This window comes from Sporosarcina sp. Y1009, assembly GCF_057669865.1.
The window spans coordinates 1-57,671 of the sequence record NZ_JBYHFO010000008.1 but is presented as its reverse complement, the minus strand read 5'-3'; the positions used below and the strand labels follow the sequence as shown (position 1 = coordinate 57,671).

At 37.0% G+C, this 57,671-nt stretch carries 62 protein-coding genes (1 of these 62 running past the window's edge); 19 read left to right on the top strand and 43 right to left on the bottom strand.

Translation table 11 applies throughout. The features are described from left to right. From AC25Y1_RS11575 to AC25Y1_RS11560, 4 genes are all read right to left on the bottom strand, one after another. Positions 1 to 524, bottom strand: partial view of a YwaF family protein gene (locus AC25Y1_RS11575; RefSeq protein WP_488148149.1) — the 5' portion only. 229 nt of this gene lie to the left of the window's left edge; the window shows 524 of its 753 coding nt (coding positions 1-524); the start codon lies at positions 522 to 524; its stop codon lies beyond the left edge, outside the window. A 135-nt stretch (positions 525 to 659) separates the two neighbouring features. Further along, positions 660 to 1,067 (bottom strand): MarR family winged helix-turn-helix transcriptional regulator, encoded by a 408-nt coding sequence (locus AC25Y1_RS11570; RefSeq protein ID WP_488148148.1) that lies wholly within the window; start codon positions 1,065 to 1,067, stop codon positions 660 to 662. A gap of 86 nt (positions 1,068 to 1,153) precedes the next feature. Beyond that, entirely contained in the window at positions 1,154 to 2,305 is a 1,152-nt protein-coding gene (locus AC25Y1_RS11565; RefSeq protein ID WP_488148243.1) for an AI-2E family transporter, read from the bottom strand. An 88-nt stretch (positions 2,306 to 2,393) separates the two neighbouring features. After that, entirely contained in the window at positions 2,394 to 3,353 is a 960-nt protein-coding gene (locus AC25Y1_RS11560) for an LCP family protein (RefSeq protein WP_488148147.1), read from the bottom strand. Between the two features lie 212 nt (positions 3,354 to 3,565). Between AC25Y1_RS11560 and AC25Y1_RS11555 the strand changes: the two genes are divergently transcribed. Further along, positions 3,566 to 3,664: a YjcZ family sporulation protein gene (locus tag AC25Y1_RS11555; RefSeq protein ID WP_488148146.1), complete on the top strand. Its 99-nt coding sequence runs from the start codon at positions 3,566 to 3,568 to the stop codon at positions 3,662 to 3,664. Between the two features lie 132 nt (positions 3,665 to 3,796). Continuing rightward, positions 3,797 to 4,327: a peptide-methionine (S)-S-oxide reductase MsrA gene (msrA, locus tag AC25Y1_RS11550; RefSeq protein WP_488148145.1), complete on the top strand. Its 531-nt coding sequence runs from the start codon at positions 3,797 to 3,799 to the stop codon at positions 4,325 to 4,327. A gap of 54 nt (positions 4,328 to 4,381) precedes the next feature. On the opposite strand, the gene AC25Y1_RS11545 is transcribed toward msrA (AC25Y1_RS11550), so the two are convergent. Then, complete coding sequence (locus tag AC25Y1_RS11545; RefSeq protein WP_488148144.1) at positions 4,382 to 5,581, bottom strand: MFS transporter; 1,200 nt, start codon at positions 5,579 to 5,581, stop codon at positions 4,382 to 4,384. Positions 5,582 to 5,695: 114 nt separating this feature from the next. On the opposite strand from AC25Y1_RS11545, the gene AC25Y1_RS11540 reads away from it, so the two are divergent. Further along, entirely contained in the window at positions 5,696 to 7,291 is a 1,596-nt protein-coding gene (locus AC25Y1_RS11540) for an ABC-F family ATP-binding cassette domain-containing protein (RefSeq protein WP_488148143.1), read from the top strand. A gap of 102 nt (positions 7,292 to 7,393) precedes the next feature. Next, positions 7,394 to 8,047 carry a hypothetical protein gene (locus AC25Y1_RS11535; protein WP_488148142.1) on the top strand — a complete coding sequence of 218 codons (654 nt, stop codon included), beginning with the start codon at positions 7,394 to 7,396 and terminating at the stop codon, positions 8,045 to 8,047. Between the two features lie 45 nt (positions 8,048 to 8,092). Here AC25Y1_RS11535 and AC25Y1_RS11530 read toward each other — a convergent pair whose 3' ends face one another. Together AC25Y1_RS11530 and AC25Y1_RS11525 are read right to left on the bottom strand one after the other, a co-directional pair. Next, a complete protein-coding gene (locus AC25Y1_RS11530; RefSeq protein WP_488148141.1) occupies positions 8,093 to 8,296 on the bottom strand; it encodes a cold-shock protein in 204 nt (67 codons plus the stop codon). A gap of 207 nt (positions 8,297 to 8,503) precedes the next feature. Beyond that, positions 8,504 to 8,797, bottom strand: coding sequence for a DUF1033 family protein (locus tag AC25Y1_RS11525; protein ID WP_488148140.1), 294 nt, complete (start codon positions 8,795 to 8,797; stop codon positions 8,504 to 8,506). Between the two features lie 219 nt (positions 8,798 to 9,016). Here AC25Y1_RS11525 and AC25Y1_RS11520 point away from each other — a divergent pair, with 219 nt between their 5' ends. Further along, entirely contained in the window at positions 9,017 to 9,682 is a 666-nt protein-coding gene (locus AC25Y1_RS11520; protein ID WP_488148139.1) for a 5-bromo-4-chloroindolyl phosphate hydrolysis family protein, read from the top strand. Next, the gene (locus AC25Y1_RS11515; RefSeq protein WP_488148138.1) at positions 9,669 to 10,868 is read left to right on the top strand and encodes a toxic anion resistance protein; all 1,200 of its coding nucleotides are present in this window, start codon (positions 9,669 to 9,671) and stop codon (positions 10,866 to 10,868) included. Before AC25Y1_RS11520 ends, AC25Y1_RS11515 begins: the two co-directional genes overlap by 14 nt. Before the next feature lie 21 nt (positions 10,869 to 10,889). Here AC25Y1_RS11515 and AC25Y1_RS11510 read toward each other — a convergent pair whose 3' ends face one another. The 6 genes from AC25Y1_RS11510 to murG form a co-directional block, all read right to left on the bottom strand. Next, positions 10,890 to 12,788, bottom strand: a complete 1,899-nt coding sequence (locus tag AC25Y1_RS11510; RefSeq protein ID WP_488148137.1) for a vWA domain-containing protein — start codon at positions 12,786 to 12,788, stop codon at positions 10,890 to 10,892. Between the two features lie 10 nt (positions 12,789 to 12,798). After that, a complete protein-coding gene (locus AC25Y1_RS11505) occupies positions 12,799 to 13,662 on the bottom strand; it encodes an AAA family ATPase (RefSeq protein WP_488148136.1) in 864 nt (287 codons plus the stop codon). A 59-nt stretch (positions 13,663 to 13,721) separates the two neighbouring features. Then, positions 13,722 to 13,919, bottom strand: a complete 198-nt coding sequence (locus tag AC25Y1_RS11500) for a DUF6501 family protein (protein ID WP_488148135.1) — start codon at positions 13,917 to 13,919, stop codon at positions 13,722 to 13,724. Between the two features lie 74 nt (positions 13,920 to 13,993). After that, entirely contained in the window at positions 13,994 to 15,205 is a 1,212-nt protein-coding gene (gene odhB / locus AC25Y1_RS11495; protein ID WP_488148134.1) for a 2-oxoglutarate dehydrogenase complex dihydrolipoyllysine-residue succinyltransferase, read from the bottom strand. A 29-nt stretch (positions 15,206 to 15,234) separates the two neighbouring features. Beyond that, the gene (locus tag AC25Y1_RS11490; RefSeq protein WP_488148133.1) at positions 15,235 to 18,051 is read right to left on the bottom strand and encodes a 2-oxoglutarate dehydrogenase E1 component; all 2,817 of its coding nucleotides are present in this window, start codon (positions 18,049 to 18,051) and stop codon (positions 15,235 to 15,237) included. Between the two features lie 189 nt (positions 18,052 to 18,240). Continuing rightward, positions 18,241 to 19,317, bottom strand: a complete 1,077-nt coding sequence (gene murG / locus AC25Y1_RS11485; RefSeq protein WP_488148132.1) for an undecaprenyldiphospho-muramoylpentapeptide beta-N-acetylglucosaminyltransferase — start codon at positions 19,315 to 19,317, stop codon at positions 18,241 to 18,243. A gap of 115 nt (positions 19,318 to 19,432) precedes the next feature. Here murG and AC25Y1_RS11480 point away from each other — a divergent pair, with 115 nt between their 5' ends. After that, positions 19,433 to 20,779: an MATE family efflux transporter gene (locus AC25Y1_RS11480; protein WP_488148131.1), complete on the top strand. Its 1,347-nt coding sequence runs from the start codon at positions 19,433 to 19,435 to the stop codon at positions 20,777 to 20,779. 79 nt (positions 20,780 to 20,858) lie between these two features. On the opposite strand, the gene AC25Y1_RS11475 is transcribed toward AC25Y1_RS11480, so the two are convergent. The 23 genes from AC25Y1_RS11475 to AC25Y1_RS11365 all read right to left on the bottom strand — a co-directional run bounded on the left by AC25Y1_RS11475 (position 20,859) and on the right by AC25Y1_RS11365 (position 42,190). Continuing rightward, on the bottom strand, positions 20,859 to 21,938 hold the full coding sequence (locus tag AC25Y1_RS11475) for a Ger(x)C family spore germination protein (RefSeq protein WP_488148130.1): 1,080 nt from the start codon (positions 21,936 to 21,938) through the stop codon (positions 20,859 to 20,861). Further along, entirely contained in the window at positions 21,935 to 22,954 is a 1,020-nt protein-coding gene (locus AC25Y1_RS11470; RefSeq protein WP_488148129.1) for a GerAB/ArcD/ProY family transporter, read from the bottom strand. The genes AC25Y1_RS11475 and AC25Y1_RS11470 overlap by 4 nt, the downstream gene beginning before the upstream one ends. After that, positions 22,951 to 24,387, bottom strand: a complete 1,437-nt coding sequence (locus AC25Y1_RS11465; protein ID WP_488148128.1) for a spore germination protein — start codon at positions 24,385 to 24,387, stop codon at positions 22,951 to 22,953. The genes AC25Y1_RS11470 and AC25Y1_RS11465 overlap by 4 nt, the downstream gene beginning before the upstream one ends. A 180-nt stretch (positions 24,388 to 24,567) precedes the next feature. After that, entirely contained in the window at positions 24,568 to 25,458 is an 891-nt protein-coding gene (locus AC25Y1_RS11460; protein WP_488148127.1) for a CAP domain-containing protein, read from the bottom strand. A gap of 177 nt (positions 25,459 to 25,635) precedes the next feature. Beyond that, positions 25,636 to 26,532 (bottom strand): CobW family GTP-binding protein, encoded by an 897-nt coding sequence (locus AC25Y1_RS11455; protein ID WP_488148126.1) that lies wholly within the window; start codon positions 26,530 to 26,532, stop codon positions 25,636 to 25,638. 88 nt (positions 26,533 to 26,620) lie between these two features. Further along, positions 26,621 to 28,144, bottom strand: coding sequence for a lmo1851 family serine protease (locus AC25Y1_RS11450; protein WP_488148125.1), 1,524 nt, complete (start codon positions 28,142 to 28,144; stop codon positions 26,621 to 26,623). A 157-nt stretch (positions 28,145 to 28,301) separates the two neighbouring features. Further along, the gene (gene deoD / locus AC25Y1_RS11445; protein WP_488148124.1) at positions 28,302 to 29,006 is read right to left on the bottom strand and encodes a purine-nucleoside phosphorylase; all 705 of its coding nucleotides are present in this window, start codon (positions 29,004 to 29,006) and stop codon (positions 28,302 to 28,304) included. A gap of 105 nt (positions 29,007 to 29,111) precedes the next feature. Then, complete coding sequence (locus tag AC25Y1_RS11440; RefSeq protein ID WP_488148123.1) at positions 29,112 to 29,345, bottom strand: YozE family protein; 234 nt, start codon at positions 29,343 to 29,345, stop codon at positions 29,112 to 29,114. Between the two features lie 30 nt (positions 29,346 to 29,375). After that, on the bottom strand, positions 29,376 to 29,795 hold the full coding sequence (gene msrB / locus AC25Y1_RS11435; RefSeq protein WP_488148122.1) for a peptide-methionine (R)-S-oxide reductase MsrB: 420 nt from the start codon (positions 29,793 to 29,795) through the stop codon (positions 29,376 to 29,378). Beyond that, a complete protein-coding gene (msrA, locus tag AC25Y1_RS11430; protein ID WP_488148121.1) occupies positions 29,792 to 30,322 on the bottom strand; it encodes a peptide-methionine (S)-S-oxide reductase MsrA in 531 nt (176 codons plus the stop codon). Before msrA (AC25Y1_RS11430) ends, msrB begins: the two co-directional genes overlap by 4 nt. Before the next feature lie 12 nt (positions 30,323 to 30,334). Next, positions 30,335 to 30,907, bottom strand: coding sequence for a YpmS family protein (locus AC25Y1_RS11425; RefSeq protein ID WP_488148120.1), 573 nt, complete (start codon positions 30,905 to 30,907; stop codon positions 30,335 to 30,337). Positions 30,908 to 30,919: 12 nt separating this feature from the next. After that, positions 30,920 to 31,726 carry an SGNH/GDSL hydrolase family protein gene (locus AC25Y1_RS11420; protein ID WP_488148119.1) on the bottom strand — a complete coding sequence of 269 codons (807 nt, stop codon included), beginning with the start codon at positions 31,724 to 31,726 and terminating at the stop codon, positions 30,920 to 30,922. 36 nt (positions 31,727 to 31,762) lie between these two features. Beyond that, positions 31,763 to 32,602: a DegV family protein gene (locus tag AC25Y1_RS11415; protein ID WP_488148118.1), complete on the bottom strand. Its 840-nt coding sequence runs from the start codon at positions 32,600 to 32,602 to the stop codon at positions 31,763 to 31,765. A gap of 180 nt (positions 32,603 to 32,782) precedes the next feature. Then, complete coding sequence (locus AC25Y1_RS11410; RefSeq protein ID WP_488148117.1) at positions 32,783 to 33,262, bottom strand: dihydrofolate reductase; 480 nt, start codon at positions 33,260 to 33,262, stop codon at positions 32,783 to 32,785. Between the two features lie 15 nt (positions 33,263 to 33,277). Beyond that, a complete protein-coding gene (locus AC25Y1_RS11405) occupies positions 33,278 to 34,219 on the bottom strand; it encodes a thymidylate synthase (RefSeq protein ID WP_488148116.1) in 942 nt (313 codons plus the stop codon). 88 nt (positions 34,220 to 34,307) lie between these two features. After that, positions 34,308 to 34,898: a YpjP family protein gene (locus AC25Y1_RS11400; RefSeq protein ID WP_488148115.1), complete on the bottom strand. Its 591-nt coding sequence runs from the start codon at positions 34,896 to 34,898 to the stop codon at positions 34,308 to 34,310. A 280-nt stretch (positions 34,899 to 35,178) separates the two neighbouring features. Then, positions 35,179 to 35,958: a class I SAM-dependent methyltransferase gene (locus tag AC25Y1_RS11395; protein ID WP_488148114.1), complete on the bottom strand. Its 780-nt coding sequence runs from the start codon at positions 35,956 to 35,958 to the stop codon at positions 35,179 to 35,181. After that, the gene (locus AC25Y1_RS11390; RefSeq protein WP_488148113.1) at positions 35,955 to 36,392 is read right to left on the bottom strand and encodes a BrxA/BrxB family bacilliredoxin; all 438 of its coding nucleotides are present in this window, start codon (positions 36,390 to 36,392) and stop codon (positions 35,955 to 35,957) included. Before AC25Y1_RS11390 ends, AC25Y1_RS11395 begins: the two co-directional genes overlap by 4 nt. Before the next feature lie 599 nt (positions 36,393 to 36,991). Next, positions 36,992 to 37,909, bottom strand: coding sequence for an N-acetylmuramoyl-L-alanine amidase (locus AC25Y1_RS11385; RefSeq protein WP_488148112.1), 918 nt, complete (start codon positions 37,907 to 37,909; stop codon positions 36,992 to 36,994). Positions 37,910 to 38,014: 105 nt separating this feature from the next. Beyond that, positions 38,015 to 38,707, bottom strand: coding sequence for a hypothetical protein (locus AC25Y1_RS11380; RefSeq protein WP_488148111.1), 693 nt, complete (start codon positions 38,705 to 38,707; stop codon positions 38,015 to 38,017). Between the two features lie 173 nt (positions 38,708 to 38,880). Continuing rightward, positions 38,881 to 40,005 carry a conserved virulence factor C family protein gene (locus tag AC25Y1_RS11375; RefSeq protein WP_488148110.1) on the bottom strand — a complete coding sequence of 375 codons (1,125 nt, stop codon included), beginning with the start codon at positions 40,003 to 40,005 and terminating at the stop codon, positions 38,881 to 38,883. Between the two features lie 13 nt (positions 40,006 to 40,018). Then, positions 40,019 to 40,279, bottom strand: coding sequence for a NifU N-terminal domain-containing protein (locus AC25Y1_RS11370; protein WP_488148109.1), 261 nt, complete (start codon positions 40,277 to 40,279; stop codon positions 40,019 to 40,021). An 18-nt stretch (positions 40,280 to 40,297) separates the two neighbouring features. After that, the gene (locus AC25Y1_RS11365) at positions 40,298 to 42,190 is read right to left on the bottom strand and encodes an ABC-F family ATP-binding cassette domain-containing protein (protein ID WP_488148108.1); all 1,893 of its coding nucleotides are present in this window, start codon (positions 42,188 to 42,190) and stop codon (positions 40,298 to 40,300) included. A 244-nt stretch (positions 42,191 to 42,434) separates the two neighbouring features. On the opposite strand from AC25Y1_RS11365, the gene AC25Y1_RS11360 reads away from it, so the two are divergent. The 6 genes from AC25Y1_RS11360 (at position 42,435) to AC25Y1_RS11335 (ending at position 47,174) form a co-directional block, all read left to right on the top strand. Next, positions 42,435 to 42,872, top strand: coding sequence for a LytTR family DNA-binding domain-containing protein (locus tag AC25Y1_RS11360; RefSeq protein WP_488148107.1), 438 nt, complete (start codon positions 42,435 to 42,437; stop codon positions 42,870 to 42,872). Between the two features lie 13 nt (positions 42,873 to 42,885). Continuing rightward, positions 42,886 to 43,305, top strand: a complete 420-nt coding sequence (locus AC25Y1_RS11355) for a hypothetical protein (protein WP_488148106.1) — start codon at positions 42,886 to 42,888, stop codon at positions 43,303 to 43,305. Next, positions 43,298 to 44,227: an ABC transporter ATP-binding protein gene (locus AC25Y1_RS11350; protein ID WP_488148105.1), complete on the top strand. Its 930-nt coding sequence runs from the start codon at positions 43,298 to 43,300 to the stop codon at positions 44,225 to 44,227. The genes AC25Y1_RS11355 and AC25Y1_RS11350 overlap by 8 nt, the downstream gene beginning before the upstream one ends. Beyond that, on the top strand, positions 44,211 to 45,065 hold the full coding sequence (locus tag AC25Y1_RS11345; protein ID WP_488148104.1) for an ABC transporter permease: 855 nt from the start codon (positions 44,211 to 44,213) through the stop codon (positions 45,063 to 45,065). The genes AC25Y1_RS11350 and AC25Y1_RS11345 overlap by 17 nt, the downstream gene beginning before the upstream one ends. Positions 45,066 to 45,352: 287 nt before the next feature. Further along, positions 45,353 to 46,843, top strand: coding sequence for a peptide MFS transporter (locus AC25Y1_RS11340; RefSeq protein ID WP_488148103.1), 1,491 nt, complete (start codon positions 45,353 to 45,355; stop codon positions 46,841 to 46,843). 109 nt (positions 46,844 to 46,952) lie between these two features. Continuing rightward, positions 46,953 to 47,174: a PepSY domain-containing protein gene (locus tag AC25Y1_RS11335; protein WP_488148102.1), complete on the top strand. Its 222-nt coding sequence runs from the start codon at positions 46,953 to 46,955 to the stop codon at positions 47,172 to 47,174. A gap of 78 nt (positions 47,175 to 47,252) precedes the next feature. Here AC25Y1_RS11335 and AC25Y1_RS11330 read toward each other — a convergent pair whose 3' ends face one another. Beyond that, positions 47,253 to 47,501 (bottom strand): hypothetical protein, encoded by a 249-nt coding sequence (locus AC25Y1_RS11330; protein WP_488148101.1) that lies wholly within the window; start codon positions 47,499 to 47,501, stop codon positions 47,253 to 47,255. A 161-nt stretch (positions 47,502 to 47,662) separates the two neighbouring features. Between AC25Y1_RS11330 and AC25Y1_RS11325 the strand changes: the two genes are divergently transcribed. Together AC25Y1_RS11325 and AC25Y1_RS11320 are read left to right on the top strand one after the other, a co-directional pair. After that, complete coding sequence (locus AC25Y1_RS11325) at positions 47,663 to 48,085, top strand: DUF948 domain-containing protein (RefSeq protein WP_488148100.1); 423 nt, start codon at positions 47,663 to 47,665, stop codon at positions 48,083 to 48,085. A 2-nt stretch (positions 48,086 to 48,087) separates the two neighbouring features. Then, positions 48,088 to 48,531 (top strand): DUF948 domain-containing protein, encoded by a 444-nt coding sequence (locus AC25Y1_RS11320; RefSeq protein ID WP_488148099.1) that lies wholly within the window; start codon positions 48,088 to 48,090, stop codon positions 48,529 to 48,531. On the opposite strand, the gene AC25Y1_RS11315 is transcribed toward AC25Y1_RS11320, so the two are convergent. After that, a complete protein-coding gene (locus tag AC25Y1_RS11315; protein WP_488148098.1) occupies positions 48,524 to 49,075 on the bottom strand; it encodes a DUF948 domain-containing protein in 552 nt (183 codons plus the stop codon). The two genes, AC25Y1_RS11320 and AC25Y1_RS11315, sit on opposite strands and share 8 nt — an antisense overlap. 17 nt (positions 49,076 to 49,092) lie before the next feature. Next, a complete protein-coding gene (locus AC25Y1_RS11310) occupies positions 49,093 to 49,512 on the bottom strand; it encodes a DUF948 domain-containing protein (protein ID WP_488148097.1) in 420 nt (139 codons plus the stop codon). Positions 49,513 to 49,726: 214 nt separating this feature from the next. Between AC25Y1_RS11310 and AC25Y1_RS11305 the strand changes: the two genes are divergently transcribed. The 4 genes from AC25Y1_RS11305 to AC25Y1_RS11290 all read left to right on the top strand — a co-directional run bounded on the left by AC25Y1_RS11305 (position 49,727) and on the right by AC25Y1_RS11290 (position 53,611). After that, positions 49,727 to 50,473 (top strand): arylamine N-acetyltransferase family protein, encoded by a 747-nt coding sequence (locus tag AC25Y1_RS11305; protein ID WP_488148096.1) that lies wholly within the window; start codon positions 49,727 to 49,729, stop codon positions 50,471 to 50,473. Positions 50,474 to 50,589: 116 nt separating this feature from the next. After that, positions 50,590 to 51,225 carry a glycerol-3-phosphate acyltransferase gene (locus AC25Y1_RS11300; protein WP_488148095.1) on the top strand — a complete coding sequence of 212 codons (636 nt, stop codon included), beginning with the start codon at positions 50,590 to 50,592 and terminating at the stop codon, positions 51,223 to 51,225. A 32-nt stretch (positions 51,226 to 51,257) separates the two neighbouring features. Beyond that, positions 51,258 to 52,025 carry an NRDE family protein gene (locus AC25Y1_RS11295; RefSeq protein WP_488148094.1) on the top strand — a complete coding sequence of 256 codons (768 nt, stop codon included), beginning with the start codon at positions 51,258 to 51,260 and terminating at the stop codon, positions 52,023 to 52,025. A 95-nt stretch (positions 52,026 to 52,120) separates the two neighbouring features. Continuing rightward, complete coding sequence (locus AC25Y1_RS11290; protein ID WP_488148093.1) at positions 52,121 to 53,611, top strand: catalase; 1,491 nt, start codon at positions 52,121 to 52,123, stop codon at positions 53,609 to 53,611. 44 nt (positions 53,612 to 53,655) lie between these two features. Here the strand turns inward: AC25Y1_RS11290 and AC25Y1_RS11285 are convergent, their stop codons facing one another. The 4 genes from AC25Y1_RS11285 to AC25Y1_RS11270 all read right to left on the bottom strand — a co-directional run bounded on the left by AC25Y1_RS11285 (position 53,656) and on the right by AC25Y1_RS11270 (position 57,336). Next, on the bottom strand, positions 53,656 to 54,675 hold the full coding sequence (locus AC25Y1_RS11285) for a S66 family peptidase (protein ID WP_488148242.1): 1,020 nt from the start codon (positions 54,673 to 54,675) through the stop codon (positions 53,656 to 53,658). 134 nt (positions 54,676 to 54,809) lie between these two features. Then, positions 54,810 to 56,645, bottom strand: coding sequence for a LysM peptidoglycan-binding domain-containing protein (locus AC25Y1_RS11280; protein WP_488148092.1), 1,836 nt, complete (start codon positions 56,643 to 56,645; stop codon positions 54,810 to 54,812). A gap of 111 nt (positions 56,646 to 56,756) precedes the next feature. Then, on the bottom strand, positions 56,757 to 57,083 hold the full coding sequence (locus tag AC25Y1_RS11275) for a hypothetical protein (protein WP_488148091.1): 327 nt from the start codon (positions 57,081 to 57,083) through the stop codon (positions 56,757 to 56,759). A 13-nt stretch (positions 57,084 to 57,096) separates the two neighbouring features. Continuing rightward, complete coding sequence (locus AC25Y1_RS11270) at positions 57,097 to 57,336, bottom strand: DUF2249 domain-containing protein (RefSeq protein ID WP_488148090.1); 240 nt, start codon at positions 57,334 to 57,336, stop codon at positions 57,097 to 57,099. Positions 57,337 to 57,671 lie beyond the last annotated feature (335 nt).

The following is a 57,671-nucleotide window of genomic DNA, read 5'->3' as shown; positions in this document are numbered from 1 at the left end:
CTAAATGTTGGTCTATAGCCTTTAATCCAAGTAAAATACAATGCTGTAGCTATAATTCCAAAATGCGTATAGAAAAAATGGAAGTATCTAAAATGCGGAAATCCCACATCCAGAACGGGTGTTCCGATTGCTTGTATAGCCCCTCCTATGCCTGCAAAAAAGACAAAGGGATAAAGATGCTTATTTCCAGTCCAAAGCAGTACAATCGTTACCAGTAAGCTTAAACTACATAATTCTAGTGGCAAAGAATCAGCTAAATGCCAACGATTTGTACTGATCATCCAAATATGATAAAACAAGTCCATAGTAAATAAAGATGCAGCGAAAAGTCGTTCCGCTATATACAGATTCAATTTTGGTTTTTTAAAGTAAGTCCTAAACCAAAATAACAAAAAGAATAAGATGAACATGAGGACAACTGCCACGATATGTTCAGTTGAAAACATCACAAATATAGGTCTGCTCTCAGTCACAAGTATCCACTCGATTCTATTGGCGTTTGAATTAATTTTGGATTTTAACAAATCATCCGATTAAATGTCCATTCTTACAGGTGAAATTACTTGCACCTTGCAAATTACTAGCTGATAAAACGATTGCAATATGCAAGTATGTATTGGCGTCCTATACTTGCAAAATACAAGTTACACTTACTATTATCATTCATTTAATTTTTTATTAAATGTATCAAGGGATCGAATCACTGTATCTCGCTCAAAATCATTCATCAAAGCTAGAACTTTTGACAGTTTTTCATCAATAGAATCATTGATGCGTTTTATCAGTTTTACGCCTTCGTCAGTTAACGATAATAGATTGATTCTCCGGTCATCTTCAAATGGAGTCTTTATGACGTAATTCTTCTGTTCTAACGTTCCTATTTGTCTTGAGAATGTTGTGACATCTATTCCAACAGCTTCCGCAACTCTCCTCATTGATGGATTTGACTGCGTGGATATCTCGTACATAATGGTACTTTGTACGACAGAGACATCTGTACTACTGTCTTTTTGAATATGACGTATTTGCTTTGACAGCGAGTAAAAAATAGGTAATATATCTGTCATTTGAAAAAAACCTCCCAATAAGTATATTCTTTACGATTTGAAAAAACGCACCAGACATTATTGGCGCGTCAATTTCTAAGTTTTTATTATTCAATTTCTTCATAATGGAAGCGGCTATCTCCCGCATGTTCATTATAACGTGTTTTGTACAATTTAAATAAGTGAGTGATAATTACTTTAAGCAACGCGTAACCAGGAATACCAAGTACAACGCCTGCTACACCAAAAAGTGAGCCTGCCGTTAAAAGAACAAAAATAATCGTAATCGGATGTATATGAAGTGATTTACCCATGATTTGTGGTGATATAAATTTTCCATCTATTAACTGAACAATCGTCCAAACTACTGCAAGTTTAATAATCATAAAAGGCGATGTTACAATCGCTATAATAACTGCAGGTGTAATAGCGATTAACGGACCTAAATATGGCACGACGCTCGTAAACATCGCAAGAACACCGAGTAATAGTACGTAATCCATTCCTATTATGAAAAACCCAATAGAAACCATAATTCCAATACAAATAGCGACTAAAATTTGCCCTTGAATATAAGAACTAATTTGATGATCTGCATCACGAACGATAATTTTTGCATCAGCACGCATACGAGGCGGCAACATTTTAATAAACATTTCCGGTAATTTTTCCCCATCTTTTAACAAATAAAACAAAATAAATGGAACTGTGACAATTGCTAAGACGAAACCTGTTAACGCACTGACAAAAGAGGAAAGCCCCATCGCAATACCACCAACCGTATCTGTTACGAGTTTCCCTATGTTATCTGGCGCGGATTCGACTAACGTAAGCGCATTAATATCTAAGGATTCATAATAAGATGAAACGATAGATGATCGGAAAAATGCATCTATATTGAGCACAACTTGTTTAAAATACGTCGGAAAAGCTCCTAAAAGATTATTGAATTGCATATTTAATCTCGGATAGACAAGAAAAACAAGGAGCGTAATAAGACCAGCTACACCTAAAAAAATAATTAAAATACCCCAAGCACGCGGAATACGAATCTTTTCCAAAAGACGTAAAATTGGACGTAGGAGATAATAGCCGATAGTCGCTAATATGATCGGTAACACAACCGTTGAAGTAAATACCTTAATCGGATAAAAAACAAACGAAACTTCTTTAAAAATCACGATGATTAACCCAATGAGTAAAATTGAAATTAAAACAAATAACGTATTTTTCCCACCAAGAAATTGAATAATATTCAGTTTTTTATTTTCTACATTCTGATTCCGTTCTGTTCCCGACGGCTGTGGGGATTCTTTCAAGTTATTCCCTCATTTCAAATCGATTAGTTTAATCTAATTTTATATTTAAAAAATTAGCTATTGCTTCTTTATTTTTTTCGGGATCTAATTCAATGACGGATCCTGCATGGCTATAAGTATTAAATGAATAGGAATCTGCAATTGGTACAGTCATTGTTTCAATAGCTGCCCCACCCTTAATAGCAAATGAAAGCACACGTGTAATTTCATCTTTGCTCGTTAAGTCTGTTTGAATGTAGTTAGATAACGCACCAATTGTCTTAGGAATGTTTAGAAGAACTTTCGGTGAAAAAGCTTCGTTTTTGATTGATGAGAGTACTTCTTGTTGTCTTCCAACTCTTCCGAAGTCCCCTTCTGAATCAGCCCGAAATCGTGCATAGCCTAATAATTCTTTTCCATTTAATTGTTTTTTTCCTTTTTCTAAAGTAACACCAATTTCTTTGGACATTTCTTTTTTCACATCAATCTCTACACCATCTGGGAATGCAATATCAACAATCGATTCAAAGTTATCGAAATCGATAATTGCGTAATGGTGAATCGGTATACCGAACATACCAGTAATGGTATCTTTCGCAAGTTGTACCCCACCTAAATAATAGGCTGTGTTTAGCTTGTACGATTTAAAACCAGGTATTACAGCATAGATGTCTCGCATTAACGATACGATGCGTACGGTTCCTTCGCTTTTATTCCACGATAAGACCATCATTGTATCTGACCTTGATTTTCCGCTGCCATCATTGTCAATCCCTAATAATAAATAGTTTTCTATCGATGTATAATTAGGATGTATACTATCCCCTTTAAATGAGCCAGGATCAATTGGATTACCATTTGATAAAGACTTTCCAGCATTATATTGGAAGATTGAATAGACGCCAACTAGTACAAAAAGGAACAATAGAAAGGTAAAAAGCACTCTACCGATACGAAGTTTTCTTTTTCGAGTTCTTCTTGCCATGATGATATCTTCGTGTTTTTCCACTAAAATTCCTCCAAAATATATTCTTACTTATTGAGACGTTTAAGAGTTTCTATGGTTGCATATAATCTCTTTAATCATATCATGATTGTTTTATTTATTATAACATTATTCATATTTCTAAGTCTTATTTAGCACCGTGTCATTCCCCCATCTCACCCAGTTTTTCTGAACATATACTACAAATAGATTTATCGAGAAAGGTGGTGTTCTTTATGGGATATGAACGTGATCGAGGCGCAGGCTCCTCTTTTGCTTTAATAGTAGTACTTTTCATCCTTTTAATTATTATTGGTGCTAGTTACATTTATTAAGAGGTCGAAAAAATTACAATGAATTCGCTCAGGAGCCCCCTCATGAAATGGAGATAGGAGCGCTTAATCCGCGCTCTTTTATCATTGATTTGCTATAATTATTCTATTGAATGGTGAGAGGTGTCGATATTGTTGGCGAATAATGACTTTGAAAAAGTGGCGTTTGCAGGTGGCTGCTTTTGGTGTATGGTAAAACCCTTTAAAGAATGGGATGGCATTGAAGACGTAGTGTCCGGTTATATGGGTGGACATGTTGAGAATCCTACATACGAAGATGTGAAGAGCGGTGACTCTGGACATTTGGAAGTCGTAGAAATTACATATGATCCAATACAATTCTCGTTTGAAAAGTTACTTGAAGTTTTTTGGCAACAAATTGATCCAACTGATCCCGACGGACAATTTCATGATCGTGGGCATTCTTACTCGACTGCTATTTTTTATTATACCGATGCGCAACGACAAATTGCCGAACAATCAAAAGCAGATTTAGCGGCAAGTGGCATTTTCAACAAACCAATTGTCACTCCAATTCGTCCTGTTGAAACATTTTACCGTGCAGAAGAATACCATCAAGATTATTACGAAAAAGAAAAAGAACATTATGAAGAAGACCGAGCGCGTTCAGGTCGCGATAAGTTTATCAAAAATCATTGGTCCTGAAATGAGAAATAAGCATGGAAATTTACAAGTTAAATTTCTATGCTTATTTTTATTTTACATGATTACTTTTTCGTTTTTATTTCCTATCAAAAATGTCAGCGCAATCATGCTTAAATACATCGCTAGTAATATCAGGAATGTATAAGTATGATTATTCGTCCAATCAAAGACAAATGCGATAAGGAGTGGTAGCAGCCCACCTATGATAAAGCCACCTGTTTGCATCATGGCCGTCCAAGAATTCGTTTCATCAGCAGTCTCAGTTTCATCTAGCGGCAATAACAAAGCCACAGGAAATAGCCCACCAAGTGGAATTCCCATTATGACTGCCCCAACCCACATCAGTGGATGGACCCCCGTCCAAAATAAGACTGTTGCCACTATACCAGAAATCAACATCAAGTTAATCCAAAATTTGCGTGCTGGAAATCTCTCCATGATCAGTGGAAGTAGTATATTTAAAAATATTTGTATCGTTGTCATAACACTAAGTAAAGTTCCAGCCTGTAGTAAAGTCATTCCAGCACCTAATGCTATCGGTGCGAGCCATGTAATAATCGAAAAAAACAATGCGGATTGTAAACCGAAAAACAATAAAAACAACCATGCCTTCCGAATCTTCCAAGGTGACTTCGTTTTTTCTTTTGTATATATAATAGTGGGATCATTTTGACGTACTTCCAATTTTTGTTTCATCATAAAAAACCAAGAAATTAATCCGATAAGTGCTAGTACTCCCCAGATACTCAGCGCGAATAGATGTGAACTAGTCGCTTCATAAAACAGCCCCGTCAATCCCGCACTCGCTGCAGAGCCCACGCCCATTCCAAAAGAGTAAACACCGATAACTGCAGCTGCACGGTCAGGAAAATATTGTTTGATCATTGCTGACAGAAGTGGACCAATGACTGCAATTGATACCCCTATAATAAATGCTGTGCCAATGAGAACTGGAAACCCAGCAACAAAACCTCGAATCCCAGTCATAATCCCAATCGTTATTAACATGACATACATTGTGCGCTTTAAACCGAACTTGCGATTAAATATTGGTGCAAACATCGCAAAAACGCCCATACAAACGACAGGCACTGCCGTCAGTAAAGTAACTTGAACATTTGATAACATTAATTGCTCCCTAATTGTTTCAAGCATCGGTCCTATTGAGGTAATTGCTGGACGGAGATTGATTGAGATAGCAAATATTGCAAACAAAATAATGATTAGACGACTTTTCTTTAATTGTGTAGTCAAAAGACATTTTCCTTTCTGTGGAAATAGTAAAATCGAAAAAGAAGACATTAGTCATTCCATTCTCAAACCATTTCATGCTATACTAATAGCATTGAGATTTTTAGGAGGATATGTATGATAGCAGTTAATAATGTGAGTCTTCAATTCGGAGATCGCAAACTCTTTGAAGACGTTAATATACAGTTTAACCCAGGTCATTGTTATGGGCTAATCGGAGCGAATGGTGCGGGTAAATCCACATTCATTAAAGTATTGTCAGGTGAACTCGATCCACAATCAGGAAACGTTATTATGAATCCTGATGAACGTCTAGCAATTCTAAAACAAAACCATTTTGAATATGAGGAAAACGAAGTCTTAGAAACAGTCATCATGGGACACAAACTCCTCTTTGACATTATGAACGAGAAGAACGCAATTTACATGAAAGAAGACTTTTCAGATGAAGACGGAATGCGTGCTGCTGAACTTGAAGGTGAATTTGCAGATTTAAATGGTTGGGAAGCTGAATCAGAAGCCGCAATTTTACTTCAAGGTCTAGGGATTGGCGAAAATCTTCATCATGTGAAGATGGCAGAACTTACTGGTTCAGATAAGGTGAAAGTTTTACTTGCACAAGCTTTGTTCGGTAAGCCAGACGTCTTACTACTTGATGAGCCTACGAACCATTTAGATATTCAAGCGATTCACTGGTTAGAAGAGTTCTTGATCAACTTTGATAATACAGTCATTGTTGTTTCTCATGACCGTTACTTCTTGAATAATGTCTGTACACAAATAGCAGATTTAGATTTCGGTAAAATTCAAATTTACCCTGGAAACTATGATTTTTGGTACGAATCAAGTCAACTTGCTTCAAAGATGGCTCAAGACCAGAATAAGAAAAAAGAAGAAAAAATTAAAGAACTTGAAGCTTTTATAGCACGATTTAGTGCGAATGCTTCTAAATCTCGACAAGCGACATCGCGTAAGAAAACACTAGACAAAATTGAACTTGACGACATTCGTCCTTCATCTAGACGTTATCCATATGTAAATTTCCAAATGGGACGCGAAATTGGTAACGATGTACTAACTTTAAGTGACCTATCTATAGTTGTTGATGGGAATAAAATGATTGATAATGTATCCTTCAATATCGGCAGAGAAGATAAAGTCATTCTTCTTGGAAATCCACTTGCTAAATCGGCATTATTGGATGTCTTGGCAGAAGAAAAAGAACCAGAAAGCGGCTCTCTTCGATGGGGTGTTACGACAACTCGTGCATACTTCCCTATCGATAACAACAAATACTTCCAAGGTAACGAAAACTCATTGGTTGAATGGCTGCGTCAATATTCTCCAGAAGACCAAACTGAAACTTTCCTTCGTGGATTCCTTGGCCGTATGCTCTTTTCAGGTGAAGAAGTAAATAAAAAACCTTCTGTACTATCGGGTGGCGAAAAAGTTCGCTGTATGTTATCTAAAATGATGTTAACAAGTGCAAACGTTATTCTATTAGATGAACCTACAAACCATCTAGATTTGGAATCCATTCAAGCTTTGAATAATGGGTTAATCGCATTTAAAGGATCTATGGTCTTTACTTCTCATGACCATCAGTTCATTCAAACAATCGCAAACCGTATTATTGAAATTCATGAAGATGGCTCCATTACAGATAAACTAATGACATATAACGAATATTTGGATTGGAAAAAAAGTCAATAATTTATAAAGATTGAATCGTCCTTTTACTATAAAAGGACGATTTTTTTATGATTTAAATGCCATTAACGGTGGTATACTAACTATAAAAAAGGAGTGTTCTACATGACAAAAATCAGGTTATTGTTCATGCTCGGTTGTACACTACTCTTCGTTTTTGGTTGTACACAAAATAGTACCGCTGATCCTCCAGATACTAAATCCAATCAATATCCAACTGAAGAAAAGCCACATAGCGAAGTAGAATATTCAATGATTGACTTCTTTTTACCTGATGAGTCAAGTGCCTATTACGAAGGAGACGGGAATGAATTTGCTGAACTATCAATTGAAGTTACTCATGTGGATCAAAATCATGTCATTGTAGACGAGGACAATGGCGGCGTGGTCTTACGAAAAATCTACCGAATCGATGACGAAAAAATTCAAATTCTATCTCAAAATCCAATCGATAACGAAGAGCCATTACCTTCTATAGAAGTAATCCGTACACTAGCTCCACAAGAGGTATATTTACAGCGACCAATCGAGGTTGGTGCCACATTTAGTCATTGGACAATTACTGAAACCGATGCAATAATTGAAACAGCCTATCAACAATTTGATCAAGTCATTATTATTGAAATGAAAGATAATGATTTTACGAATAGAATGTATTTCGCGAAAAATTATGGTGAAATTAAAAGAGAATCAGTTATGAAAACCGAAGATGATAATGATTTTGTTGTAACATCAACATTGGAAACCGTGAAAAAGTAATAAGAGGCATCCTCCAATTGGAGGACGCCTCTTCTAATACTCAGATTAGACTAATTTTACAACGTTAGCAGCTTGTGGGCCGCGGTCACCTTCAACAACTTCAAATTCAACTTGTTGACCTTCGTCAAGTGATTTGAACCCATCTCCCTCAATAGCTGAGAAGTGTACAAATACGTCGTCTTCGTTTTCAACTTCAATGAAGCCGAAACCTTTTTCTGCGTTAAACCATTTTACTGTACCTTGTTTCATGTTTATACCTCCAAATAATAAATACTATAATATGGAAATTTTCTTGCATAAGAAAAATTCACATATTACAAAAAGTACCGTAAACGCCGATCACTTTTTGTAATATGTGAATACGTTAGTCGGAAATTCTTGTTTTATTATTGTATCTATTATAACATTGTTAAAAAAATTGTCAATTCAAAAAACGAATTATTCTAATTACTGTCTTCATCTACTATATGGTTTCCCCTCAAACAATAAAATAATTCCATGATAAATTTGTAAATCATCACTACATGCCTCGCAGGCCTTTATTTCCTGACCTGACCAAAATGCAAAAAAACAATTCTTTTTCATCGATTCATTTTGATGTTTCATACGTAATTCAGATAAGATTTCTTCAAGATAATGAATCGCATCGAATTCTTCATCAAATGTTCGACGAGAAAGAACCTCTTCTTCCCAACCATCAAACATCCACCACGGTTCAAAATCTGCTTTCATATAAACAACTTCGTACATTTTCTCTTCCCTCCATTTGTGGAGATACAATTTCTATCTTTTCTTCTATATCCAGAATGACTTTAATTTTAGCAAATATAGTACCAATGTCCATTTAATTGCCTATTGATAAATCAAAAGGAATGTGACGAGGACTATTTTAAGGTATAATTATATTGAAACATGAAACTTTTTTGATTGTAAATCGTATAAAAGTATATGAGTAAAGGGGGCCTGAATGTGAGAGAGATCAAAAACTTCTTCATACGACAAACGATAACGGCACCTATTAGCATTGGTACGTGGTTGTATTTACTACTGGGTACCGGTTTAAATATATTTGCAGCCACAGGCCTCGGATTCGCCTTATATTTTGGGAGTACATTCACCATCAAACAAATCCAAATTACATCGATCATTAAACAAGTTGGCCTAAATCGTTCAGAATACAATTATATTACTAACCAAATGACAGCTGCCAAACAAAAATTAAAACGCTTGAATAGCTATTATGGAAAAGTGCGCTCTGTACAAGCATTCAAACAACTTCATGAAATCAATACCATTTCTAGAAGAATTTTAAGTATCGTAAAAGCAAATCCGGATAAGTTTTATTATGTTGAAAACTTCTTTTATGCGCATCTTGATTCGGCAGTTGAGTTAACATCAAAATACGCAATCCTCGTTAACCAACCGCTAAAAGATAAAGAAGTTCAAGTTGCACTTCAAAATACTAGAAATACTTTAGGTGATGTTAACAAGCAATTAGAACAAGATTTAAGAAGCTTGCTTGCAAATGATATGGAAAGACTTCAAATGGAACTCGACTTTGTCGATGTGACTATAAATAAGAACAAGCCAGTGTTAGAAATGAAAGGAGACGACAATAATAATGACAGAAAATAATAATGTTCCAAATAGTGCACCGACTATGGATGATTTACTTGATAATCCATTTGATTTAAATGAACCATTACTCCCAAAAGAAATGCAAACTGAAAACCAACAACAAGGTGAAGTAGCAGTAAAACTAGTAGACCGATTGACACCAGAGGAACGAGAAAAAGCAGTACAATTAGCGAGTCAAATTCCTGTCGGTAATTATGAAGCCATTATTTCTTATGGTGCAAATGCACAGGGAGAACTCTCCCGCTTCTCACATCAAATGCTTGACCATGTTCAAAGTCAGGACATCGGACCCGTTGGAGACGTATTAAAAGAGCTAATGGAAAGACTGGGAGAAATAGATCCAGATGATTTAAGTGACAAAAAACAATCTCCAATCAGTCGACTCTTTGGCCGGGTTTCTAAGTCAATTCAAGAAATGATGACAAAATATCAAAAATTGAGCACGCAAATTGACCGTATTGGTGTTCAGCTTGAACATTCAAAGCGTGGTTTGATTGAAGATGTAAAAATGCTCGACAATTTATACGAGCAGAACAAAACTTATTTCCAAGCACTTAATGTCTATATTGCAGCCGCGGAGATAAAACGAGATGAATTAACATATGAAATCATCCCGAAAATGAGACGTGAAGCAGAATTATCCAATGACCAGATGGCATTTCAAGAAGTTAATGACATGGTACAATTTTTGGATAGACTTGAAAAACGCTTATATGATTTACAGTTATCCCGTCAAATTACGATTCAAAGTGCACCACAAATACGAATGATTCAACAAACGAATCAAACGTTAGCGGAAAAGATTCAATCATCCATCATGACATCTATCCCACTATGGAAAAACCAAATTGCCATTGCACTGACGTTGAATAGACAACGAAAAGCAGTGGAATCTCAAAAATTAGTCACTAAAACAACAAATGACTTATTGGTGAAAAACTCAGAAATGCTGAAAATGAATTCAATTGAAACTGCAAAAGAAAATGAGCGTGGTATCATCGAAATTGATACATTAAAGAAAACGCAGGAGAATCTAATTACAACAATCGAAGAAACTTTACTGATTCAAGCAGACGGCCGTGCGAAACGAAAAGCAGCAGAAATCGAAATTGGCCGTATGGAAGAAGAATTAAAACAACGACTTATCGCAGTGCACGAAAAAACCGAAAATCGCCCCCTCTAAGGGTGATTTTCGGTTTTTATATTAATTTCGGATTACGATTGAAAATAACTTTCTTAAGATCCGTAAAGTCTGATCTGTAAAGTCTTCTACATTACTCGAGGAAGCTGTTTTATTTCCAAATATCATGGAAAATAACGCTTTTTGATCCTCGACGGGTTCTTCCGAGGATAAGAATAGATGAATGACTGATATCCCCTTTTTTTCCGCTTCCATGACAGCTTCTGCAGTATCTAAAATCCCATTTCTATCATACCCAAAAGCAGAAGGTTCACCATCAGAGAACACCAATAAAAACTTATGTTTTTCTGTTCTTACCGATAACCTATCGGCCATCCACCTAATTGCAAACCCATCTCGATTATCTTCATTTGTTTCAAATGAAAGAATCGATAGTCCATTATCTCTGTGCTGATCTGAAAATGTATGCATCAAATCAAATACATTAGGCTGAACTTCTTCGGATGCCTTTTCTGCTTCCTCATAATACAAGGAAATTTCATGACGTACTTTCAATTGATTTAGGACGTCGTGAAATAATAACACGGCTTGTTTTGTTTCCTCGAGCTTATCAATCATTGAAGCAGATCCATCCACGAGTAGACCAAAAACAGCGTCTAGATTAACTGAAGGTGCATTTTTCCGATAAAAAGGCTTCGGTCTCTCATCAACGACTAATGTCGTTAGCTTTGTGGATAGCCTGCCTTTCATTAACCTTTCACGTTTCGCATCTTCTTTTAACTCGATTCTCTTTTTCATTTCTTCAATAAACGAGCGCACATAAGGTCTTTGCAATTCACGCCATACAATTATTTTTTTACGGTTCTCTGTATCATTTATCGGCACGACTCTTCTTTCTTCAAAAACAACATTAATATGTTCTTTTCCAAAGAGTTTTCCTGCCTTTCGTTTCGTTTCACGAGTCTCTATTTGGTCACCTTCTTGTGCGTCCGAATGTTTGCTAGTATCACCTTCTGATTGGCCAAATCCCATTTCTTCGATCTCGGCTTCTTCATTTCCAGGTGTAGCACCACTACCATCAGATTTACCTGATCGACCATGTTCAAGCTCATACTCTAAATGAACGCCTGCTTCACGCTCATTTTCTTCATGCCAAGACCTAAATACTTCTTCGATTGTTTCTTTTCTGCCTGCTTCCCCTTCATCCACCTCACCTAAGCCTTTATGATAGTGGAATACTGGAAGCTCTTCATGTATAGAATCGCCAATTGAATAATATTGATGGAATAAATCTTGATGAAATGATTTTTCCACTAGACCTGTAATTCTTTCAACGATATAGACATTGTCTTTTGTATCTTTCGAGTCATATGCATTCCCAAGTGCTGATTTTATCAAATCAATTGGAATCGGTCCCCAATCAATTTCCGAGCCAGCAAACATGCCTTCATGGAGCAATATAAATAATTCATTTAGCAGCGCATCAGCTAAAAAACCTTTTTGCATATTGGGATGTAGGCTGTTTTTATGAAAAGTGACGTAAGCGGTTCGTCTTATTTCAAATGCTTTACTGGTCCCAGGTCGATCTTTAATAATCTGATCCATGAGTCGAAATTCTTCCAACATGAGGAGAAATTCTTTCGCAAAGTTTTGTGTAGGATGTAGTGCAATCTTTTGTGTGAACTCATACCAGCTTTGGATATTGAAATACTTCCAAAATCCTGCAGTTAACAAATAGACATCAGATAATCTGCCCAAGTGCATGACCGCATCTGAGCGATGTCGCCAAAAAACACTCATAGACACAATACTCTCTTTGGGTCGAAATTCAAGCAGTTTTCGTTCTGTTAACTCAAGATAATCTGCATCAGCGAGTGCTCGTCCGACTCTTTCATATAACAAAAGCGTTTGTGTATCGACCGTTTCATCGTTAAATTGAATAAATCGATTCATCTTCACCATTTTTATCGCCTCATTTTACCCAAGTATCGACGAGCTCCATTACTAGTTTTCGTTCAATTGGATCATCTAGTTTTTCTGCAATTGCATAGCGTACTGCACGTCTGACTGGAATATGTTCAGATAGATTAATCGCATCTAATAAACTTCGAATCGATGCGGCTTCATCAGATAATAAACCGTTCATGACTTGCTTTTTCAAGTCATTTCCAATATTCAGCATAGTATTAACTAAATTCTTCGCTACATTTGGATATTCAGATTCAATTAATTCTCTTAAAACTTCCCCTTCCAAATAAGGGATAGAAAAAGAAACAAAACGATTTTTTAACGCTTCATTCATAGGTGACGTCCCTACATATCCCTCGTTTATCGCAGAAACGATTGTAAAATCTTCATGTGCATGAATGACTTCTCCAGTAAATGGGTTTGTAAGCATGCGGCGATGATCTAGAACACTATGTAAAATCGGCAAAGTCTCCGGTCTAGCCATATTAATTTCATCAATATATAAAATATGTCCTTCTTTCATTGCTTGTACTACTGGTCCTTCTACAAACTCAATTACAGTTTGGCCGTCTTTTTGAATAATTGTTTTAAACCCAAGTAGTGATTCAGCATCTAGATCAACCGAACAGTTTACACTATGCATGGGCTGATTAAAGAAATTTGAAATTGATTGGGCTAATTTTGTCTTTCCGGCACCTGATGGACCTTTTAGTAAAACAGGTTTTTTTAACACTACACTAACTAGTATATCTTCCCATAAGTAATTATCTGGTGAGATATAACCACCCTCTTGTATTAACTGTGTCTCCACATTTGTATATTTGTTTTTTAAACGTTTTGTTCGCTCATCTTCAATGAATTGATTCATTAATTTTGCCTCCCAATAAAAATCCGATTCACCATTATAAACGGGAATCGGAATCCTGATTAAATAAAATAAGTTTTATAATAGCCTCCAACTTTTCCGCTATTATCGACGACGAAGATGAATTCTTCTGTTTCATTTTTGACTTCATATTCCTTACCAGGGGTCAGAACACTATTAACAACATATTTATCAGCATTGGCATGCTCGCAAACAACTATACGATTTGCTGGTGCTGTTTTCCAATCTTTGAAGTTCATAATTCACACATCCTTTTTAATAACAGCTAATAGTGAAAAACCGACCTGCCGACAATGGCAGGTCGATTAAATTATTAAGAACCTAGCAGTAAATCTTCAGGATTTTCGATGAGTTCTTTAACCATTTTCAAGAATCCTACTGAGTCTTTACCGTCAATTACTCGGTGGTCATATGAGAGTGCAACGTACATCATTGGACGAATTTCGATATTATCACCAATTGCTACAGGACGTCTCACAATTGAGTGCATACCTAGTATACCCACTTGAGTACCATTTAATATTGGTGTTGACATTAATGAACCAAATACTCCGCCGTTCGTAATCGTAAATGATCCGCCAGTCATATCAGCGATTGTGAGCTTATTGTCACGTGCTTTCAAGGCTAATTCTCTAATTGAACCTTCAATTTCAGCAAAGTTTTTACGATCTGCATCGACTACGTTTGGCACGACAAGTCCACCGTCAGTAGAAACAGCAATACCAATATCATAGAAGTTCTTTAATAGAATTTCATCTCCGTCAATTTCAGAGTTGACGTAAGGGTATTTTTTAAGTGCTGCAACGACTGCTTTTGTGAAGAATGACATGAATCCTAAGCGCTGATCATACTGATCGAAAAACGCGTCTTTTTTACGTGAACGAAGTTCCATCACTTTTGTCATATCAATCTCATTGAAAGTTGTGAGCATTGCAGTTGATTGTCTTACCTCTAATAAGCGTTTTGCAATCGTTTGACGACGACGGGTCATTTTCTCGCGCGTAATGCGTCCATCATCTGTTGCGACTTCTTTAGAAGCAGGTGCTGCTGGTTGTGCTTTTGGTGTAGATGAATGAGCTTCAACGTCTTGTACTTTGATACGGCCCATAGGATCTACAGGATTGATCGCTGCAAGATCAATTCCTTTTTCTCTTGCTAGTTTACGAGCTGCAGGGCTTGCAAGTGTACGGTCTTCAGCACCAGTTTCTGCTGTAGGCATTTCTGCTGCTTTTTCTGGAGCTGGCGTAGCAACTGCTTCTTCTTTTGGCGCGGATGCTGCAGGTGCTCCTGAACCTTCACCAACAATTGCGATGACTTGCCCTACTTCAACTGTATCTCCTTCAGCCGCAAGATGTTCTTGCACAATACCTGCTTCTTCTGAAATAATTTCCACGTTTACTTTATCAGTTTCTAGTTCAACGATAAATTCACCGCGTTCAATATTTTCACCTGGCTGTTTAATCCATCTTGAAATTGTTCCCTCTGTAATCGATTCTGCAAGTTCTGGTACAATAATTTCTGCCACTTTAATTTTCCTCCTTATGTCATTCCGCTTTAAGCTTTTAATGCATCAGCAATAATACGTTTTTGTTCAATAGTATGGGACGCCCCGTCACCCTCTGATGGACTTGAGCGATTTATCCGGCCTACATAGGAAACTTTTTTATTGCCTGCAATTTCTTGGATATATGGTGACGCATATGACCAAGAACCCATATTTTTCGGTTCTTCTTGAACCCAGACAAGTTCTTTAACTTTTGGATAACGTGCAACAATATCAACAATTTTATCTGATGGGAATGGATATAATTGTTCTACACGTACAATGTGTAAATGATCAAAGCCTTCTCCTGTTTTAACTTGTTCAGCTAAGTCAATTGCCATTTTACCACTTGCGAACAAGATGCGTTCAACTTTTGTTTTCTTTTTCCCTGTTCCAGGTTGTTCAAGAACAGTTTGGAAGCTTCCTTCTGTTAAATCTTCAACATCTGCACCAACTAATGGGTGACGAAGTAGAGACTTAGGTGTAACAATTACGAGTGGGCGCATTGAAGGTTCTCCGAGCATCTTCGCTTGTCTGCGTAAAATATGAAAATAGTTTGCGGAACTTGATAAGTTAGCAACAGTCCAGTTGTTTTCAGCAGATAATTGTAAAAACCTTTCAAGTCTAGCACTTGTATGTTCAGGTCCTTGGCCTTCATGAGCATGTGGTAATAATAATACTAAACCAGATTTTTGGCCCCACTTCGATCTGCTCGCAGAGACGAATTGGTCAAACATCACTTGCGCCATATTGGCAAAATCACCATATTGTGCTTCCCAAATAGCAAGTGCATTTTGATTTTCTAAGTTATAGCCAAATTCATATCCTACGATTGCAGCTTCTGTTAATGGACTATTATTCACTGTGAAAGAAGCATTAGAATCTGAAATATGATGTAGCGGGACTAATTCTTCACCGGTCTTTTCATCATGTAGAACTAAATGACGCTGCGCAAATGTACCCCGTTGGACGTCTTGACCCGACAATCTAATTGGGTTACCATCTTGCAAAATCGTACCGAACGCAAGTGTTTCAGCATGAGCCCAGTCAATTTTTCCTTTACCAGTAAATGGATCTTCACGTCTCTTTAATATACGTACAAGTCTACCGAATACATCAAAGTCATTCGGAAATGCTAGCAATTCTTCATTTAGCTTACGAATTCGGTCATCTTCGACACCGGTTTCCAAATCTCTTGGAAAACCAGCAAGTACTTCTTCCGGAATTTCTAATGGCCCTTGTTTTTTGTCCTTAGAATCAGGGTGATCCCGTACAACATCATGGGCTTTTTGCATCATTGCAAATACATCGGCATCCAATTTATCTACTTCATCTGCTGTCATAATGTTATCGGAAACTAGTTTATCTCCATAAATTTTTCGAACAGTCGAATGTTGATGCACAGTATGATACATCATTGGATTTGTGACGAGTGGTTCATCCATTTCGTTATGGCCATATCGACGATAACCAAGAAGATCAATGACAATGTCTTTTCCGAACTTCTGTCTGTATCTAAATGCAAATGCAGTAACAGCAATAACAGACTCAGGGCAGTCGGCATTTACATGAATAACAGGAACCTCGAATCCTTTTGCTGGATCGGATGAGTAATGAGTTGACCTTGAATCATAGTGTTCAGTTGTAAAACCAATCATATTATTTGCAATTACATGAACAGATCCACCAGTTTGGAATCCACGTACTCGGCTGTAGTTAAACGTTTCTGGAACGATTCCTTGACCTGGGAATGCCGCATCCCCATGCACGAGAACTGCATAAGCAGAGTTTGTATCTTGTTCAGGTAATCCTATATTGTTTTTTTGTTCTTGTGCAGCTCTTGTTTGTCCTGTTACAACGGAATTCACAACCTCTAAGTGAGAAGGGTTATATGCAAGTAAGCGCTTCATACCAGACTCACCGGTATAAGTTGCACCTAAGTGGTAGACAACATCTCCATACCAACCTCGAGTTGTTTCCAATGTACCGTCTTTTGGTATAAATGGTTCATCTGAAACGCCCGCAAATAATGCAAAGAACATTTCATATGGATTATTCAGCACATGCGTAAGCACATTTAAACGTCCGCGGTGTGCCATACCAATAAGCATTTTATCTATTTTAGTTTCTTCTGAACGACGAACGAGTTCATCGAAAAGTATGACGAGTGTATCCAATCCTTCAATTGAAAAACGTTTAGCACCTACAAAAGTACGGTGAATGTATTTTTCAAATCCTTCGATTTTCGTTAATCTTTCAAGTAAATCTTTTTTGTCTTGGTCTGATAGTTTTGCAGACACTTGACCGTTTTCTATTTCTGATTGAATCCATTCCCGTTCTTGTTCATCAATAACGTGATCAAATTCAAAAGCGATTTTACCCGTGTATAAAGATTTTAAGTAGTTAATTGCATCTAGTCCATTTTCAACATTTGCAGGGACAAGATTTAAAAATAAAGACGCTGGCATTTCCTCTAAATCTCTTTCAACTAAATTATAGTATGAAAGTTCAATACGTGTTGAATCAGTTGGACGATCGTTTAGCGGATAAATATCAGCTGCAAGATGTCCGTATGTACGGATTGCTTGCTGTAGTTTGAAAGCTGCAATCACTTTACCTATATTACTTGACGGTACTACATCTCCTGTAGTAGCGACTTCCCCATCATTTTGAACAGGAGCACCGAAACGGCTAAACATTTCTGCTAAGTCAGGTGCAACCATTTCTGGGGACGACTTGAACAGATCATACATTTCCATTACATACCCAAGGTTTGGTCCCGTAAAATTATCATAAGGGGATCGATGGGCATCTGAACTTTTTGACATGAACAATGACCTCCACATTTGCCTATGGCATTTTGTGTTTTTCTTATTTTTTAAATCCTTGTTAATTTTACCATGCAAAAACTATAACTTAAAGGGTTTCGCACGAACAACCGAACATTTCTTCAAAAAATTCATTTTTTGTGTAATTGTTTGTGAAAATCACGATGAAATATCTTTGTTTCTCTTCTATTATACACGTTGTGCCATTATTAATGAAACCATTTCTTTAGGTGTTTTTGGCATTTCAGTTTTCAACATATGTTTAATCAACTCATCTTTGTCCTTTTTAAAGTCTATTAATTCTTCCGAGAATGGACGACGCGCTACTTCTTCTTCTTGAAGGACCCGAGCAGTTCCAATAGATTTAAAGAATCCTGCATTTAAAAGTTGATCTCCTCTACTTTGTGCAGCAGATAAAGGAATGAGTAACATTGGAATTCTAAGTGCCAGTAATTCAAATATCGCATTAGATCCAGCACGTGATACAGCAAAATTAGAAACTGCCAATAAATGTGGTAATTCATCGGTCACATATTCGAATTGTTTATACCCTTGATAATTCGCCATGGAAGAATCTACATTACCTTTTCCACAAAGATGGATAATATCAAAAATAGAGGTAATCAGTTGTAGATCTTTGCGAATTGCTTCATTTAAAATAGATGAGCCCTGACTGCCGCCCATCACAATAATGATAGGCTTCTCTCCGTTAAAGCCAGAAATTTGTAATCCTTTTTCTTTATTACCTTGAAATAATTCAGGTCGAATGATTGCTCCAGAACAAGTTGCCTTTCCTTGAGGGACATAATTTAAAGTTTCTTCAAATACCGTAAAAATATGATTTGAAAATGGCAGTGACATTTTATTAGCAAGTCCGGGTGTAACGTCAGACTCATGGATTACAACAGGTGTTTTAGCCACTCTTGCTGCTAAAACAACTGGTACTGAAACAAATCCACCTTTTGAAAAAATTAGTTCGGGCTTTAGCTTCCGAATAATAGATAATGCTTGAAAGAACCCTGTTCCAACTCGAAAAGGATCTGTGAAGTTTTTCATTGAAAAATATCTTCTTAATTTCCCACTTTGAATTGCATGGTACGTAACGTCGGGCTGATTATCTCCGATTAGTTCTTTTTCAATGCCTTCATGTGAACCAATATAATGGAGCTCGTAACCGCGTTCATGAAATTCAGGAATTAACGCTTCATTCACAGAGACATGACCAGCAGTGCCGCCGCCTGTTAATAATATAATCGGCCGTTTCATATGGCCTTCACCTCTTCTATATTAAATATGGATTCAATTTTATTGTACACCTCTTATTATAGCAAAGAAATCATGGTACACTACTATCTTATCGTCTAGTAAAGGGTGGTTATTAATGACTAATGCTTTGCCATTAAGGAAAAAGCCATTTAATATGGCAAAAATTGTTATGCCGATTCTAATCACACAGGTCGCCCTCTATATGATTACGTTCTTCGATATACTTATGACTGGACGGTACGATACATACCATCTTGCAGGAGTAACAATTGGGTCTTCTTTTTGGGTGCCGGTTTATACGGGACTTGCTGGAATATTAATGGCGCTTACGCCAATTATTGCCCAACTCGTCGGGTCTAAGCAGAAAGATGACGTCAGGCCCTCTGTTCAACAAGGATTATACGTTGCGATTGTGCTATCTGCAATTGTCTTTATAGTTATATTCTTCGTCGTTACGCCATTCATAGAATCTATGCCACTTGAAGAACAAGTCAGCGTTATTGCGATCGACTATTTAAGAGGGATGAGTTTTGGTCTACTTCCCCTATTTGGTTATACTGTACTACGATCTTTCTTTGATGCGCTGGGCGCAACGCGTGTATCGATGTCAGTTATTCTTTTGGCGACCCCCATTAATATTTTATTAAACTACCTTCTAATTTTTGGGAATTGGGGTTTCCCGGAACTTGGTGGTGCTGGGGCTGGGTATGCTGCTGCAATCACCTATTGGATTGTGTTCCTAATTGCATGCGTAATCGCCCGAGGATTGGGACCATTTGTTGACTATCAATTATTTGCGCAGTGGGGAAAAGTTTCATTCGCAAAGTGGAAAGAAATTTTACTTATTGGGGTGCCTATTGGTCTTGCAATTTTTGTTGAAATCAGTATTTTTTCAGCAGTTACGCTATTTATGGCTAACTATTCAACAGAAGTTATTTCTGCTCATCAAATTGCACTGAATTTCACATCGCTTCTTTATATGATTCCGCTTAGCATTTCAATGGGAGCGACTATTTTAATCGGTCAAGAAATAGGTGCAGGACGAACACGCGATGCGAAGCAGTACAGTTACATGGGTGTTGGACTAGCGATTGTATTTAGCTTTATTTCGATTACGATTTTACTGCTATTTAGAGAGCAGATTGCTTCGATTTATACGAATGATTTAAATATTGTTGAATTATCCATTCATTTCTTTATTTACGCTGCGATTTTCCAATTGTCTGATGCAGTCCAAGCGCCGGTCCAAGGAGCGCTCCGAGGATACAAAGATGTGAACGTAACATTCATTATGGCAATCGTTTCATACTGGGTTATTGGGTTACCAGTTGGTTATCTGATGGCAACCTATACGGAGCTCGGCCCCTATGGTTATTGGATTGGACTAATTGTCGGTCTGACAATCGGTGCGATTACACTTGCTGGTAGACTTCGCTATATCCAAAAAAAGAAGTTCATGTAGACTTCAATATGCTCAAAAAAGAAATTCATGTAAACGACTAAACCCGCGGGAGCTATTATATGCTACGCGGGTTTTCGATTTAATTCAGTATACCAGACCGTGTAATCTCCGCCTTTACCTTAACATTAATCGGTATCTCGGAAAAAGTATCTTGCCATTTCCCTTTATTCCAAAGTGTTGGATGGAATGCTCGAGCCGTTCGACCGAAACCAATGACGTCACTTTTGGCTTCTTGTAATTTCTTTATAACGTCGTTAAAATCCTTTGTCAGCTCGCTTGAGAGGAATTTCTCTAATTCTTTCCTGGTTTTATCTTCATCTAGATGATCATGAGAAAATTCTTCTACAGCCAATTTCAAGTTATAAGTTGCATCGATTTTACTGTCAGTAAACTCCCATTTCTTTTTGTATCTGCCGAGTTCAACAGTGATTGGAGACGTTTTACCATCTTTCTCCCACATGTAAGTGAAATTCGAATACTTTCCAGGATTTTTTTGAATAACTTGGGCGATAATGGACTCCTTTTCATCCAATGTGTGTCCCGTAAAAATTTTTTCACTGAACAAGGCTAACCCTGACATTTCAGGTAGACCTGTCGTTTCCGACATTTTAACGAATGGCAATGAGAGGTCAATTGCGTCGTCAAAAATAATTCCAGCAGTTCTCTGGATGTCGATATCAGGTATAACGGAGTACAATATGGCAGATTCCAAAATAGAACTATAGAATTTAGGTAGCTCTAAGGGCATTTTTTCTGTCTTCTCCATATACGAAGACATTTCTCCTTCTACAACCACAAATCTACTACTTAACCGGTTACGTGGTGTTCTAAAGAAGGCATCGAGGACCTCAATTATATTTGACTGCACAGTTTCCGTACTAAGGAGTATTACTTCCAATTGTGAAACATCAAGAATTTCACTCGACTTTCGATTCGCATCGAGACGAGATTCCCTCATGGATACGCCATTTCCTTCGACAGTCGAATAACTGATGGCGCCATTAGATACTGCGGTAAATGTGTAATGTGCAGTTAAATCTCCAAGTCCCCCCTCTATACCAATAAGTGGAACGAGGGTAAGATCCTTGAATAGTCGTTCATCCCAACACCCTGCCAATAGGAATGTACATATGATGGAAATTGATGCAATTTTCTTCATTTCCCTTTCCTCCTATTCGTAGCAATGACGACGACTGGAATGATGATAGCAAATAGAAGGTGAGCATAGATGATTATGTCAATAAGTTGGTCTACATACTGCTTTGAAACGAAGAATAAAGGCAACAGAATAAGCAATGCATGCCAAATGATTACGTCCCTTTTCTTATTTTTCTTAGTATGGAGCCGATGGACATACAATGCGGAAAATGAAATAATTGCAACGGTAATGATGCTCCAAATCATCCAAATGTAAAGGAAAAACAAGTCAAGCCGCTCGACAAAAGTCACTTCCTGTGATTTTAAAATATAAAGGAGTGGTTCGGGAACCCGTTCCAATCCTGGGAGCGTGAAAAATAAGATTGTAAGAACGACGGAGTAAAAGAAAAAGATAAACCATGTCATTTGGTAGACGAATAACGGGAAACCTTTTATTTTCTCCTTGATATCGACGTGCCTTCTGAAAAATAAAAATAATTCAATTCCTAAAAATGCAGTTTGTGCCTTTAAAAGACCTTCAATCCAATCCTTTCCACTCGCTTCTCCTAAAGGGAATATATTCGTCCATACGAGATCACTCCAAGTAAACTGTAAAAATAGAAAAAAAATGAAGATGAGTGGAACTAGAACGACACTTAAATTGATGACCGTTTCCGGCTTACTCAAATTTGCGTACAGCGATATACTAACTAGCGCTGTGATGACGATAAATTGAGGCGTTTCTGGGAAGCCCCATACCGCTAATGTATAATCGATGTATGCTATATAGGTCACTGCAACAAAAAACCAGTACCCTTTATACAACCACCCGACGAAAGGACCAACAGTAAACTTCTTATAATACTTTTCATAAAAGAGTAGCAGCATGTAGTGAATGGCCCCAGCAACGATAAAAACTAGCCATGCATCCCTGCCAACTGCATTAATGAACGGTGAAGGAAAGGAGAAGAATGCCGACCCTGTCTGTGTAATTATTAGAATTAGAAAAAACTGGAATCTTGATAAGTTGATTGTCAAGTTTCTCCCCCATCCTTTTGCTCGGCCCCTCCGTGAGTGAATGTTTGTTGTTGCTTATGAGTTTTATAATATGGAATCCTGAAGAATATATTTTTGAAACGAGTAGGATCAAACGGTATGAACGGTGACAAGTAGGGCTGTTTTAGTGAAGATTGATTCATCATATGGATAAATAAAAGAAGTGCCGCAATAGTGATGCCGAAAAACCCGAAAAGGGATGCTGCAATCATGAAAGGAAATCTGATGATCCGTATTGTCATATTCATTTCGACATTCGGTACGACAAAACTGGAGATTGCAGTCATCGCTACGACAATGACCATCAAATTCGACACAAGTCCTGCATTTACAATCGCATCACCTATGACAAGCCCGCCTACAATTCCGATTGTCGGACCAACAGGTGCCGGTAATCGGATAGTCGCTTCACGGATGACTTCTATAAATATTTCCACAATAAACGCTTCAAATATAGGACGATATGGGATATCTTGTACTGCAACTTTCACTTTTTCACTAATTTCAACAGGCAAAATTTCCGAATGGAAACCGACTACGGCAATATAAAAAGCTGGAAGGAAAACAGCTATCAAGAAACTAAACAACCTAAGAATTCGAAAGAAAGATCCGACAATGACACGTCCATTAAAGTCGTCTGGTGATTCGTAAAATGAAAAAAAAGTAATTGGAGCAATGAGGGCTGAAGGAGCATCGTCGGTAAAAATAACGATTTTCCCTTCCAATAAATTCGCAACAGCACGGTCAGTCCTTTCCGTGTACAGGAGTTGCGGGAAAGGAGTCCAAACGGAATCTTCTAAGTAATCTTCAATCTGTCCGATGCTGAATACCTTAGGTGTATCCATTCCCTCCAATCGGTTTTTAACATCCTTAACTACTTCTTTATCAGCAATTGTTTCGATATAGACATACATTACTCTCGTATTTGTCTCACTTCCGAGTCGTAACTCTTTTACAACTAAATCTGGCATTGTGAGATGCTTTCTAATGAGTGAAATATTTTTGTCGATGCTTTCCACGAAGCCTTCATGGGAACCCCGAATGACGAATTCATTCGTTGGTTCATTTGGCGAACGAACTGTAATGTTTGGAATCGTAATTTTTAGTAGCTTATTTGTTTTTGGAAAAACGATTGCGACTGAACCAAGGCAAACCGCATCGGTCATTGTCGACATCGAAAAAGGAAGTACAGTTGAAGCTCCCGTCTCTCCCCAGTCTGGAATTCCGTCTTTAGCTCTGTTTCTCAAGATTTCCAGTTGTTCATTCAATGTACCGCCTTCAGTTAACACTGAAAAATAACAAACAATTGCAGATTGACCTTCCCACTCTATCTCCTCAACAAAAAGGTCAGAAGTATTATGAAATCGTTCTTTTATATATAAAATTAAACTACTCGTCGAAAGCGTTTCCGTCATACCCTCACCCCATGGATAAAGTATGCGCACGGCTGTTATTATCTAAACGTCAAACATCTAGTGAAAAATACATAATAATATTATGTAAAGCTGCTAATTGGTTTTCAAAGTGTCTAAACAGAAAAGCGATTCCCTATTGCCATTTTTAGGCTAAGAGAATCGCTTTTTAAAATATCTATTTTATTTTGAGATAAATTGTTGTGTCCAATAGTTACCATTTTTATCGTACCCAATTCCAATATGTGTGAAATCAGATGATAAAATATTTGCTTTATGTCCAGGTGAGTTCATCCACCCTTTAACGACTTCTTCAGGCGTACGTTGACCCATTGCAATATTTTCTCCGGCCGAACGATATGAAACGCCAAATTGTTTCATTTGATCAAATGGAGAGCCATATGTAGGGCTTGTGTGTGAGAAATACCCTTTTGATGACATATCTTTTGATTTAGCACGGGCTGAATCCATTAACTTACTGTCTGATTGTAATGGTTTTAAACCTGCTTTTTGTCTTTCAGCATTTGTTAAATCAATTACTTGTTTTTCAATTGCTGAAACTGAAGCATTTGGTGTAGCCTCAACTGGTTTAGCTGGTTTTTCTGGTGTTGGTGCTGGTGTAGTTGGTACTGGTGCTGGTTTTGCTTCAGGTGTTGGCTTAGCTTCTGGAGCTGGCTTTGCCTCTGGTGTTGGCTTAGCTTCCGGAGCTGGCTTTGCCTCTGGTGTTGGCTTGGCTTCTGGAGCTGGTTTTGCCTCCGGTGCAGGTTTAGCTTCTGGAGCTGGTTTTGCTTCAGGTGCAGGCTTAGCTTCTGGCGCAGGTTGAGCTGTATTAGTCTTCGCTACCTCCAGATATTTGGCGAAACCTTTCATCAATTCATTTTGAATTGCTTTGAAGCCATTCTTTTTCAGTTCTTTATTACTGAAATCGAACTGTTTGTTGGCAAAGTCAACATATCCGATATACTGTACTTTTTGTACCTGTATATTGTTTGTTGAATATGAAGCTTCTACACTATTGTTGTTCGGCAGTAAGAGTGCCGAACCGAGTAAGATGACCGCTATCGATTTTTTCATCTCTTAACTCCTCCCTTCGCAATCTATCATAACGTCTATGAGATTGTGAAACTTGGAATTTTATAGAAGCTAAACCAAACACCATATAACTACTCTTGCTATGGGATGCTTCAAAATGATAACTGGATACTTTTGGTGTACTTTGTTTTTATTACTACTATTTTTGGGTTGACGACTTTAGTTTTTATCGTATTCTATGTCTTCGATTCCCTCTCCGATCATGACGAGTCTCGGTTCCATATTCACATATTCCGGCATCCAATTTACCATTCCATAAGCATATTGAAACAAATAAGGATTTTTCGTTCCAACTATCGGAACAAATCCTTTCATTCGATACACAGTATCGGGAAGTGATTTCACCCAGTCCTCAAAAACATCCATTTTGACACTGTCAGAAAATGTGATGAGTTTAGACGATAATGGGAGGTTGGCACCTGAAATAATGTTTGTCGGTGCTTTCTTATCGTTTTTTTGGAGTACTTCTTCTATATAAGAAAAGGATAATTTAGCATTTACCGTTTGGACAATTGGTACTGTAGGATTAAAATTGGAGATTTCCATTGTTACTCTTGCAAGTTCACTTTCTGTTAAAAGATCTGACTTATTTACTAATAGTAAATGTGCATGTCTAATCTGTTCCATGTAGAGTGCTCGGATTCTTGGTGATAACGTGTCACGGTTAAGCCACAGTTTACTATCTGCAACCGTCACGATTCCCTTCACTTGTAAGCGATCAGCAAACAATGGTGAATAGACAGCATCTAATGCTTCAACAGGATGAGCGGCCCCTGTCGTTTCTATTAAAATAACATCAATTTTCTCGTTTTCTTCTAGTAAGCCTTGAAGTTGAGCTTCTGTTTTTTCTGCACCAGAGCAGCATATACAACCATCAAGTAATTCTTTAAGTGGAATATTGCTATCTATTGAATTTGAATCTACTTTTAACTCTCCAAATTCGTTCATAAATACGGCTGGTTTTTTCCCCATTGCTTTCAATTCTTGAATGACATTTACCAATAAAGAAGTTTTGCCACTTCCGAGAAACCCACTAAACAAATATACATCTATCAACACAGTCACCTCAGTTTTATAATTATGAAAGCGCCCGTTCCTGATTAGGAAGGACGCTTTTCTATACATCAACATTCGACGCTAACCGTTACTCGGCTAGTTTTTCAATTAAGATTTCCTTAGCTTTTAATAATTGTGGATCATCTTCTTCAATTTTTTCACGTAACTTACCCATTAAACCAATTGTTGTCTCTCCAATTAGAATTCCAGTAGGTTCAATGTCTAAATCCTCTTGTAACTGTAAAACAGCTTCTTCTGTTTGTTTATCAAACAACCCATCAATTTCACCTGGATTATAGCCAATTGCTTCAAGCATCTCTTCCGCTGATTTCACAGTTGAAGAAAGTAAACCTTCTTTCATTTCTTCAGTTGTATCTAAATATGGTAATAAGGCATAGGAAGGATACGGAACTTCTATATCAGGCTTTATCCCTGTATCGTGAATCCAATTTCCATCTGGTGTTAGCCATTTAGCAGTAGTAATTTTCAGATTTGAACCATCATCCAAGTCTTTTGGTGATTGAACAGTCCCTTTACCAAAAGTTGTAACCCCTACAAGTTGGATGCCAGAAGACTCACTCAGCGCAGCAGCAAGAATTTCTGAAGCCGACGCGCTTCCTTCATCAATTAGAACAGAAACAGGTATATCTATTTTACGACCGCCTGTTGCTTGATATACATCTGGATTACTACCTTTTTCTTGTGTTTGTAATAAATTCTCACCTTTTTTAACAAATAAATCCGAGATTTCCAACGCACCATTTAGTATGCCACCAGGATTTTGTCGTACATCGACGACTAAACCTTCCATACCTTCTTTTTCCATGCTATCAAGTGCTGTTATAAGCTCTTTATATGTGCCTGTTGAAAAACTCGTAATTCTTACATGACCAATTTTATTTTTATCTAATTCGTAGTAAACCGTTTCAATCGGAATGACGTCTCGAATGATTTTAATTTCTATTGGCTCATCCGAAGACCCGCGCATTACTGTCAGCGTGACCTCCGTACCTTTTTCACCTCGAATAAGTAATACAGCCTCTGATGACGACATGCCTTGTATACTGTCTCCATCGACTGCAATGATTTTATCCTTCGGTAATATGCCAGCTCTTTCCGCTGGAGAGTTTTTAATTGGTGATACTACTGCGATATAGCCATCTTGCTCTTGAATTTCTGCACCTATTCCTTCAAAACTGGAAGAAATACTCTCATTTAATTGGCGTGCCTCTTCCTCATTCAAATAATCCGAATAGGGATCTCCTAGTGCATCGATCATTCCATTAATGGCTCCATCAATAATGGTGGAATCATCGATATCTTCAAAGTAGCTACTTTTCAAATTATCATAAGCTTCATATAACTTTTCGAATTCTTCTCGATCAACAGCTTGTTGCGGTGGTTTAATGACCTCTACAACCTTATCTTCTCCTGCGGTTAATATGAAAAACGTAATGCCCGCTGTAACAAGAATAAGACCAAATATAATCATGACGAAGGAAAATGGTTTTAGTTTAATTGAGCGAGTTCCTGGTTGATCTGGAACAGGTGTAAAATCAGAATTGGTTTCATCATTTTGTTGATTTATAGAATCTTTCTCTTTTTCATCCATCCTATTCCCCACTTTCTCAGGTATTGCAATTTGGATAATACGAAAAGACCGCAATTATGTTTAGCCGCAACAGCCAGACTCTTGGGTCATTAGCATGTTCCTTAACCTGTTGAGTCTTGACGGTGCTTTAACATTTCTCTAAGCGGTCTTTATCATCTTATTTTTTTATTGCAGCTTCTAATGCCACAGTAATCATGTCATTGAATGTGAGTTGACGTTCTTCAGCTGTTGTCACTTCACCAGTTAAAATATGGTCACTTACTGTTAAAATCGTAAGTGCTTTTCGACCGAACTTAGCCGCTAACGTATAAAGTGCAGAAGCTTCCATTTCCACAGCCAGAACGCCGTATTTTGCCAGTTTTTCATGATCAGAAAATTCATTGTAAAAAATATCTTCTGTGAAAACATTGCCGACGCGCAAATTCAATCCTTTATCAATTCCAGCTTGATACGCCTTTGTTAATAGACCAAAATCTGCAATGGGTGCAAATTTAATTTTATCAAAAATGATATCATTCATGTTGGAGTTTGACGTTGCACCTTGTGCAATAATAACATCTCTTAATTTTACATCTTCTTGAATTGCTCCGCATGTACCGACGCGAATAAGGTTTTGCACATTATATTCTTGCATAAGCTCAGTTACATAAATAGAGATGGATGGAACACCCATACCAGTTCCTTGAACGGAAATTCGTTCCCCTTTATATGTCCCAGTATATCCGAACATGTTACGCACATCGTTATACTGCGTTACATCCTCCAGAAAGTTTTCCGCGATATATTTGGCCCGAAGGGGGTCTCCTGGTAATAAGACAGTTTCAGCAATCGCACCTTGTTCAGCATTAATATGTATACTCATACATTTTCCCTCACTTTCGAATTCTTACGTTTAATCATACAATTATTGGTCATTAATTGTAAAGGAGTACATCATTATAAACCATATCAGGCCAATACGTTCTCGTTACTCATTGAATGGGTTAATTCTTTCAATATAAGTATTATATAACTCATCAAAAATAATAGGACGCATGTCTTCATCTGATTTTTCTTCTAAATACCGTGATAATGGATCATACGCTTGTTCATCTTTTGGAAAACCAAGATCTCTAAACATACTTTCTGCAAAAACTGCTTTTTCATCATTCTTCCCGCCACCACGATAAGATAAGGCGAACTGATAAAAACTTCGATTCATATCGTAAACTCCTTTGAATCCTCTAGATTATTAAAATAATTTCTGATATTCACTGTAGCCTTCTTTTTCAAAATCAGCAAGTGGAACAAAGCGCATTGCAGCAGAATTAATGCAATAACGAAGGCCGTCTGGTCCTGGTCCATCAGGAAAAACATGTCCTAAATGAGAATCAGCAGTTTTACTTCTCACTTCTGTTCGGCGCATTCCGTGACTATCATCAAAATGCTCATTTACTTCTTGTTCTTCGATTGGTTTTGTAAAACTTGGCCAACCACATCCAGCATCATATTTATCCTTCGAACTAAATAATGGTTTGCCAGATATGATATCTACATATATACCTTCTTCAAAATGGCTGTCATACTCATTTTGAAATGGTTGTTCTGTCCCGTTCTCCTGTGTGACATGGTACTGGATAGCTGTTAACTTTTTCTTTAAATCTTCACTCATGAATCTTCCCTCCAATGATCTTTTTTAAATTGTTCTCTGCCGGATCCTATCGAGTATCTATTATAATGAGTTGGGTTTTTCATATAGTAATCTTGGTGTCCTTCTTCTGCTTTGTAAAATGTTTTGGCAGGAAGAATTTTAGTTGCAATTGGTTTATCGAACTTACCACTTGCTTCGAGTTCCTCTTTCGACTTTTCCGCAAGTATTTTCTGAGCTTCGGAATGGGTAAAGATTACAGTTTCATAAGATTCACCACGATCGAAAAATTGTCCTCCTTGATCAGTCGGATCAATTTGACGCCAAAATATCTCAAGCAAAGTTTCGTACGAAATAACTTCTTCATCAAATGTAATTTGTACAGCCTCTCGATGACCAGTTGTATTTGTACAGACAAGTTCATACGATGGATTTTCTACATCCCCACCCGTATAACCCGAAATGACAGATTCTACGCCTTCATATCGATCAAACGGCTTAACCATACACCAAAAACAACCGCCTGCAAATGTGGCTTTAGATTTAGACATTCGAATACCTCCTTATTTTGGAATTGCTATTTCAAGAATAATTTCATCCTTGTCTAAATTAAACTCTTTCGCTCTTACTTCTAAATCAGCTGAAATTGGCAAAGCTCTTAAATCAATGAATAATTCTTCTTCTTTAGGTCGCACAACCATCCACGGCGGTAGATCAACAGAATCCTTTAAAATCTTCAACACAGCCGCTGGTTGTATGGTTAAATTACCAATTTCAACTTTCGACTGTTTCAATGTCAGATTACCATCAGCGCGCACAATGGGGTCAAAATGCATAATGACTGGAAGCGTATAGGAAAATACAGTAAGTTCTGATAGTAAAATAATATCATCAGCTACTTCCATTGTGACAGGAATTGGCTCTTTTTTAATCGCTTTACGGATATACGTATTCGCAATCCCTTCGAAATCTTTCTTCGTTGCATTCACTGTTAAATAATCAGCTGCTCGATAGTTTGTTTCTGCTTCTCTAATAGGTGGGGAGTCTTCTTGATACCCCAAAAGTATGAATAGGTATACAATACCTGCCGCAACAATACCTGCTAGACCAAAAAATGCGATTTTCCATAAATTCATGACATCAGCCCCCTACATATCTAATTCCCCATCCGATAATTGTAATAACCCGCATTCTTCTATTTTTTCAAGATATCGATTAGCCATTTCCTCGTACCCTTTTGCATTTGGGTGAAAAAAATCGGTATGGTAAACCATATTCGAATTAGATATGAACAAATCCATTACTGGCACGAAGCATGATTTTCCGTCCAATACTGTTTGGACTTCAATTGCTTCATTCCATTCGTCTAAAATCTCCTCAAATCCAGTTTCTTCATCTGTTACAACAGTAAATGGATTATATAATCCACCAACAATAATGATGGCTTTTGAATTTAATGTTCTTATAATCGTAAATATTTCATTTAATCGATTGGAATATTGTTCGAGTTCATCGTAAAAAGATTCTTTTTGCAAATTAAATAAATCACGTTTTACAATCTTCATGATATCATTACCGCCAATAGTAAGCATAACAAAGTTGGCGTCTTTTATAGCGGATTGTGTCTCTTGCTCACTAAGTTGTCGTAAGAGTTGATCACTTCTTCGACCACTAATCGCTATATTCGTTATCTCTACGTCTTTTACACCTTGCCAACTAGTCATCGCATGGGTTAATCGATTGAAATAGCCGCCTCTTTTGAATTCATCTCCGAGACCAACAGTCAAAGAGTCTCCAATCCCTACAACCTGTATCTCTTTTAAAATGAATGTCCCTGGAATGTACCAATCATCAAAAGTAATTTGAGTTCTTTCTGAGACTGGTTCAGTAGATGACGATTGACAACCAGATAAAAATAATGAGAAGACTAGCATCATTATAATAATCCTTCTCATAAGTATAGTTCCCCATTTCTTCATCAAAGAGTCTTATTAATCGAAATAGTACATAAAACCAATCGCACCTTCACCAGTATGAGTACTGATTACTGGTGTTGTAAAAGTATATCTAACATCAGTTATACCTGTATCTTCAAGCATTTTCTTTAGTGGCTCAGCCATAGCTAAACCATTTGCATGGGAAATGCCAACACCTCGAATTATTTTGCCTGCTGTTTCTTCAGTAAACACTTTAAATAAATGAGCAATCACTTGTCGATGGCTTCTTACTTTTGCCACTGGCGTATAAACACCATTTTGTAATGTAGCAATCGGCTTAATCTTTAATAACGAGCCTATAAGACCACGTCCGCGGCCAATCCGACCACCCTTCACGAGGTTGTCCAACTTATCAACTACGACAAATAATGTTGTTTGTTTCTGAACTTTTATAATTCTCGAAGTAATATCTTCTAAACTCTTACCTTGAGATACCATTTTCGCTGCTTCTAGTACTTGAAATGCTAATCCGTGAGAAATATACATTGAATCTATTACAGTCACGTTTGTAGAGGACATTTCAGCAGCGGATTCTGCTGACCCAACCGTTCCGCTCATACCACCTGTCATATGAATGGATATAACTTCTCCTCCGTCTTTTCCGAGTTCATCATATAACTCTTTAAAGACTCCAACAGCAGGTTGAGAACTCTTCGGGAGCTCTACTGATGCACCCATCAAGTCCATAAATTCTGCAGGTTGTAGATCAACCCCATCAATATAAGACTTACCGTCAATTTGAATGGATAATGGCACAACGTGAATCCCAAATTTTACCAATTCTTCTTCTGTAAGATCAGCAGTTGAGTCCGTCACGATATGAATTTTTTTCATAATAACGCCTCTTTCTATAATTACTAGTTGTAAAATCATATCTTTCATTTGTATGAGACGAAAGCTAGTGAAACAAATCATATTCACAGCTTACTATTCTTTCATATGAGCACATTACTTTAAAGTATGCCTATTTTAAAATATCAATCGTGATTCATCAATAATTTTAGACTTTAAATATTATTTCTTATCGTAGACTTGGTAGACAAATGATGTCCCATTTTTAGATATAATTTCTTCTGAAGTAGAAGTCAATGTCCACATATCTTCGTATTCCGGAAAAAAAGTATCCCCGTCAAACTTTTCTTTTATCAATGTAATGTATAGTCTATCCGCCTTATCCATCACCATCTTGAAAATTTCTGCACCGCCAATTATCATAACTTCCGACGCATAATCCTTAGCTTTTTCGATTGCTGATTCTAAATTATTTTCGACGACAACGCCATCAACAGTATAATTTGGATTTCTAGTGATGACAACACTCAACCGACCAGGTAGCGGTCTTCCAATTGATTCATACGTTTTTCTACCCATCACCATTGCCTTGCCCATCGTCATTTTTTTAAAGTAAGCCAAGTCCTCAGGTAAATGCCAAGGTAATTCATTATTTTTGCCAATTACTTTTTGTGTGTCATGCGCTACGATTAATGAAATCATTTAGAAACTTCCTCCTTAAACCGCAATGGGTGCTTTTATTCTTGGATGTGGATCGTAATTCACAATTTCAATGTCAGCTGTTACGAGGTCAAAGATCGATTTATCTGCTCCATTGATTTTTAGGGTTGGTAGTTCTTTTGGTTGACGCCCAAGTTGCTCTTTTACTTGCTCTAGATGATTTGAATAGATATGAGCATCTCCAAGTGTGTGTATGAATTCGCCAACTTCAAGATCGCACTCTTTTGCGATTAAGTGAACAAGTAATGCATAAGACGCAATATTAAATGGAACACCTAAAAAGATATCTGCACTTCTTTGATATAATTGGCAAGACAGTTTTCCATCAGAAACATAAAACTGAAATAGTGCATGACAAGGTGGCAATGCCATGTCTTCAACTTCAGACGGATTCCACGCAGATACAATATGACGTCTTGAGTCGGGATTGTTTTTTAACCCATCAATCAAATTTGCGATTTGATCGATAGATCCTTCTCCAGTCGTCCATGAACGCCATTGTTTACCGTAGACAGGACCCAAATCGCCGTACTTGTTTGCAAAGTCTTGATCTTCTACGACACGTTTTTTAAAAGCCGCCATTTCTTCTTGATAAACTTCTGCAAACGCTATATCTTGCGTTGCTCTATGTCCAAAGTTTGTCATATCGGGGCCAGTATACTCATCACTCTTTACCCATTGCTCAAATGCCCATTCATCCCATATTGGATTTCTTTCATTTATCAACGTTCTAACATTCGTATCGCCTTTTAAAAACCACAATAACTCCGATGTGATGAGTCGAAACGCTGTTTTTTTCGTAGTTAAAAGTGGGAACCCTTTACTTAAATCGAATCTCATTTGATAGCCAAAAGTGCTATAAGTTCCCGTACCTGTACGGTCCTCTTTTTTTGTACCATTTGTTAATACATAATCACAAAGCTCTAAATATTGTTTCAAAATGCATCCTCCTAACAGTTAGTTTTAGTATACCAATAACGACTGCCAATAACGACTCTTACACACAAAAAAACACCACATAAATGGTTTATGATAACCATTTTGGTGGCGTATTTTTAGACCAATAAATATCTCCGATTGTATAATGTGTACTGAAACCATCATCTATTACATGATAATGGAAGTTGAAAAAGAATCCATCTTGTGGACGCTTGTCCGTTCGTACATGAAAGCGAATCAGATCTTTATGGCTATCTTTGTCATAAACGTGGAAGATTTTTTCGGAGTAATTGCCTCCTGGTCTTTCACTAATTGAAAGGTTTCGGTATTCCTTTTCAGTATAACTAAGCAATGTCATTCGAATTGCTTCATCGATCTTCGGAAAAATGACTTCTTCAAATTCATCTGAGATGACTGGTCCAATTTTAGTGCCAAACTTTTCATATGCTAATGTTTTTGCAGAATGAACAAAAGAATCTTCAATCGATTCTATATGATCTTCGATACGTGGATCTTCATCCAAGCCAAGTGTGTAACTGGATTGATTGGATGATTCTTCTTCATGTTTTGAATCACTTTTCTCTTGAAAGTTACTCCAAATATCATGTGTTGGTGTAATCATGCCAAATGTAAGGAGAGCAACTGTAACAATAAGTGATTTTTGCAACCATTTTATCATAGTTTCACCTACAATTGTGTCTATTTTTTAAAGCTACTTCATAGAAGAAGACGAAACTGTTTTGTAAAGGTTTCTTCTTTCTCTCTTTCATTGTACAATAGAAGTATAGAAATGTAAGCCCTTTTTTTGAAGGAGGTATTTTACTGATGGAAGTTGAAGTTTTTTTAGGTATCGGAATGCTAGTGTTAGTGGGTTACTTATGTGCCCTTTGCTTCACACACTAATTAATTAATTTAAAAAATGTCCCGCTGTATATTCATATATAGCGGGACATTTTTTATTATTTTTGTAAGAATCCATAATGAAACTTGGATGTTTTTCGAATTTCCCTTGTTAATTTAAACTGTTCAAACACGGGTGATGAAAAATGATCTTTTACAACAACTCGGCGTTTACTCACACGCACCGCCTCATACATCCACTTTTCTGTCAGTTGACTTTGTAATCCCACCTGGCGCAATGGCGTGAAATTTGATGATTCCTCAAGTGGGGTGCTGAACATTGGATCAATATAAACGACATCCCAACTCGAATCCTCTTGGCTCTCTAAAAAGGTTACGGCTTCTTCAGAAACAACTTGAATGCGCAACATAGCAATGTTAAGTTGTTCAGATGCTGATTGATAAGACCTGAGACCTTCTGACGTTATAAATGCAACTTCAGTGTCACCTTCTACACCCAAAATAGTACCTGTCTCACCAATTTGATAAGCCGCAATAATGCTATCAGAAGCAAGGCCAAGTGTGCAGTCTAGAAATGTATCACCTGGCTCTAACTGTGTCGTTTCTATAAACAAATCTTTTTCACCGTTGAATAATCTTTTGATTCGAAATGCAGCTGTGTCTGGATGGAAGAAAAAAGGTTTCTCCATACCGATTCTATATAATTCATATTGACTAGCACTCGCGACAAGAACGGAACTGTTGTATGCGCTTTGCATTCGTTCAACAGAACGTTTGGCCCGGTCGACAAATGGATAGCCTAAAATTTTTGAAGCATATGTTGCTTTTCTGATGGATTCTTCATTTGGTCTTCCATTTGTTGTAATTATGGTTTTCATTTTACAATGAATTGTTCAAGAACTTCTGTTAAATGTGTTTTGATTGTTTCTTTTTGAGAAATTTCGATTTGCTCTCTTGGTATGAAGTAAGCGAGCGCTCCGTCTTTCCATAGAGCGATAGACGGTGAGCTTGGTGGAACTTCTGAAAAATAACCACGCATCTTTTCAGTTGCTTCTTTATCTTGCCCAGCAAAAACTGTAAATAAGTGGTCTGGTTTCACGTCAATTTCACTGATTGCTTCTTTAACTGCTGGACGGGCTTGTCCTGCCGCACAGCCGCAAACTGAATTGATAACAATTAAAGCACTACCTTGCAGGTTATCCATTGTTTCTTGGACATCTTCTGGTTTGGTAAGTTCCTTAAAGCCGACCTGCACTAAATCCTCCCGCATTTCTTTATAAATACTTTGCATATGTTGATCGTATCCATTCATGTTTTCGCACCCTTTCTAATTTGTTGTAAAATAGGCGATTGTATTGGATTTACAAACTTTATTCTACCTTGTTTTCTGAGCATTTTCATTGAATGCCACTTTTAATGTTTGTGTAGTCAGTTGTTCTAAGTATTTAATAACCCATTACAACATAATTTTCTGTATAATAAATGAATAATATTCGAATGGAGCTGAATCGATGAATCCAGATTTAATTATGTTAATTGTCACTTTGGTGGTAGGCTTTTCACTCTTCTTTATGATTGTTATTGGAAAAGGATCTTCTGCGAAAAATTATTACGCTCTCTTGGTGTTACAATTTCTAGTTATCATAAGCGTAAGTATGTTTATGTTAAACCTTGGCGTAATTGAAACATTCACTTCAACATTCGGTCTTATAACACTTCTAATGTTAATACTAGTACTCACAATAACTAGGACAAAAAAGAAATAATTATGAGAAGAGCGGAAAACTTATGACTAGCTACTTCTTATCTATCTCTTCACCTTAAAGCTTCATTCTTCGAACTGTTCGATTCCGTAACTATAGACCGTCTTCGGCCAAATTAAAAAGACCATCATAAGACGGTCCTGTCAGACTAGACTTTCTGAACTTCAATTTTGTTGGCGTTTATCCTCAATGCTTTTTCTACTTCCGCCAGAATTGTGACTGCATTTTGATATGCACCAACTTGAGTTCCATTTATAATGATTCGGTATATGCCGCTTTGCGCGTTTAATAACTCTGCAATCATTTTTTGTGTGAGTGGGTTCACATAGCCATCTATTACTAGTTTGTTTTTTTGTTGAAAGTTTTTAACGACTGCTAATACTGCAGGTCCAAAACTGTTATCAACAATAAGGTTATACCCAAGCGTGTTAAGGTTTTTTTGCAAAGTACCAATGGCCGGTCCAGTATCTCCGTACTTATATACAACGACGTTCGGAGGTGGTGTGTCTTCTTTTAAGTTGAAGTAAGCGCCAAGACCTTGAGCGATTGCCTCACCTTGTCTCTTTAGACTGGATTCATTTCGCATTGCGATAATATCAACTGTTGAATCCATGAAACCGCCTTCTATAAGAATGGCCGGCATTTTTGATTCTCTAAGCAAATGAAAATTCATCGTTTTGATTCCCCGATCATGAAGGCCCATCTCTTTTACGACCAGTGGATGCACAATCTTCGCAATTTCACGTGACTGTTGACTTGCCGTAGAAAAGATGTAGGTTTCAGTTCCTCCATGTGAACCCCATTTCCCTTGATAGGCATTATGATGAATGGAAATTAACACATCAGCCTTCCAAGCATTGGCACGATTTGTTCGTGTACTAAGCGGAACATCAGCATTTCCAGTCGGATCATCCAAACGCAGGATTTGAACATTTGGAAATATATTTAATTTGGCGATCGCAGCGAGCACTACCTTGTTATTAAATGACCATTCACGCTCTCCGGCAGGGGTTCTTTTTCCAGGGGTATTCAAGCCGTGCCCAGCATCTATTGCAATTTTAACCACATTACTTCATCTCCTATATTATTTAGAGTCTTTTTCGAACTCAAGATCTCCTTACAATATATGTAGAGTCTTTCTACACAAAAGTGGACGAGTCAGCCCATTGGCTTATTTGTTTAATAACCAATGATGAAGGGCGACATAAAGTAAAGCAATTGCATCGGAATCACCTAGCGTGCCTTCGTTAATTTTCTCCATCCATTTTTGGGGAACTACCCCTTTTTTATCTTTTTCGAGATGTCGTAATACAATTGTCGCAGCAGAAATAAGTTCTTCGGGTGTTATTTTTTCTTCGCTATGAAATTTATCCGTAATGGGTTGTAATTTAATATGATTCGCTATTTCTTCAGCAATTGACTCCCCTTCTGATTGCAGAAAAGAATTACCACGTAATTTTATTATGTCACCTAATGTATCCGAAAAATCTACATCAGTAAATATAATTGGGTATTCCGTATTCCAAATCACGTAATAGGTTAACCTTTTTTCACCCATCGCAGTAACATTTGTATCTGAAACATCTGTACCTATTTTTTTCGACGCTATACTTGAACCATAATTAATTGTTACATAGACATCCGCATTGCGCTCTTTCGATTTTTCTTTATATCTCCATTTGGAAGCAGAATGCTCGTCTTTTGAATTATCAATTCGGTATGCTTCTACTCCCCGATAAGATTCAAGTTTTTTAATCATTGCGCAAACGATAATCTCATGACACCTCCATTTCTGATCATCTATAGACATTTCTTTTTCAGTTTTAATCGAATCAGTACTTACATCAATAACGATTTTCACCATATGAAAACTCCTTTTTGTGAATGAACATTATCATCACGTTTATAGCTATCCTATTCAGAATAAAATAGCTTTAAAAGGCAGTAGTCCCCTTATCATTAATTATTCTTTAATAAAATTAAAAAACTGTTATCTAATTGAATGAATTTCAATTAGATAACAGTTTTTATGAAAATTTACTCCATTCGAGCTTCGGTCATTTGTCGCCAAACGGACCCTTTGGCTTCTTCCCCTTCGGAGATTCTGGAAATCGCCATTCGAATCTGTAGTTTCACTTCAAATTCTGTGTCGTTCTCTGCTTCCTTTAGTGCTGGCAATGCTTTTTCTGTGCCAGTTTCGTATAAAAACATGGCCGCACGCCAACGCACAAGCTTGTTGCGGTCTTTTAACAATTCAATTGCAGCATCTTCAAAGCCATCAAAACCAAGATCACTCATGCAATCCCCTGCTGTACGTCTTACCGCCCAACTTTTATCTTTAAGTGCTTTTTCGACATATGGGATAACCGCTGTATCTTCTATCATTCCAAGATAAACAGTAGCAAGTCGACGAATCGACATTTTTTCATCATTTAGTGCAAGATCTAAAAGTGGCGCATCGGACATGTCAGGATCCGGCATTTGATCGAGTAATTGGAAACGTATCTCCCATTCATCGACTGAAAATTCATCCACTGAAATCTTTCTTCCACGCTGGATGATATTTTCTTGCCCTTCCCTAGATTTAAGAATAATATCTTGCAAACGCTCATCCGGATAAGCAGCTTCTACTTCTTGTATGATCATTTCGCCAATATCAGCCTTTTCACCGTATCGAATACCATAATCTGACCATTTTCTTAGTAAAATATAATTTTCTACTTCAGCACCTTGTACTTCATCCATCGCTTTAATAAAACGTTCGCTTAATCCAAAACGTTCTTCAGATTGGCTATCAAATACCTTTACTTGGAGCGGAATGTCTTTATATGTTTGAACATGCACATACACTTCGCCATAACTATCGTCAGCTGTATCTTCTACAATATTGTCCTGTTTGTCTGTTTCATCGCTAATAACCGCTTGAATATCAGCAAGAATTGCTTCCCATGCAACATTACCCGCACGTTCAACAGCCATGAAGTTCATCACATGATAAATGCCGCGAACCCCATTTACTTTTAATAACTCAGACATAGGAAAAGATGCAGTCTCAGAATCACTTTTCTTATAGTTATAACTAGTACCAGCTGGTAACTCTGTGTTCAATATAATTTTCATTGAATTTGGGCTTGGTGTTGGTTCAACCGTTACAATCTTCAATTCGTTTTCCTCCTTATATCTTTGGGATAATCGATTCGATTGATGGTAGTATATTTTCCCATTCAACATCAGGATCTTTTTCGATTGCCATGAAATTCATGACATGGTAGATTCCGTTGATCCCTTCTATTTTTAAGAGTGATGCTGCCGGTTCAATTGCAGTCTCAGCATCTCTCTTCCGATAGTTATAACTCTTTCCAGCAGGTAGTTCAGAGTCAAAAACAACTCTCATTGAATTTGGATTTGGTGTTCCCTCTATTAACATTATTTTCATTTAGATTTCCCCCTAATATTATGTTGCTTGTAACTCCTGTAAATAGGTCCAACGTTCAAACATAATTTCATATGCTTCATTAAGTTTTTCCAGTTTTTCAGTCAATTCACTCAGTTTATCATAATTGGAACCACTAGATACCATTTCTGCTTCAGTTTTTTCTATTGATGCCTCAAGACTTTCAAGATCTTTTTCAATGGTCTCCCATTCTTTTCGTTCAGTATAAGACATTCGCTTCCTTTTGTCTTGCTGCTCTACTTTTTTAGTTGCGCTGATCGGTTCTGTCATTGGTTCTTCTTTGATTTCTTCGACTAAATCTTTCGAGTCAAGATAGTCCGAGAAGATTCCAAGTCTAACGTCCACTTTCCCTGTCCCATCTAATACCCATAGTTTAGTTGATGTTCGATCAAGAAAGAATCGGTCATGTGAAATTGTGATCACAACACCCGGAAACGTATCAATGAAATCTTCTAATATAGCCAGTGTTTCAAGGTCTAAATCATTTGTCGGCTCATCTAATAGAAGAATATTTGGTTCTTCCATTAATAATTTTAAAAGATGAAGTCTTTTTCTTTCTCCACCAGATAATTTCCCAATGAGCGTTCCGTGCACTCTCGTTGGAAATAAAAAACGCTCGAGCATTTGAGAAGCTGAAATACGATTTCCATCAGCATCTTCAATATCATTTGACGTTTCACGGACATACTCGATAATTCGCTTGTGATCATCCATCTTCGGTAAATGTTGATGGAAATGTGCTATTTTCACAGTGGTTCCTTTTTCAATCAATCCACTATCTGGTGTAATCTCCTCTGAGATTATATTTAATAATGTTGTTTTACCAACTCCGTTAGGTCCAACAATTGCAATACGGTCACCGGATTGCAAGAGACATGAAAAGTCTTTAATAATCATTTTATCACCGAATGATTTAGAAATTTTGATGGCTTCGATGACTTTACGACCTAATCGAGTCGTTTTTAATGCAACATCCATTTCCTCACTCGTATTATCTTTCTTGACTTCTTCCGCTAGTACTTCGAAGCGGCCTATTCGTGCTTTTTGTTTCGTTGATCTCGCTCTGGCACCCCGTTTTATCCATTTTAACTCTGAGCGATAACGGTTGCGTTGTTTATCATCAGTAGCCGCTTGCATGTCATCGCGTAATGCTTTTGCTTCTAGATAATCAGCGTAATTACCAGTATGCGAATAAAGCTTGGCATTTGTTAGTTCATAAATATGAGTTGAAACAGCATCGAGGAAATATCGATCATGTGTTACAAAAATAACGGCTCCTTGCTCATTCTGTAAATACGTTTGTAACCAAGTAATAGAATCGACATCCAAATGGTTTGTTGGTTCATCAAGTAATAGTAAATCTGCAGGTTCGATAAGAACTTTTGCTAATGCGACGCGTTTTTGCTGTCCACCAGAAAGTTCATCCATTTTCTTGTCAAATGTATCAATGCCCAGTTTAGTTAATATTGTCCTTGCTTGAGAGTTTACATCCCACCCTGACATGGCATCCATTTCATTTTGAATGTTAGAAAACTGTTCTTGGTTTTGTATAGAGTTAGAATCTGAACTTAACGCTTTTAAAGCATTTTCATATTCCAAGTTCATACGGATGATTGGTGCATCACTCATAAACACAGTTTCTAAGACCGACAAATTTGGATTGACTTCCGGTTCTTGAGGTAAATAAGCAATTCGGTAATTATTCGGGTGATCCATTGAAATTGAATCAGCATCTCCAGCGCCTGCTATGATTGACAATAGTGTAGACTTTCCAGTTCCATTAATGCCAATGAGCCCTACTTTCTCTCCACTTGAGACGGTAAACGCAATCTGATTAAAAAGCGTTTTATCCCCCACTGTATTCGTTAAATTATCAATAATTAATTGGCTCATGTATTCACTTCCATTCTAATCTGTACATATGTCTATCATAGCTGATTTCAGGTGCTTTTTGAAATACTACGGATTCTAATCACGAATAATTCATTTCTGAATAATGTTTTCATGAAAAAATGTATCTTATCTATTAAAAAATGCAACTCACTATTAATAGTATTGTTTACCCTCTATATAGATGGTAAGATTCAGATAACTTTATTCAACTGTACGCTACCATTCCGATAAGGGTGTGATGAACATGGATATTAAAATTGACGTCAATGAAGCTTATGAGAAAATTGACATCATAATTAAATGCCCTAAATTTGATGACGAGATTGAGCGCTTGGTCGAACAAATTAGTGAAAGAGACATTTCGATTATTGGCAAAATAGAAGGACGTGCTTATTCACTCCTAGTAAAAAACTTGTTTTATGTCGAGTCTATTGATAACAAAACCTTCCTTTATGATCAAAAAGATGTTTACGAAAGTGACTTAAAGCTTTATGAATTTGAACAACAAGTATTGGGAAAAAATTTTCTTCGTATTAGTAAAAATTTAATTGTCAATATGTCTGTCATCGATAGTGTTAAAGCGCTATTCAACGGAAGGTTTGAAGCATCTTTAACGAATGGTGAGAAAGTAATTGTCAATCGACATTATGTAAAAGCATTTAAAATGCAATTTTTAACGTGAGGAGTGAAAAACAATGAAAGAGATTATGAGATATATTTCAACCACTTGTATTTCGTTCACCTTTAGCTCAATTTTTTATCTGCTCCTTAGTAGTTGGAATGTTTTCCCTCCATTTGATAATGAAAATGTTCTTATTATGTTATTTCTTTCAATCGCCATTGTATTTTCGATTTTCTTAGTCAATATATTTCCAATCGAAAATCTCATTATACTACGACTAGCAGAGCTTATTTCAGTGCTTTTGGTTCTTTTACTCGGTGGATTTATCTTTAATATATACCCTTTTTCTTCTTTATATATATTTTCTGTTATTACAATCGGTGTTATAACTTATTTGATTGTGACAGTTATCATTTTTACGGGAGAACAAGCCAGTGCGCGGGCGATAAATTCCGCAATACAAAAACGAAAATTGGAGAGATTAAATGACTAAAATAATTGAAGTAAAAGGATTGTCTAAGTCGTTTGGAAAAGTTCAAGCAGTAAATAATATCAACTTCTTTGTAGAAGAAGGATCACTTTTCTCATTTTTAGGAACAAATGGTGCAGGAAAATCAACGACCATATCAATTTTGTTAACATTATTGAAACAAGATTATGGCGAAGTAAAAGTGAAGGGATATACAGTGGGAAAACAGGACGACAAAATACGGCAGGAAATTGGTGTGGTCTTTCAAGAAAGCCTGTTAGATTCTTTACTTACAGTAGAAGAAAACTTGATGATTCGTGGTTCTTTTTATGGAATGTCAAAAAAAGATAAAATCAATTCGATTAAACGTGTAGCTGATTTAACCGATTTAACTTCGTTTATCAAACGACCTTACGGAAAATTATCAGGAGGCGAAAGAAGAAGAACAGACATCGCACGTGCGCTCATTCATAATCCCTCAATTTTAATAATGGACGAACCGACAACTGGACTCGATGCACAGAGCAGAAAAAACATATGGACCACAATCTTAAAACTTCAAAAAGAAACCAAAATGACTGTTTTTTTAACCACACATTATATTGAAGAAGCAGCAAACTCAGATTATGTTGTCGTGATAAAAAACGGAGAAATTATCGCCAAAGGAACCCCAAATCAATTGAAAAACGAGTATGCTTCTGATCATTTAATTATATCACCAAATAATAATGATGAATTGCGATCCATCCTTAGAGATGAAAAACTTGATTATATAGAAGAGAAATCAAGTTTCTACATTCCTCTTAAAGATACCATGGCAGCGATTCCAATTCTGATGAAACATTCCAATTTAATGGCTTCATTTGAAGTTCAAAAATCTAGTTTAGACGATGTATTTCTCGCCATTAATGGAAAGGATTTGAAAAACAATGATCGCCTTTACTAAACGCAATATATTATTATATTTTCGTGACAAAATGGCTGTTTTCTTTTCCTTATTGTCAGTGATCATTCTAATTGCTTTATACGTTCTATTTCTAGGTGATTTAACATCAAAGGGACTTCCTGATTTCCCTTCAAAAAACACCTTACTTACATCATGGTTTATTGCTGGCATTCTAGCTGTCACTTCGATGACCACGACTTTAGCATCTTTTGGGATTTTAGTGGAAGATCGGGCAAATAATCGTTTGAATGATTTTTATGCATCCCCTATTTCTCGGACTAAATTAGTAGGCGGCTATATTTCAAGTGCCTTATTTATCGGATTTATTATGAGTACATTTACTTTGATCATTTCAAATATTTTTTTATTTTTAACTGGAAAAATGCTTGTGCCATTCGATAAAACAATCCTATTAATGGGTGTAATTTTGTTAGCCGTCCTATCTAGTGGTGCAATGGTTTTATTGTTAGTTACCTTTTTTAATACGTCGAATGCCTTTGCAGCCGCAAGTACAATTATCGGTACTCTTCTTGGATTTCTAGCTGGAATTTACATTCCCATTGGGGCATTACCAGATTATCTCCAAACCATTGTAAAACTTTTTCCGGTTTCTCATTCTGCGTCTTTGTTTAGGCAAATCTTGATGGAAAGTCCAATGATTGATGCATTTTCAAATGCACCAATTTCCATGAAAGAGTCTTTTATACTCGACATGGGTGTTCAATATAAAATAGATGGTAAAATAATTTCAAAATTTTTCAGCATTTTTTATTTGATTGGTACAACAATTTTATTTTTTATTTTATCGTTTCTAGTTATGAATCGAAAACAAAAATAGTGAAAAGGACTGTTCCGAAAGTGGGCAGTCCTTTTTATATTGATGGGAATTATTATGGTATGCCTATCGTTCAGTGGGACAAACTTAAAGTAAGAGAAATATTAGGATAATTTTGCATTGTATAATTATTTTACAATATCATTATTATCAAAATTGAAAATACTTTTATTATCATAAAACCTTTAATAATCAGTATTATAGGACATTGAGAACTGGTAAATATTTATTTTGACAATCGAAAACGTTTGCATGTATTATTAATGAATAATAATATGAGGAGGTTTATCGTGTCTAAGTTAACTAAGCAACAAATTGTCGATAGTGTACCGCAAAAAGGATTTTTTGGACACCCGAAAGGTTTATTCACATTATTCTTTACTGAATTCTGGGAACGCTTCTCGTATTATGGAATGAGGGCAATCCTTGTTTTCTATATGTACTATGAGGTCACCAATGGTGGACTAGGATTAGATAAAACAGTAGCATTGTCAATCATGTCAATTTATGGTTCGCTCGTTTATATGTCTGGTATTATTGGTGGTTGGCTAGCAGACCGTATATTCGGAACATCAAAAGCAGTATTCTATGGTGGTATTTTCATTATGATCGGTCACCTTGTGCTTGCGATCCCTGGAAACATTACAATGTTTTTCATATCAATGGTACTGATTGTCATCGGGACTGGCCTATTAAAACCAAACGTTTCGAGTGTTGTCGGGGACATCTATCCTGAAAACGACAACCGTCGTGATGCTGGATTCAGTATCTTCTATATGGGTATCAACATGGGTGGATTTATTGCACCATTAATTGTTGGATATTTGATGAAAACAAGCTTCCACCTTGGTTTTGGTGTTGCAGCTGTCGGTATGTTTATAGGATTAGTTATGTTTGTTGTTACAAAGAAAAATAACCTTGGACTAGCTGGAACGCAAGTGGCAAATCCATTAGCACAAGATGAAAAGAAAAAGGTATACTCAACGATTGCAATCTCTGCAGTAGTTCTTGCGATTCTCATTGCAATAGCTATCCCGCTTGGTTGGTTGACGTTTAATTCTTTCATCTTACTTGTCGGAATTCTTGGATTCCTCATTCCAACTTTATATTTCATCGGCATGTATAGAAGTCCAAAAACAAATGATGTAGAACGCTCTCGCCTACTTGCATTTATCCCGCTATTTGTAGCGTCGGTCATGTTTTGGGCAATTGCTGAGCAAGGTTCAACAATACTTGCAGTGTATGCAGATACTAGAACAAATCTAAATATTATGGGATTCCAAATATCACCAGCATGGTTCCAATCGTTTAACCCGCTATTTATTATTACGCTCGCACCATTTTTCGCATTTCTATGGGTGAAATTGGGAGATCGACAACCAACTATCCCTCAGAAGTTCTCATTAGGTCTTTTATTCGCTGGTTTATCATTTATCGTGATTTTACTACCAGGATATCTAAGTGAAGGAAATGCACTTGTAAGCCCACTTTGGTTAATCCTAAGTATTTTCTTAGTTGTTTTGGGTGAACTTTGCTTATCACCAGTCGGATTATCGGCTACCACTAAGCTAGCACCAGCGGCTTTCTCAGCTCAAACAATGAGCTTATGGTTCTTATCAAATGCAGCAGCACAAGGCTTAAATGCACAACTTGTGAGATTCTATTCAGAAGAAAATGAAGTATTGTATTTCGGTATTATCGGTGGAGTTGCTATTCTACTGAGTCTATTACTATATTTAGTCTCACCATTCATTCAAAAGTTCATGAAGGGTGTTCGCTAATCATTAAAAACAGCTATTCCGTCAATCGGAATAGCTGTTTTTATATGAACAAAAATACATCTCTCGAATAGTATAGAAGTAAAATCGAAAAATGAGAAAGGGGTATGGATTGACCAATAATTATTGGGATTATGCAAATAGTCGACTATCCATTGAGGACGCGATGACCATCGCTTCAATACAAATTCCAGGTGAAATCGTGAAAGTTGAGTTAGACACTGAAAACAGTAGACTTGTTTACCAGGTTGACATTATTACAATGCAAGGCGTCAAATACGAAATGGAAATCGATGCAATGACTGGGCAAATTATAAAATTAGAACGCGATTAAAAATAAAGTCAGTTTTGTTCGGCATAAGTATCTTGCCAACAGACTGACTTTTTTAATGTATTTAGCTATAGAGTAAATTCATTCGCTATTTTTCTTTTCCAGTATCGCTTTCGTACCAGAATACATGCCACTCGCGGATAAGCCCATTAGAACACCCACTAGAATGCCCATTTTCAAATCATAAGGATATAAATAGCTGACACCTGCTAGTATGCCGAATAATAATGATGCCAATGGGGAAAACCACTTCTCCCTAAAACCAAAATATTTCAGAATCTGAACTAATCCAATAATAAATGGAATGAGCGCGACATCATAAATTTGCACACGATCTTCCTTTCCCTACTAAACCCTTTAACTTAGTATATTCATACAAACTAATTCCGCCCTTATTATAAATCCAATATTCATGTTTAATAATCCACATTCAGTGGAACTTTATGTATATAATGGAGTTGGGAAATTAGATGTAAGTGGAGGTATGCTAGGTGGAATTTTTATTGTATGCAAGTGCTATCATTGCTGCTGTTTCATTATTATTAATTGCAATTTTTGTTGTTATTACATTAAAAAGTGCTAAGCAAACAATGGGCGATATTTCAGAGACATTAAAAAGAGTAGATAGTAAGATTGGTGGCATTACAAAAAAATCAGAGGAGCTTCTAGAAAAAACGAACCAAATCGCATATGATGCCGAACAAAAGATGCAAAGCTTTGAAGGACTTTCGACTTCCGCTAAAGATTTGAAGAAAACAACGAATTATATGGATCAGTCATTAAAACAAATTTCGGACCAAGTTTCTCATACCCCAAAAAAATATGAAGACTTAATGCAGCAAACGAATGTGCTTACCGAAATCTTCGCACGATTGTATTATGGTTTTAAACGCGAAAAAGAAAAGAGGCGATGACGATGGACTGGCTAGGAATCGGAGTACTTCTTCTTGGAATAGCATTTATGGTTCTTGTGATCATGCTGATTAAACCACTTAAGAAAATTTCAATCCTATTGGAAAATGTAGAGATGACAACTAAACAGTTACCAGATTCTTTTGTCAGAATTACAGACCAAACAATTTCAATATTAAAAGAAGGAAACGATACGATTGTAAATGTGAATAACCAAGTCAAAGAACTACGGCCTGTATTTGAAATTGTAAATGATATAGGAGAGGCATCAAAAGAGTTGACTAAAGAGGCACTCGAAAAGACGATTGCATTAAAACAAAAAACGAACCAAGCTGCCTCATTCACACATCAAAAACAGTATGAAGGACTCTTTGGTTTACTATCGCTGTTCTATTATATATCACAGAAAAAGAACCAACTAAAAGCTTCCCTATCCACTATCAAATAATTTCATTATCTTTTGTTGTTTCTAAAATTGTTTCAGCTTTCATTTGCTCAACCTCAAATGCTTTTCTTTCTCCTAGATTGTATAGCTTTATAAATTTCGGTGGAATCTCGTGCTTGAATTCATTTCGTCGGTGATATAAATAATAACTAAGCGCTGCAGTACCGTATACTCCACCTAATCTTTTATTCTTCGTACTTGAATCTGTTTTGTCCATCTTCTGCTTAGCCGACTTGGTGACGTCTACCAGTGAGGAAGAAAAAGTACGTGTAGTTTCACCAATATCCCCCACTATTTGAAAATACGGTGTCAGAGTGCCAAGTTTCTCATTTACATCAGCTAATGTTTGGTTACTATTGTGAAGTAAGTCTCCACTTTCATTCACTATTTTTTCAAGTTGGTTTGGAAGTTGTTCAACTGTTTTATCAACACCACTAATGACATTTGCTAAGTTATTCAAAACTTTTGCAAGGTAAATACCTATAACTAAAAGTGCTATACCAATAAGTAATACGCCGATTCCGACAAGATCTAGTTCCATATCCATCCCTCAATTCTAGTTTCTTATTTTGATAATCCTTTGCCTTTTTTCCAAGTCCGTAGTAGTCCTAAAGTGAACTCCCCTATCTGAATCGCATGTATAAAAGGTTTAACGCCGGGTAATGATTTTTCATCAGCAAACTGTTTTGTTCGGGACTCAAATTCACCGCTAATCATTGATGTTGTTGCTCCGATATCTTGGATGGCCATAAACAAACCGCTAGTAGATGCTAATTTTTGTTCGACATCTGTTACCGTTTCATTGACTTCTACTAGCGTCTTCTCGAATTCAGTCATTAAAGAATCTAATTCTGATTCGACAGTAGATACGGTTTTACCAAGTGTTGTGATCACTGCTGAGGTTTTTATCAATGCTTTCGAGACTGCGATTGCAATAATCAGCAAAGCAATTGCAATCAAAAATATACTAATGTTCACTAGCATATTGAATTCACTTCCTTTCATTCCCATTGCACTTCATAACATACCATTATTTACAGTGTAAAGTTATCATTGAAATTGAGCAAACATAATTGTATCACCATTAGTATTACAATTGCCTATTTGAGCGAATATGAAACGTAGGACAGGAATCATTTACTTGTTAATCCTTTTTCAAATCAAATTTTTACGATACAATAGTCATGAGGTGATAAATATGGATATTGACAAATATTTGAATCGCTTTAAAGCACTTCCGTTTAAAGAAGTGTCACTTCAAAACTTAAGTAACCTACAAAACTTTCATTTACAGCATATTCCTTTTGAAAATCTTGATGTTATTCGAAAAGTTCCCATCTATTTAAATTTAAATACCATTTACGAGAAAATTGTGGATCGACATCGTGGTGGCTATTGTTATGAAGTTAACGGGCTATTTCACACTTTGTTACAAAAACTCGGTTATGATGCCCATCTCGTTTCTGCCACTGTTTTAAGAAAGACCGGTCAATGGGCAAAACCAGATACTCACGCAGCTATTCTTGTATATTTAGATAAACCCTATTTAGTCGATGTAGGATTTGGTGCATTATGTCCTCGCATTCCAATTCCACTTAATCGTGATAAGATCACAACCGTCGGCGCTACCTATTCAATTACAGACGTTGATGATGAATTTGTAGATCTAATCTATAGGAGTCAGTCTGAAAAACGTACGCTTTATAGAATCAACAAAACTCATAAAACTTTACTAGACTTTCATGAGGGCTGTATATTTAACCAAGTTTCAATCGACTCTTCATTTACACATCATGACATTTTAGCAAAAGCAACACCGAATGGACGAATTACACTAACCGATCGAACATTAACCATTATTGATGATGACCGTCACAATAAAGTTCTTCTGGATCTTCCAGAAAAACAACAAACGCTTAAAGACTTATTTAAAATTCAATTATAAAAGTCTATCTACGTCTTCCGGAAAAATTCGTCACTTTTTTAAATTCCGAATCTTCAACCAAGAAAGAGATTATCTGTTAAACTATAATAGAAAAGTATATATGAGGGGGAAAGTCGATGTGGGGTTACCTCATCGTTGTTCTGTGTGGAAGTTATTTACTAGGTTGTCTACACGGGGCCCGCATTGCTCAACTAATTTCTGGCGTTAACCTTAAACAAGAAGGGGTTAAAAATTACGGGGCATCAAATGCGACGATTGTACTTGGAAAGAAATTTGGTGCGCTAGTTGCAGCTATTGATATTGGAAAAGGAGTACTAGCAGTATTTCTTGCACGTATTATTGCAGAGCAAGCGGGATTCTTAGCTGAAAATTATGCACTGATACTGTTTGTCGCAGGTGCAGCCGTAGTGATTGGTCATACCTTCCCTATTCACATGAAATTTAATGGGGGCAAAGGTACAGCAACACTGATTGGGATTTTATTAGGGATTGACTGGTTTTTTGGGTTAATTGCTTTCATCATTTTTCTTGTCACAGCGCTAGCTACTGATTTTCTTGTGTTTGGCGTGCTTATGCTTTATCTTTCTTTACTTAGTTTTTCAATTTGGTTAACACCTGGGATATGGCCCTCGCTTATTACAACTGGAATATTTTTCATCGCGATCTATAAGCATATTGAAAATATACAACGATTGAAAAAAGGCGAAGAAAAGCGAATCACCACTATTTTTGGAAAAAAGAAAAAATCTTAAACGCCAACTAACTTTATAAGGAGAAAATGATCATGTGTTTAATCAATTTTCAAATTCAAGCCCATCCTAACTATAAGCTGATTGTAGCCGCTAATCGAGATGAATTTTACGACCGCCCTACAAGTCCCGCTCAGTTTTGGACTGAAGAACCTGAACTGTTAGCTGGCCGCGATTTGGTTAAGATGGGCACATGGCTAGGCATAAGTAAAAGCGGAAGATTTGCAGCGTTAACTAATTACCGAGAACCTTCAGAGTTCGGCGTTGTAAAAACTTCCCGCGGGGAAATCGTTAAAAACTTTCTAACTGAAGATACATCTCCACTCGATTATTTAAATCTTTTAGATGAAAAGAAACACCTCTATAATGGATTTAATATTATTATTGGTCATGCAGATCAACTTTTTTACTATAATAATATCGATTCTCAATCTATAGAAGTACCCAAAGGGACGCATGGATTAAGTAATCACCTTCTCAATACCCCATGGCCCAAAGTAATCAAAGGCAAAAAGAAATTACAAGAATATGTTATGAAACATCAAGTTCTTGATAGCGAAAAACTATTTAGCATTTTATATAATTCAGAACTCGCAGAAGATGTGGATTTACCAAATACAGGCGTCGACCATGAACTCGAACGTCAATTATCCCCTTTGTTCATACGAACGCCTACTTATGGTACACGTTGTTCTACAGTACTGCTCGTTGATCGTCATAATCATGTGACTTTTATTGAGAGAACCTTTAAAAATGGACAATTTATGTTTGAAAAAAATTATTCTTTCCAGATTGAGGAATAATTCTAGTGCTAATTTAATCTTATTGTTGGTACAATCGTTTCTTATTTGTTATGATTATCATGTAAGTACTATTACAATCTAGGGAGTGAGAATCAATGAATAATAATGAAAACAAAAAGAAATTAACAACTGCTGCTGGTGCTCCGGTTGTTGATAACCAGAACTCTATGACTGCAGGTCCAAGAGGTCCAATGCTACTACAAGATGTATGGTTCCTAGAAAAGATGGCTCATTTTGATCGTGAAGTAATTCCTGAGCGACGTATGCACGCAAAAGGTTCTGGGGCTTACGGGACATTTACCGTGACTCATGACATTACAAAATACACAAAAGCGAAAGTCTTCTCAGAAATTGGTAAGCAAACAGAAATGTTCGTTCGTTTCTCAACAGTTGCTGGTGAACGTGGCGCTGCAGACGCAGAACGAGACATTCGTGGATTCTCAATGCGTTATTACACAGAGGAAGGTAACTGGGACCTTGTCGGAAATAATACACCTGTATTTTTCTTTAGAGATCCTATGCAGTTCCCTGACTTAAACCATGCTGTTAAACGTGATCCACGCACAAATATGCGTAGCGCAAATAATAACTGGGATTTCTGGACATCCCTTCCTGAGGCACTTCATCAAGTAACAATTGTTATGAGTGACCGTGGAATTCCTGAGTCATACCGTAAAATGCACGGTTTCGGTAGCCATACATTCAGTATGATCAATGCTGATAACGAGCGTGTTTGGGTGAAATTCCACATGCGTTCACAGCAAGGTATCGAAAACTTAACAGATTCAGAAGCTGAAACACTTGTTGGAAAAGATCGTGAAAGTCATCAACAAGATCTATACCAAAACATTGAAGATGGAAACTTCCCGAAATGGAAAATGTACATTCAAGTGATGACAGAAGAACAAGCAGCAAATATGCCATATAACCCATTCGATTTAACTAAAGTTTGGTACAAAAAAGATTTCCCACTAATCGAGGTTGGTGAATGGGAACTAAACCGAAACCCTGATAACTATTTTGCTGAAGTAGAACAAGCAGCATTTACACCAGCAAACGTTGTCCCAGGAATCAGTTTCTCACCAGACAAAATGCTACAAGGTCGTTTGTTCTCATACGGTGATGCACAGCGTTATCGTTTAGGCGTTAACCACCATCAAATTCCGGTTAACCAACCTAGATGTCCAGTTCATAGCTACCACCGAGACGGAGGAATGCGTGTTGACGGAAACCATGGCAGCACACTGCATTACGAACCAAACAGCTACGGCGAATGGCAAGAGCAACCACAATTCAAAGACCCTGCTCTTGATATTAATGGTGCTGCTGACCATTGGGATTTCAGAGAAGATGATGACAACTACTTTGAACAACCAGGTAAACTATTTAATCTAATGAGTGACGAACAAAAAGAAGCGTTGTTCTTAAATACGGCAGCTAACATGAGTGGTGTTGATAAACGTATTCAAGTACGTCATATTACTCACTGCTACAAAGCGGATCCAGCATATGGAGAAGGTGTAGCTCTAGCAATAGGCATTCCTTGGAATGAAGTCGAAGCAGCTGCATCATTTGAACCAAAATAATTAGCAAAAAGAGTAGCGAATTTATCGCTACTCTTTTTTATCCATTAAATTAATTTAGTTGTCAAAATTGCTTTATCATCCTCTACGTTAAGCTCTGCAAAAGCGCCGTTAACAAATGTCATTTGCGGTGGAACATGTCCAATATCAGCATCATATACGACAGGGACATCTGCTAGTTTTGCAATTCTTTCTAAAGCCTCCATATAAGTAAAATCTTCTTCAGCCTCGCCCGCATCTGTTCGACCAAATACAATTCCAGAAGTGTTCTCAAACCAACCAGCATGATAAAACTGTATAAGTGAGCGGTAAAAATCAGCGGCGTCCATATCACAATTCTCAAGTACCCAAATAACTTTCTCATTGGGTATGAATTTCTTACGAAAAGATTGAACATCACCGAAAGGCGTTCCAACTAGATGTCGAATTGTATCAATGCAACCAGATAAGATTCTGCCTTCTACTTGAATGGGATTATCTCCGATGGTTTTCCATTCAGTTGGTGCATCTAATTTAAAGACATACGGCTCTGGTGGTGCAAAATGTTGCCATTCAGTTTGATATTTTTCAGATGAATATTGTATAATCGTATCGCCTTTATTTGCAGATAGAACTTCTAGAAATTTGGCAGTGACTGGGTCCCATTCATCGCTTCTTAAATCGACGAAATTAGTCGCATGAACAGTAGCAATGCCCGTTAATAATGTAATTGGCAAAAGAAGTGTGCTGGTATCTGAATAGCCAACAATCCACTTTGGTTTTAGTCTTTTAAATTCAAGAAATGGAAGTGTTTCAGAAAGAAATTCTCCACCCCACGGTGGAATGATTACACCTACTGCATCATCCATTATCATTTCCATGAATTCTAAAACTCGAATTTCCGGTGAAGCAGATGTAAGTTTTTCATTTGACCAAGCCGTATCTCCAAGTTCTACGGAATAGCCTCTTTGTTCGAATTGATGAGCCGCCTTCCTCAAAATATGATGAAGTTCACTATCAACACCAGATGACATAGCACTAACGCCTATTGTCTGCCCTTTTACTAAGGGACTTGGGTAAAGAATCATATTCACACACTCCCCCCACACAATTATTTTCTATCCACTAAATCTTACCATAGTAGGAAGCTACTTTTCCAAATAAAAAGAAAACAGTTAAGCAATTTACATTGCTCGTCAGTTTTCTATAATTGTCGTCTAAATTAAACTATGAATACTAGTGTTGAGGAGATTGCGTTAATATGACCTTTATCTGCCCATAAAATAAAGTAATTGTACATTTCCCCATCGATTTGTATTGGTTCCGGATACTTTACAATATAAGCCGCCTGCCCATTCATTTCCGCTGGTTGATCGGAGGAAGGTAAAATCGTGCAGGCTTCAGTAGATTGATTTCCCGACGGTATGATTTTAGGCGATGTACCATAAGGTCTTAGCTTTTGGAATGCTTCATCATGGCATATTTCGTTAATATCCTCAGAACCAAAAATTGCCGATATTTGAAAGAAGCCATCGTCTCCGACATATCGTTCTTCATTTACTAAGGAAGAATTGAACTGCATTCTTCCCTTCCAACCTGCTGGAAATTGAAAAGAAACACCAAAAGACTCATTTGTATATTGTTTTTTGGATAAATCTGAAACCGGTTTCTGAGACCAATTCAATGACATGATGGTGAACCCTTCAAGAAGCTGTATTGGCACGGGGTGTTTCAGGTCAATCATCCACATCCCTTTTGCAAATTCAGTAGTAGAACAACCTGATAAATAAGCTAGTTTCGTTCCATCTGGCGACCAAGTAACTGGGGTTGAGAAGCAATTTGAAATGGCCACAATACGATCATTGTTGCCTTTTCGGTTTACGGTTCTAATTTGCGAGAAATATATATTGTTGGTTAAATTAGTTGCACTATAGGCGATGTGTGATGAGTCCGGGGACCATTTAGGATAATAGTTTTTTGCAAGCGGACCTCCCTTCACTTCATATACTTTCCCTGTTGCTAGCTCAATCGTGTAGATGATAGATATACTTGCACCAGGTGTTGTATACAGAACAAAAGAGCCGTCCGGAGATAATTGAGCATTTTGTAATCGTCCATTTTCGTTATTTGTAATTTGTTTCTTTTCAGTTCCAACTATTTTGCATCGAAAAAGCTGACTTACCCCCGAAGCATCCAAAGCTTGAAACAATAATTCTTCCCCATTTGGAAACCAGTTAATATCGGATGCGCCTGGTTGTTCGACTATCGTTCCCTCATGTAAAGTCGTATTATACAATTGGATGATTCCACGTGCAGCATAAGCCAAATGAACACTATCGAGGGACCAATCTAAATTTAAATCCCCGCCTTCAGTTAACTGATCAATCGCCCCAATAGATCCGGAAGATACATAAATAACATAAACCACACGATTTTTCCCTACAAATGCTATTCTGCTACTATCGGGGGACCATATCGGGATCGAAAATGATTCTCCTAAACCACTAGTTAATTGCTTAGTTTCCCCGTTCCGAAGATTATATGTCCAAATATCAAATTGCCCACCACGATTTGAATTATAAGCAATAGAACCGGAACCACCCATTAATTTATAAGGAAGTTTCAATTTCATTCCAGGAGTGATTTTAGAATTCGTCAAGTTATTCAGTTTTTCGATTGCATAGCTATTGGAATTATAACGCAGTGCAACTTTTTCCAATGAATTATCTTGTTTCACAACATAATAAGGTACTCCAGGAGGGATCTTTAACACTTGGTTTGCATGTAAAAGATATGGTGATGTTAACTTGTTGGCTTCAACAATTATGGAAATCGGTAACCCGAATAGTTGTGCAATCCGATAAACAGAATCTCCTGTTTGAACACGGTACTCATTAACACCGGTAGGAATTGATAATTGCTCACCAACAGAAATTGTATAGGGGGCTGTTAAGTTATTTGAAGCGATTATAGAAGCGTCGGGCAGATGCCATCGATTAGCAATTTCTTTCAATGTTTCATTGTCACGTACACTATAAAAATACTGCAACCAAAACACACTTCCCTTCTATTAATGAACAATATTCTACCCTTAGATATGTTATTCGTCTTTGGGCAGAAATGTTCAATACGATAATAAAAAGGAAGTGTGGTTTATTTAATGACTAGTCTATGCACTATACTTTTGTGCATCTGGATAAAGGCTCGCCATTCCACCATATAAACAGTGGAAAAAAGAATCGGGGGCATTTAATGAAAATGAGTAATAATTCTTTGGATCAATTTCCAGCATCGTTTCAAATAACTTGGCACTGTTTTCGAAGGCGTAAAAACAATAATAGATGTAGTTGAATTTAGGCATCTGCTCAAAAATTGTAATGATCTCATGAGAGTATTTTTCAATATTTTTCGTAGCTTTTTCGATCATTGAAACTGCATCTTCTAAAGTCAATTCGATTTCCACAGTTTTTTCATCGATTATGTTGACTTTCGCCATTGTCAACACCCTTTCATTCATTCAGTTTTGTGATTTTCACTTGAAAAGTAGTCGGACCTTGTTCAATATAATCCCATTCGTAATTCCCTTTATGCTTTGATTCTAGTTGAAAACGTAGTGGAAGTGGATCATGATCGTTTACAATTAACATTGACTCGGATGGTTGTAGGCTCGCATACGTTTCAAAGATTGTTATATGCTTTAAATGCGGTGGATATTCTGTCACCTTAATCACTGAAGTATAGCTTGTCATTATTAATTCCTCCTTTACTTGCTGTACTTTAAGTAAAGTATAAGGATGTTTCGTAATTAGTGCTGTGATGCGAGTCACATTGTTGTAATTCAAATATAAATAAACCCCACATTTACAATTGTTGTTGTAAATGCGGGGTTATTAATTCATTATTTAAGTACTCAGTTCTACTCGATCCGTTGATTTCCGTTCCGGGTGGACGCTTTCCTGCGGGCGAGAGCGCCAAGCCTCCTCGTCGCTCCGTGCACTGCGGGGTCTCGGCAAAGGAGAAATGAACTTCTTTCTCCATATGTCTCGCTAATTCCGCGGGAGTCGCCACCCTCATACGCGTCAAC

What these genes read in the sequence shown, in the direction of transcription:
- AC25Y1_RS11450 (WP_488148125.1), bottom strand. Translation starts at nt 28,144, where the DNA reads ATGGATGAAAAAGAGAAAGATTCTATAAATCAACAAAATGATGAAACC.
- AC25Y1_RS11345 (WP_488148104.1), top strand. Translation starts at nt 44,211, where the DNA reads ATGATCGCCTTTACTAAACGCAATATATTATTATATTTTCGTGACAAA.
- AC25Y1_RS11410 (WP_488148117.1), bottom strand. Translation starts at nt 33,262, where the DNA reads ATGATTTCATTAATCGTAGCGCATGACACACAAAAAGTAATTGGCAAA.
- msrA (WP_488148121.1), bottom strand. Translation starts at nt 30,322, where the DNA reads ATGTCTAAATCTAAAGCCACATTTGCAGGCGGTTGTTTTTGGTGTATG.
- AC25Y1_RS11270 (WP_488148090.1), bottom strand. Translation starts at nt 57,336, where the DNA reads ATGACAAGCTATACTTCAGTGATTAAGGTGACAGAATATCCACCGCAT.
- AC25Y1_RS11310 (WP_488148097.1), bottom strand. Translation starts at nt 49,512, where the DNA reads ATGCTAGTGAACATTAGTATATTTTTGATTGCAATTGCTTTGCTGATT.
- AC25Y1_RS11320 (WP_488148099.1), top strand. Translation starts at nt 48,088, where the DNA reads ATGGACTGGCTAGGAATCGGAGTACTTCTTCTTGGAATAGCATTTATG.
- deoD (WP_488148124.1), bottom strand. Translation starts at nt 29,006, where the DNA reads ATGAGTATACATATTAATGCTGAACAAGGTGCGATTGCTGAAACTGTC.
- AC25Y1_RS11570 (WP_488148148.1), bottom strand. Translation starts at nt 1,067, where the DNA reads ATGACAGATATATTACCTATTTTTTACTCGCTGTCAAAGCAAATACGT.
- murG (WP_488148132.1), bottom strand. Translation starts at nt 19,317, where the DNA reads ATGAAACGGCCGATTATATTATTAACAGGCGGCGGCACTGCTGGTCAT.
- AC25Y1_RS11305 (WP_488148096.1), top strand. Translation starts at nt 49,727, where the DNA reads ATGGATATTGACAAATATTTGAATCGCTTTAAAGCACTTCCGTTTAAA.
- AC25Y1_RS11555 (WP_488148146.1), top strand. Translation starts at nt 3,566, where the DNA reads ATGGGATATGAACGTGATCGAGGCGCAGGCTCCTCTTTTGCTTTAATA.
- AC25Y1_RS11315 (WP_488148098.1), bottom strand. Translation starts at nt 49,075, where the DNA reads ATGGATATGGAACTAGATCTTGTCGGAATCGGCGTATTACTTATTGGT.
- AC25Y1_RS11465 (WP_488148128.1), bottom strand. Translation starts at nt 24,387, where the DNA reads ATGACGGAAACGCTTTCGACGAGTAGTTTAATTTTATATATAAAAGAA.
- AC25Y1_RS11425 (WP_488148120.1), bottom strand. Translation starts at nt 30,907, where the DNA reads ATGAATTTATGGAAAATCGCATTTTTTGGTCTAGCAGGTATTGTTGCG.
- AC25Y1_RS11380 (WP_488148111.1), bottom strand. Translation starts at nt 38,707, where the DNA reads ATGGTGAAAATCGTTATTGATGTAAGTACTGATTCGATTAAAACTGAA.
- AC25Y1_RS11505 (WP_488148136.1), bottom strand. Translation starts at nt 13,662, where the DNA reads ATGAATCAATTCATTGAAGATGAGCGAACAAAACGTTTAAAAAACAAA.
- AC25Y1_RS11415 (WP_488148118.1), bottom strand. Translation starts at nt 32,602, where the DNA reads ATGAAAAAAATTCATATCGTGACGGACTCAACTGCTGATCTTACAGAA.
- AC25Y1_RS11500 (WP_488148135.1), bottom strand. Translation starts at nt 13,919, where the DNA reads ATGAACTTCAAAGATTGGAAAACAGCACCAGCAAATCGTATAGTTGTT.
- AC25Y1_RS11365 (WP_488148108.1), bottom strand. Translation starts at nt 42,190, where the DNA reads ATGAGCCAATTAATTATTGATAATTTAACGAATACAGTGGGGGATAAA.
- AC25Y1_RS11360 (WP_488148107.1), top strand. Translation starts at nt 42,435, where the DNA reads ATGGATATTAAAATTGACGTCAATGAAGCTTATGAGAAAATTGACATC.
- AC25Y1_RS11290 (WP_488148093.1), top strand. Translation starts at nt 52,121, where the DNA reads ATGAATAATAATGAAAACAAAAAGAAATTAACAACTGCTGCTGGTGCT.
- AC25Y1_RS11475 (WP_488148130.1), bottom strand. Translation starts at nt 21,938, where the DNA reads ATGAAGAAAATTGCATCAATTTCCATCATATGTACATTCCTATTGGCA.
- AC25Y1_RS11355 (WP_488148106.1), top strand. Translation starts at nt 42,886, where the DNA reads ATGAAAGAGATTATGAGATATATTTCAACCACTTGTATTTCGTTCACC.
- msrB (WP_488148122.1), bottom strand. Translation starts at nt 29,795, where the DNA reads ATGAGTGAAGATTTAAAGAAAAAGTTAACAGCTATCCAGTACCATGTC.
- AC25Y1_RS11400 (WP_488148115.1), bottom strand. Translation starts at nt 34,898, where the DNA reads ATGATAAAATGGTTGCAAAAATCACTTATTGTTACAGTTGCTCTCCTT.
- AC25Y1_RS11480 (WP_488148131.1), top strand. Translation starts at nt 19,433, where the DNA reads ATGACTAATGCTTTGCCATTAAGGAAAAAGCCATTTAATATGGCAAAA.
- AC25Y1_RS11510 (WP_488148137.1), bottom strand. Translation starts at nt 12,788, where the DNA reads ATGGTGAAGATGAATCGATTTATTCAATTTAACGATGAAACGGTCGAT.
- AC25Y1_RS11390 (WP_488148113.1), bottom strand. Translation starts at nt 36,392, where the DNA reads ATGAATGGATACGATCAACATATGCAAAGTATTTATAAAGAAATGCGG.
- AC25Y1_RS11525 (WP_488148140.1), bottom strand. Translation starts at nt 8,797, where the DNA reads ATGTACGAAGTTGTTTATATGAAAGCAGATTTTGAACCGTGGTGGATG.
- AC25Y1_RS11420 (WP_488148119.1), bottom strand. Translation starts at nt 31,726, where the DNA reads ATGAGAAGGATTATTATAATGATGCTAGTCTTCTCATTATTTTTATCT.
- AC25Y1_RS11275 (WP_488148091.1), bottom strand. Translation starts at nt 57,083, where the DNA reads ATGGCGAAAGTCAACATAATCGATGAAAAAACTGTGGAAATCGAATTG.
- AC25Y1_RS11515 (WP_488148138.1), top strand. Translation starts at nt 9,669, where the DNA reads ATGACAGAAAATAATAATGTTCCAAATAGTGCACCGACTATGGATGAT.
- AC25Y1_RS11490 (WP_488148133.1), bottom strand. Translation starts at nt 18,051, where the DNA reads ATGTCAAAAAGTTCAGATGCCCATCGATCCCCTTATGATAATTTTACG.
- AC25Y1_RS11530 (WP_488148141.1), bottom strand. Translation starts at nt 8,296, where the DNA reads ATGAAACAAGGTACAGTAAAATGGTTTAACGCAGAAAAAGGTTTCGGC.
- AC25Y1_RS11395 (WP_488148114.1), bottom strand. Translation starts at nt 35,958, where the DNA reads ATGAAAACCATAATTACAACAAATGGAAGACCAAATGAAGAATCCATC.
- AC25Y1_RS11350 (WP_488148105.1), top strand. Translation starts at nt 43,298, where the DNA reads ATGACTAAAATAATTGAAGTAAAAGGATTGTCTAAGTCGTTTGGAAAA.
- AC25Y1_RS11540 (WP_488148143.1), top strand. Translation starts at nt 5,696, where the DNA reads ATGATAGCAGTTAATAATGTGAGTCTTCAATTCGGAGATCGCAAACTC.
- AC25Y1_RS11300 (WP_488148095.1), top strand. Translation starts at nt 50,590, where the DNA reads ATGTGGGGTTACCTCATCGTTGTTCTGTGTGGAAGTTATTTACTAGGT.
- AC25Y1_RS11285 (WP_488148242.1), bottom strand. Translation starts at nt 54,675, where the DNA reads ATGATTCTTTACCCAAGTCCCTTAGTAAAAGGGCAGACAATAGGCGTT.
- AC25Y1_RS11370 (WP_488148109.1), bottom strand. Translation starts at nt 40,279, where the DNA reads ATGAAAATAATGTTAATAGAGGGAACACCAAATCCAAATTCAATGAGA.
- AC25Y1_RS11460 (WP_488148127.1), bottom strand. Translation starts at nt 25,458, where the DNA reads ATGAAAAAATCGATAGCGGTCATCTTACTCGGTTCGGCACTCTTACTG.
- AC25Y1_RS11295 (WP_488148094.1), top strand. Translation starts at nt 51,258, where the DNA reads ATGTGTTTAATCAATTTTCAAATTCAAGCCCATCCTAACTATAAGCTG.
- AC25Y1_RS11440 (WP_488148123.1), bottom strand. Translation starts at nt 29,345, where the DNA reads ATGAATCGAAGTTTTTATCAGTTCGCCTTATCTTATCGTGGTGGCGGG.
- AC25Y1_RS11535 (WP_488148142.1), top strand. Translation starts at nt 7,394, where the DNA reads ATGACAAAAATCAGGTTATTGTTCATGCTCGGTTGTACACTACTCTTC.